The organism is Shewanella sp. 10N.286.52.B9, assembly GCF_002873635.1.
Classification (GTDB): domain Bacteria; phylum Pseudomonadota; class Gammaproteobacteria; order Enterobacterales; family Shewanellaceae; genus Shewanella.
In genome coordinates this window covers 57,672-98,629 of record NZ_MCTY01000091.1, presented here as the reverse complement: position 1 = coordinate 98,629, position 40,958 = coordinate 57,672, and the positions used below count along the sequence as shown (strand labels likewise).

The following is a 40,958-nucleotide window of genomic DNA, read 5'->3' as shown; positions in this document are numbered from 1 at the left end:
GCCAGACTTGAACTGGCACGTCTATTTAAAAACGACGAGGGATTATGAGTAATAAGTTTTATTTAAACAAATTTCAGATACAAAAAAGCCCCAACTAATGTTGAGGCTTTTTTGCACCATACTTACGTATGTAAGTTCTCATCATTGCTAAGCAAAGACAAAGAATAATGGTACCCGAGGCCAGACTTGAACTGGCACGCCTATTAAGCGAGGGATTTTAAATCCCTTGTGTCTACCGATTCCACCACTCGGGCAAAAGTGTCATTTAATTGTTAATTTAACAACTAAACAAAATTGTGGAGGCGCGACCCGGAGTCGAACCGAGGTCGACGGATTTGCAATCCGCAGCATAGCCATTCTGCCATCGCGCCGCAATTCATTTAATGAATTGGAGCGACATATCGGGTTCGAACCGATGACCTATACCTTGGCAAGGTATCGCTCTACCAACTGAGCTAATGTCGCTTTACAGAATCAATAACAATGTGTTGTCGTTGACTTCGGGATGCATTTTTACTGTTTTAAGCAATTCTGTCAATGAAGTTTTATAGTTTTTTCGTTGTTTTTAGTGCGTTTGTCGCATAAATAAACGCATCGAATAAATATTAACTGAACTTGGTTAAAAGCTATTCAGTATGAAAAATCTTAATTTGAAAAGACTGGGCTATTTCAGCTGAGAATATTCAAAAACTGCAATGTGATAATGGTTTGCTAATAAAAAAGCACTTCAAAGAAGTGCTTTTAATAGGTGAATTGCGCTTAGGCATTAATTAGGTTCTGTTTATGCGCTCGGTAAAGACAAAGTCGTAATACCCAGCATTTTTTGCATAACGCCCACTACCTGACAGCTATAACCAAATTCATTGTCATACCAAACATACAAAATTGCACGTTTACCTTCTGCAATTGTTGCTTGAGAGTCAACAACGCCTGCATAACGCGAGCCCACTAAATCACTAGAAACAATCTCAGTAGATTCAGTAAAATCAATTTGATTACGCAGCTCTGAAGTTAATGCCACATCTTTGAGGTATTCATTTAATTCGTCACGGTTTGTTTCAGCGTTTAAATTAACACTAATGATAGCCATTGACACATTAGGTGTAGGTACACGTATCGCATTGCCCGTTAGCTTACCTTCTAGCACAGGTAACGCTTTAGATACGGCTTTAGCAGCACCAGTTTCAGTAATAACCATGTTTAATGGCGCACTACGGCCACGGCGATCAGCACTGTGATAGTTATCAATCAAGTTTTGATCGTTCGTATAAGAGTGAATAGTTTCTACATGGCCATTTTCAATACCGTACTTATCATTAACCGCTTTTAGAACCGGTGTAATAGCATTAGTAGTACAACTAGCAGCAGAAACAATGATGTCTTCTGGTAAAATGTCATTTTCATTGACACCATAAACAACATTTTTAATGGCGCCTTTAGCTGGTGCCGTTAACAGAACCTTACTGGCACCTTTACTCTTAAGGTGCAAACCAAGGCCAGCTTCATCTTTCCAAATACCGGTATTATCAACAACCAATGCATCATTTATACCGTATTGGGTATAATCGACTTCATCAGGTGAATTAGCATAGATTATTTGAATATAAGTACCATTGGCGATTAATGCGTTGTTCTCTTCATCAACTTCAACTGAGCCATTGAAAGAACCATGCACCGAATCACGACGTAATAAGCTGGCGCGTTTTTCCAAATCGCCTTTCTTGCCACCACGAAGTACAATAGCACGAAGACATAATTTGTTGCTTTGACCGGTTTTTTCGATCATCAGGCGTGCTAATAACCGCCCTATTCGACCAAAACCGTATAGCACGACATCTTTAGCGGCAACATCATCACCAAAATTTATGCCCGCTTCTAAAGCGTGAGTCATATAAGATTGAATTTGTGATGCATCAGAGTGTTCACGCCAGTAATTAATGGCAAGCTTGCCAATATCGACTTTACAATGCTTAACTGACAACTTACTTAACGCTTCTACAAATGGGAAACTTTCGCGTAAACGTAACTTATCGCCAATGTGACGACGAACTAAGCGATGCGCTTTAATAATTTCTATTGTTGATGCGTTTAAAAGTGGTTTACCAAAAATTAAGACTTCAACGCCTTGATTACGGTATAATTTCCCAAGTAAAGGCTGCATAGCCTCAGCCATTTCGAAACGTTCTTGCCAACTTTGTAGGTGTTTATCAGCGCTCATTAAAAAGATCCTTTATCTCATATTTCGGCTTTGTCGCAGAAAGAATTGAGTAACAGAAAGAAAAGACCAATAATCAGATTATTGTAGGGTTATCCCTTATTAGTCGCCGTCATTGTAATGAAATTTGACGCATTTCACCAGTAAGAAATTTTTACTAAACCTGTAATTTTATTAGAAAAAATCACCATGCGGAGCCAGTTTTGAACAAAAGTTTAGTAATAATTACATCATTTTCTTTATTCGCTGCATTATTCGGCCTTTTCGGTTGTGATGTTGGTCGAAATAGTGCCGCCATATGTAAAAAAAATCCTGAACTTTGTGCCGATTTACACCAAGATAGTTGGTGTTTAGTAGAAAAAGGCGACTTAATTCGCAGTCGTTACCAATTAAAGCAGATAGAAACCCCTTCAGGAAAGTTACTCTATGAGCAACTCATCAAGCTTGAGTCTTATAGTAAATGCATAGAACTTGCTGCCGGGGTTAAACATGTTATTAATACTCACCGTACTGAAGATCGAGAACGTGCTTATGCTATTAGTACCCAAAACTTAGCCCAATTAAGAGAATCTACTCAAGATAACCCAGATCTTTATTTGGCTTACTACCGCTGGACCACTTTTAATGATGGTGATTCACGAGATGCTGTCATCGCCGCAGAACAATCTGGTGAAGTTAATGAAGTTTTCATGTTGTCCCACATTGCCAGTTATTATTTAAAAATAAATACCAGCCAATCAAAAGCACTGTATTTATCACTTTTAGCTAACTCAAACGCAGAAACTTTGGATCCAGACTGGCTTTTAGGTTTAGCGAGCATTTATCGACGTGAACAAAATTCACAAAATGAATACTTGTTTACCAAAGTCAATTTGTTGATGAGTGATTATGTGGCTTCTGAGCAGAGGCTTTTAGCCTTAATTGGCAATAATAAAACCTTGGCAGCCCAATTAGACCTCGATGCGCAAATGTTAGTTAATCAACTTTCCTTAGGTCAATTCGATATCAGCCAATTTAAAACGCGAATTGATTAAAAAACTAGCGCGTTATTAACTACAATGAACACATTATATTTTTCACTTATTTGTTGACGACTTACAAAAAAACACAAAAAGTGTGTGATATATTGAATTCTGTAAATAAAATACAGACATTTGACGCTTAAATTGCCATTTTTCGGCTTTTTTACTTGACGAAAATCGTTAATTTGGTAATTTTACTACCACATGATTTACGAAACAGATTTTATAATCACTTGAGGGATATGCAATGACTATCCGTGTAGCAATTAACGGCTATGGCCGTATCGGTAGAAATGTTTTACGTGCGCTTTATGAAAGCGAAAAGGATTACCCAATTGAAATCGTTGCACTCAACGATTTAGGTGATGCTTCAATTAATGCTCACCTTACCAAGTATGATTCAGTTCATGGTCGTTTTAATGCTAAAGTTGATCATGATGATGAAGCCATCTACGTTAATGGCGATAAAATCCTAACTTTCCAAGAACGTGACCCTTCTAAATTGCCTTGGGCAGAGTTGAATGTTGATGTTGTGTATGAATGTACTGGTATTTTCACTTCTAAAGAAGCGGTACAGCCACATTTAACAGCGGGCGCGAAGAAAGTTATTATTTCAGCACCAGGTAAAAATGTTGACGCTACAGTTGTTTATGGCGTAAACAATGACGTACTAACTGCTGACATGACTGTGATTTCAAATGCTTCATGTACAACCAACTGTTTAGCGCCTTTTGCGAAACCGTTGAATGACTCTGTTGGTATTGAATCAGGTTTAATGACTACTATTCATGCTTACACCAATGATCAACGCTTATCAGATGTTTACCACACTGATTTACGTCGTGCTCGTGCAGCAGCAATGTCTATGATCCCAACTCAAACTGGGGCAGCTGCTGCTGTAGGTTTAGTGGTTCCTGAGCTTCAAGGTAAGTTTGACGGTTTAGCTGTACGTGTACCGACAGTCAACGTATCTCTTGTAGATCTCACTTTCCAAGCGTCTCGTGACACCACAGTTGAAGAAATTAACCAGATAGTGGCAGATGCAGCAAAAACTTCACCATTGAATGAAGCGCTTGCTATTAATGTTGAACCTTTAGTCTCTATCGACTTCAACCATAATGCATTTTCTTCTAACTTTGACGCGACTCAAACACGTGTTAATGGTCGACTTGTCAAAGTAATGGCTTGGTATGATAACGAATGGGGTTTCAGTAACCGCATGTTAGATAATACTGTTGCATTAATGACAGCTAAATAATTCATAGCAGTCATTTGACTAATATGAAAAAGCCCTGCAATTGCAGGGCTTTTTATTGTCTGTCATTTAGCTTAGTAATACTAAGCTAAATCTTACAAACTTAATTAGGCGTTGCCTTTTACTTTCATATTAAGGGTTTGAGCAAAATTTAGCATTCTATTAAGTGGCACTAACGCATCATCACGTAAAGCGTCATCAACAAACACTTCATGGGTTGTTTTATCGACACTACTGAGCGATGCTTCAATCGCTTGAAGACCATTCATAGCCATCCAAGGACAATGGGCACAGCTTTTACAAGTGGCGCCATTACCGCCTGTTGGCGCTTCAATAAGTGTCTTACCTGGTGCAGCTTGTTGCATTTTATAAAAAATGCCGCGATCGGTTGCTACAATGAATTGCTGATTGTCCATAGTTTGTGCAGCTTTAATTAACTGACTAGTTGAACCTACAGCATCAGCTAACGCTACCACATTTGCTGGTGATTCTGGGTGAACTAGCACAGCAGCATCTGGATATTGTATTTTTAATTCACGTAAGGCTTTTGCTTTAAATTCGTCATGAACAATACAATCACCTTGCCACATCAGCATATCGGCGCCAGTTTCTTTAGCGATATAACTGCCTAAATGTCTATCTGGGCCCCAGATGATTTTCTTGCCTTCACTATCTAAGTGTTCAACGATTTCAAGGGCGATACTTGATGTAACAACCCAATCTGCACGCGCTTTAACAGCGGCAGAGGTGTTAGCGTAGACCACAACGGTATGATCTGGATGAGCATCGCAAAATGCCGAAAACTGCTCAATAGGACAACCAATATCAAGTGAACAGGTGGCATCTAAAGTAGGCATTAGAATGGTTTTTTCAGGGCTAAGAATTTTAGCCGTTTCGCCCATAAATTTAACGCCAGCAACAATTAACGTTTTAGCAGGATGATCACGACCAAAGCGTGCCATTTCTAAAGAATCAGATACGCATCCACCTGTCTCTTCTGCTAAGGCTTGAATTTCAGGATCAGTATAGTAATGTGCAACAAGAACCGCATTTTGTTCTTTTAAAAGCTGTTTAATTTTTTGTTTATAATCAGCCTTTTCGGCTTCATTTAATACAGCGGGTTTTGCGGGAAAAGGATATTCGATTGAAGCGATATTCGGTGCCGAAGTGATCATTTTGATTCCGAGAAGTTACAACGTTTGAGTATTATACAAAATCGGCCCATAAAATTAAAGGACGCTTTCGCGTCCTTTCGTGTAACTGGGTAACCTATTTTGAAGGTGAAGGAATTAGCGCATGGCTAATAACATCTCTTGAGGTTGTTCCAGATAGAGCTTCCATAAATTACAAAAACGGGCAATGGTGCCACCATCAATTATGCGATGATCGCCAGACCAACTAACTTGCATTATTTTACGCGCTTCAACTTCACCGTTTTCATTAAAGCGCGGTAGAGTTTGCAGTTTACCTAACGCTACAATGGCTACTTCAGGTTTATTGATGATTGGCGTTGCCACTGTGCCACCGAGTGCACCAATATTAGAAATAGAAATCGTGCCACCTTTAAGATCTGCAGGTGAAACGCGGCCACTACGAGCAGCAGTGGTTAAACGAGTAATTTCAGCAGCAACTTCTAGAATAGATTTGTTTTGCACGTCTTTTACATTAGGTACTAACAAACCAACTTTTGAATCAACAGCCATACCTATGTTATGAGAAGCTTTATACGTCAGCTCAGTACACTCGGAATTGACCTGGCTATTCAGCACAGGGAATTCATTGATGGCTAACGACATTGCTTTCATGAAAAATGGCATCATTGTTAGCTTAACTTCATCAGTAGAGTAGCGTTGCTTCATTTCGGCGCGCAAGGCAACTAGATCTGTTAAGTCAAACTCTTCACAATAGGTAAAATGCGGAATGGTCGAAACAGACTCCACCATCATTTTCGCCATAACCGCTTTAACACCTTTGATAGGTTCGACTTTATCAGTAGCGCTTGACACGGTCGTCGCTGGCGTAACTGCTGGGGCTTGGTTATTGACCACAGGAGTAGAAACTGTCGTAGATTTAGGCGTCGCTGCAGTTAAGTGGCTTTCAATATCTTCTTTATAGACACGGCCACTTTTGCCTGTTCCTTTCACATCAGCAATATTGATATCTAAGCTGCGGGCTAAACGTCGCACTGCAGGACTGGCTAATGCTTTGCCTTGTATAACAGGCTCAGGTGAAACATCTAAAGCCACTTGGGTTGCTGGAGCATCATCTACAAGGGTATTTGCTACTGAGGTAGATTCAACTTCGATGGCAAATAAAGGTTCATGTACTTTTGCAAGCTGGCCTTTTCGATAATGAAGTTTAACAATAGTGCCATTTTTTATTGCTGGAATTTGAACCAAAGCTTTGTCTGTCATCACATCAGCAATAGGTTGATCTTCAACCACGCTATCGCCTTCTTCGACTAACCACTCAACCAGTTCACACTCTACAATACCTTCACCAATATCTGGCAATAAAAACTCTTCAATCGCTTTACCTGTAACAGGGGCTTGTGGCGTATTTTGAATCGAGGCATTGCTAGGTGTATGGCTTGAATCATTTTTTACTTCCGCCGCTGTCGAAATGACAAAAGGTTCGGCAGCAGTTGCATCCATATCTACGGCATAAAGTGGTGCATGTACTTTAGCAATATCGCCTTTGGCATAATACAGCTTAGTAATTACGCCACCATGTGGTGCAGGAATTTGCACTAAAGCTTTATCGGTCATGACATCAGCGATGGGTTGATCTTCAACGACTAAGTCGCCTTCTTTAACCATCCAATCGACAAGCTCACATTCAACAACACCTTCACCAATATCCGGCAAAATAAAATCTTTAATCATATCTTGCTCCTAGAAATTAACTGATGCTTTAATGGCTTCGAATGTTTTAAGCTCATCTGGCATGTATTCTTTTTCAAGAATAAGCGGGTATGGTGTATCTAAACCACATACTCGGCTAATGGGTGATTCAAGACTTAAGAAACATTCCTGCTGAATTGTTGCTGCAATTTCACCAGCAAAGCCACCTGTTAACGGCGCTTCATGGTTTATTAATAACCGACCCGTTTTCTTAACTGAAGCAGCAACGGTTTCTATGTCCCATGGTGCCAGAGTGCGCAAATCGATAATTTCAGATGAAATACCCTCTTTTTCAGCCATAAGCGCTGCTTTTTCAAGGATCTCCATTTGCGCGCCCCAACCTAGTAATGTGATATCAGTTCCTGATTTAACCACTTCTGCTTTACCTAGCTCGATTTCATAATCGCCAGCGGGCACTTCGCCAACTGAAGCACGATAAAGACGCTTAGGCTCAAAGAAAATAATTGGATTAGGGTCACGTATAGAAGCAAGTAACAGCCCTTTTGCTTGCTCTGGGTTACGTGGAATGACAACTTTTAAACCAGGCGTTTGGGTAAAGTACGCTTCTGGAGATTGCGAGTGATAATGGCCGCCTGCAATACCGCCACCATAAGGGGTTCTAAAAGTCAGTCCGCCAACATCAAATTGATTACCACTGCGATATCTGAATTTTGCTGATTCATTAACGATTTGGTCAAATGCAGGGAAGATATAATCAGCGAATTGGATCTCTGCCACAGCAGTCATGCCATTTGAGGCTAAGCCATTAGCAAAGCCAGCAATACCCTGCTCGGTTAACGGTGTATTGAAACAACGATCACGGCCGAATTTTTCTTGTAGTCCAGATGTCGCTCGAAAAACACCACCAAAGTGTCCAACATCTTCACCAAATACCACCATTCTTTCATCCGCGGTCATCGCAATTGATAACGCATCATTAATGGCGTGTAACATGTTCATTTCAGCCACGATTAAATTCTCCCTGCACTTTTAGGATACGACTTAGGATATTTTTTAATATGTTGTTTTAAATCAGCTAATTGTTTCTCTAAAGCAGGTGTTGGTTTATCTAATACATCTGTGATTAACAAGTCGATATGCGGTAAAGCCACTTTTTCTGCCACTTTAACGGCATTAAGTACTTCTTCTCGGTATTGTTCATAAGCTGCAGCATCATCTTTTTCGTTTAACCAATCTTTATTGATCATCCAAAGTTTAAAGCGCTTAACAGGATCATGTTGCTCCCACTTAGCTTCTTCTTCTTTTGAACGATAACCCGATGGGTCATCTGAAGATGAATGTGCACCTAAACGGTACGTCATCGCTTCGATGAGTACTGGCGCATTATGTTCTAACGCATGAGCTCGAGCTTGTTGAGTTGCTGCGAGTACCGCAAGCATATCGTTACCATCAACACGAATAGTGTGCATACCATAACCAACACCACGACTGGCAATGCCATTACCTGCAAATTGCTCTTCAGTTGGCGTTGAAATCGCGTAACCATTGTTACGACAGAAAAAGATCGTTGGTGACTTTAAAACTGCAGCCATATTTAGGCCTGCGTGAAAGTCACCTTCTGATGCTGCACCTTCGCCAAAATAACAAATAGCAACGTTACGTTTGCCTTGTAATTTAAAAGCATGTGCAACACCGGTAGCTTGTGGTATTTGAGTCGCTAGTGGTGATGAAATTGTCTGGTAATTTAATTCTTTACTACCGTAATGAATTGGCATCTGTCTGCCTTTACCTAAATCTTTTTCATTACTGAACATTTGATTCATAAATTGTTCAGTGGTAAAACCACGATATCTAAGTGATGCATGCTCTCGGTATTGCGCCAATATGACATCACCGTCATCAAGTGCAGCAGTACTGCCAATGATAGAGGCTTCTTCGCCAGTACAAGTCATATAAAAACTAATACGACCTTGCCTTTGAGCACTTAACATACGTTCATCTAATACTCGGGTAAAAACACAAGTATCATGTATACGTTCAGCCAAGGCTTTATCAATAACGGGCATGACGGCATTTTCGTAAGTTGTGCCATCAGCTTGTAGAATTTTTAAAATAGGAATGTGCAATGAAGCTTTGTCTAAGAAGCTGACACGATGCACTGTTTCATTAGTCAGTGTTGCGTTGCTCATATTGTGCTCTTGTTATTTGTAGCCTTAAAAATAAAGCGTAATTTATTATATGCGAACGAACATTACGTTAACGTAAACTTACTATCAACTAATGTTCATTCCACTTAGTGAATATCCTGTCATATATAATGTATATTTAGCTTTACAACTTATTGAATGTCTTCATTAGGTGCTGGCACTAAACATAATACTGTACGTTGGCCCACAGGTACATTTTCATTAGGAAAAACGATAGCTTCGTATGGATAAATGACCTTAATCTCAGTGTCACCTTCCGTTGCTAATACATGATTTTGCTTGAACCCAGAAAAATTTACCGTTGTCTTATCAAAGGTGAATTTGAAATCATCAAACTGCTTGTTAATGGAACGAGACACTTTATATAAGTGAAGTTTGTCTTTATCAAAAGGAGCTAGTTCAACTTGTTGTTGAGTTATCAACTGCAAAAGCATCTTTTTAGTATTGGCAAATTTTAACATATCATTCTCGCCAAAAGGCATCACTTTACCCAGTTCGACTGTAAATGCATCGGCTTTGAATTGTTCTGATGAATAATAGCTAAAAGTAGTGGTAGGTTCATGATGGAATAAAATGGTGTCAACATCACAACCCGCTAAAAACATAATTTGATCAGCACTAAAGCTACGTCCAGGCCTGTAAGGATAAATCGCAAATTTCTCATGTTTAGACGGCTTTATCGCGGTGTGTAAGTCGTAATGTATTCGTTGTGAGCTATTATTTTGAAGATAAAAATTAGCTACATATTCCTCTAATTTTTTTGCTCTAACTCTTTCTTTATTTGATAAACCTAAACCGGAAGAATGTGCCCCACTGAACAAACGATTCATATTCTCTTCTACAAAGCGTGTTTGGCTGAGTATGGAATCTGGATTGCCAATTATAAACAGGACTCTTTGTTTTGTAACGATTGTTTCTTTTAATAAATTATTTATGAGTTCGTTACAGATTTCAATAGGTGCTGTTTCGTTACCATGTATGGCACAAGATAAAACAATGTCTTTAGTCGACCCTTGAGCTGGATTAAAACAAATAATCCCGTTATCTAAAATCGTAACTGTTGTTTTATTTGACAATTCAAAGCGCTGTTCTGGCACCTTGTTATTAATGTTAGTTAACGTAAATGCTAAAAAATCTTTGTCATCCATTAATTGTTGAAACACGCTGACTCCTTGATGCGGCTTTAAATATTGAATGGTTTCAAACGGTAGTCGGATTCTATCACATTTAGGGGAAGCTAACGTTAAGTAACATTTAACAGAGTGTAAATCTTTGCTTGCATTATTTATTAGAATAAATATACTTTTAGCCATCTAGACTTCTTTACGGGTATCGTATGACTATAGCAACTTTTGGTGCAGGCTGTTTTTGGGGCGTTGAATATTTTTTTAAACAAATAAATGGTGTAGTTGCAGCACAATGCGGTTATATGGGGGGAAATGACATATTTCAGACCTACGAGCAAGTGAAAGCGGGCGTAACGGGCCATGCAGAAGTGGTACAGGTTGAGTTTGACGAACATATTGTTAGCTATGAAGAGTTGTTGACCGTTTTTTGGCAAAACCACAATCCAACCACTCTAAATATGCAAGGTGGTGATATTGGCAGCCAATATCGAAGCACTATTTTTTTCCACAGCCAAGAACAAAAATTATTAGCAGAGCAATCTAAATTGTTGCTAATTCAAAGTGGTAAATGGGGATTACGACAAATTGTAACTGAAATTGTACCGGTTCAAACCTTTCATCCGGCGGAAGAATACCACCAAAACTATCTAGAAAAGAATGGCTTACCAAGTTGTCATATTAGTTATTAGCATGTAAAAGTCTAATGCGATAAGTCCTTGGTGTCTTTTGTGTACGGTATCGATTGCCTCAATCTATATCTTGGAGCAATCGCTACTTTACCCCACCCTGTAAATTCCCTACAATCCATGCAAATTGCTTAAAGCATGTAATGGAGAAATAAAAAAATGAGTCAAGCTCGTCATATTAACCTGTTAATTTTAGGTTCTGGCCCTGCTGGTTATACTGCTGCAGTTTACGCAGCACGTGCAAATTTGAAGCCTGTCATGATCACTGGGATGCAACAAGGTGGTCAACTGACTACGACTACTGAAGTTGAAAACTGGCCAGGCGATGCTAATGGCTTAACCGGTCCAGCATTAATGGCAAGAATGCAAGAACATGCTGAAAAGTTTGATACTGAAATTATCTTTGATCATATTAATGAAGTTGATTTTAGCCAGCGCCCTTACCGATTAAAAGGAGACAATGGTGAGTTTACTTGTGACGCATTAATCATTGCAACTGGTGCATCTGCCAAATATTTAGGCCTTCCATCTGAAGAAGCATTTATGGGCCGTGGTGTATCAGCCTGTGCTACCTGTGATGGTTTCTTTTATCGTAACCAAAAAGTGGCTGTAGTTGGTGGTGGTAACACTGCTGTTGAAGAAGCGCTTTATTTAAGTAATATTGCTTCTGAGGTGCATTTAATCCACCGTCGTGATTCTTTCCGATCAGAAAAGATCCTGATCAACCGTCTGATGGATAAAGTTGCTAATGGCAATATCATCCTACACTTAGATCAAACTCTTGATGAAGTCGTCGGTGACAACATGGGTGTTACCGGTCTTAAAATGAAAAGCACTAAAGATGAGTCAATTTCAGATTTAGAGGTTGCTGGCGTTTTCATTGCGATTGGTCATAGCCCAAACACCGGTATTTTTGACGGTCAACTTGATATGAACTACGGTTACATTACCGTCAACAGTGGCCTTCAAGGTAACGCAACTCAGACAAGTGTTGAAGGCATTTATGCTTGTGGTGACGTAATGGATCAACATTATCGTCAAGCTATTACTTCAGCAGGATCAGGTTGTATGGCTGCGTTAGATGCCGAGCGTTACTTAGACGCACAAAAGTAGAATCGTCACTTTGTAATCTACTAGTTTACACATAGTGAGCTAGTAGCGACAAGCCATCCATTATTGTGATGGCTTTTTTATTGTTTGTATTTTATCGATGTGAATAACACAGGTGAAGGCTGTTGTTCATACAGTTGACCAGTTTTTGTTTAACACTATTACTGCGCATTACTCATTTTTTTAATGGTTAACTTTCAAACTGTATATTACAACTTCAGTTTTGCCATTAACATCTGAATGAAACTGCTGACAGATAAATTCCATTCCTATTTTCTTCATAATTTTAATTGAACCTAAATTATCCTTATCCGCTATTGCTGTAAAACGTTCAATAATTGGTTGTTCCTCTACCAATAATTTAATCACTGCTTTGGCGCTTTCTGTCGCATAACCTTTCCCCCAAGCTGATTGTTTGAATCGCCAACCAATTTCAAGATTATTAAATTCAGGGGTCTCACTGAAAAAGCCCATGGGCCTAATCAATATCCAACCAACAAAGTTATCACGACTATCAACAGTATCTAGTTCTCGCTTTTCAAACACCTTCCAAAAGCCCCACCCTTTGGATGGCGTTAAATAACTTGCCAAACGTGGTATAGAAATATGTTCTATATCAGATTTTGAGGTAGGTTTTCCGCCGTTTATATATTTCATCACATCGGGATCTTGGTCTAGATCGTAAAGTAAATCGGCATCATCAAGCGTCATAATAGCAATTGATAATCTGTCTGTTGCTAACTGGGTTTTCATAACACCTACTTCCAATAAGTCAAACACAATGGCAAGATTCTAAATTTTAGATATAAAAAAAGGAACCCTAAGGTTCCTTTTTTAAAGAATAATAACTAATTACTTAGCTAAAGCTTCTTTTGCTTTTTCAACTAAAATTGTGAAAACAACTTTGTCGAATACAGCGATGTCAGCCAAAATTTTACGATCGATTTCGATCGAAGCTTTTTTAAGACCGTTAATGAAACGGCTATAAGAAAGACCATTTTGACGAGATGCCGCATTGATACGTGCAATCCAAAGTTGACGGAATTGACGTTTCTTTTGACGACGGTCACGGTAAGCATATTGACCAGCTTTAGTTACTGCTTGAACAGCAACACGGAAAGTACGAGAGCGAGCTCCGTAATAACCTTTGGCTAATTTAAGTACTTTCTTGTGACGAGCACGAGCGGTTACACCACGCTTAACTCTAGGCATTGTTCATATCTCCTTTAATTAAGCGTATGGTAGTTGACGTGCAATTGCTGGCACATCAGACTTAGCTACTAAACATTTAGCACGTAAGTGACGTTTACGCTTAGTGCTCTTTTTTGTCAAAATATGACGTAAGTGTGCCTGTTTGCGCTTGAAACCATTAGCGGTTTTTCTGAAGCGTTTTTGGACACCCTTATCTGTTTTCATTTTAGGCATTGCTAAAACTCCGCATTGGGACATTAATAAAACGTAAGGCGAGCAAAACCCTCAAAAAGGACTTTGCTACTTTTTAATTGGTTGCCCTACTATTTCTTTTTAGGTGCTAGGACCATAACTGCTTGTCGACCTTCCATTTTCGGGAAAGATTCAACAACAGCATATGTTTCCAAATCTGCTTTGATACGGTTCAAAAGATCCATACCTAAGCTTTGGTGTGCCATTTCGCGACCACGGAAACGCAGCGTAATTTTCGCTTTGTCCCCATCTTCTAGAAAACGAATCAGGTTGCGTAGTTTTACCTGATAGTCGTTTTCATCAGTGCCAGGACGGAATTTAATTTCCTTCAGCTGGACCTGTTTCTGCTTCTTCTTTTGTTCTTTTTGAGCTTTCGCTTTATCAAAAAGGAACTTACCGTAGTCCATAATGCGACAGACCGGAGGCTCAGCGTTAGGACTAATTTCAACCAGGTCTACACCTGCTTCATCAGCTAATTCTTGAGCCTGTGAAATACTTACGATTCCAACAGATTCGCCTTCGATATCCGATAGACGAACTTCTGGTACGCCAGTGATTTCTTCGTTAATACGATTAGGGGCTGGCTGTCGCCCTGCTGCTCTCTTGATCTTTATGACCTATTCCTCCAACAAAATTAGACTACGGCTCGAAATTTGTTTTTGTATCTTGGCAATAAAATCATTGATTTTAATCTTGCCTAAATCGATACCGTCACGTGTTCGTACCGCAACTTCCTTATTTTCTATCTCTTGATCACCAACGACCAATAAATAAGGTACACGCTTTAACGTATGTTCACGTATTTTAAAGCCTATTTTCTCATTCCTCAAGTCTTTAGATGCTCGAATGCCACTTTCTTTGAAAGTTTTAACAATTTCATCTACATAATCAGACTGTTTATCAGTAATGTTCATAACAATTACTTGCACTGGTGCAAGCCATGTCGGGAATTTACCTGCATACTCTTCAATTAGAATACCGAGGAAGCGCTCAAGTGAGCCTAAAATAGCTCTGTGAATCATAACCGGTGTTTGACGAGTGTTATCTTCAGCAACATAGGTAGCACCTAAACGTGAAGGTAACGCATAATCAAGTTGCACTGTACCACATTGCCACGCACGATCTAAGCAATCATGCAAAGTAAATTCGATTTTTGGGCCATAGAACGCACCTTCACCAGGTAAAATATCAAATTCGATATCATTTGCCTTAAGTGCTTTCTTTAATGCTTCTTCAGCACGATCCCACATATCGTCATCACCAATACGTTTTTCTGGACGAGTTGATAATTTAACGACGATATTTTCAAATCCAAACGTACCGTATGTGTCATACACCATTTGAATACATTCACTGACTTGTTCTTGAACTTGGTCATCGGTACAGAATACGTGTGCGTCATCTTGAGTAAAGCCACGAACGCGCATTAGGCCATGTAAAGAACCTGATGGTTCGTTACGATGACAACAACCAAACTCAGCCATTTTTAATGGCAAATCACGGTAAGACTTCAACCCTTGGTTAAAGATCTGTACGTGTCCCGGACAGTTCATAGGCTTAATCGCATATTCACGGTTTTCACTGTTCGTTGTGAACATCGCATCAGCGTATTTGTCCCAATGGCCAGAGCGTTCCCACAAGTTACGATCCATCATTAATGGACCTTTAACTTCTTGGTAAGTGTATTGCCCTAGTTTTTGACGAATAAACTTCTCAAGCTCTAAATATAAGCTCCAACCATCATTGTGCCAAAACACCATTCCTGGCGCTTCTTCTTGCATATGATAAAGGTCTAACTGTTTACCAATTTTACGGTGGTCACGTTTAGCCGCTTCTTCAAGACGGTTTAAATGTACTTTAAGAGCTTTTTTGTCTGCCCAAGCAGTACCGTAAACACGTTGTAGCATTTTATTGTCAGAGTTACCGCGCCAGTATGCACCAGCAACACTCATTAACTTAAAGTTTTGACAGAACTTCATGTTAGGTACATGAGGTCCACGACACATATCAATATATTCTTCGTGATGGTAAAGCGCTGGGGTTGCATCTTTGCTGATATTTTCATCTAAGATTGCAATTTTGTATTCTTCACCACGAGCTTCGAACGTATCACGGGCTTCTTGCCAAGAAACCACTTTCTTAACAACGCTATAATTTGTTTTAGCTAATGCTTGCATACGTTTTTCTAACGCATCGATATCTTCTTGAGTAAGCTTGTGATCTAAATCGATATCGTAGTAAAAGCCATTATCAATAACTGGACCGATTGCCATTTTAGTTTCAGGCCACATTTGCTTAATAGCATGACCTAATAAGTGCGCACAAGAATGGCGAAGGATTTCAACACCCTCTTCATTTTTAGCCGTAATGATTGAAAGTTCTGAATCTGTGGTAATTAAATCACAAGCATCAACGAGTTCACCGTTCACACGACCAGCAATACACGCTTTAGCTAAACCAGGACCGATGTCGGCAGCGACATCTAAAGTAGAAACAGAATCGGCAAACTCACGTTTGCTGCCATCAGGCAAAGTAATAATAGGCATTTCATTTCCTTATCCAGTGGTGACCCACACGTAGGGCCACTTGGTAATTAATATATAAAAGAAATGCCACCAAACATCAGACATTACAGGAGTCTGAGTCATAAGTGGCATGAATACGCATTGTATGTGAAAAGGCCTTTTGCAAGCAAGCTAACTCAGTCGCAAAATTGAATAAAACACCATCACAACAGCTTTTTACACTTCTTGGATGACTCGATTAACTTTTAATAGCCAATGCAGCTGCTACCTCAACTGACAACTTTGGCATTACGCGAGTTTTACTAATGTTTACTATACTTAATTCCAAGCTCAATCCTGCTTGCTGCTAAACGGTTAAAGGTTTTTTAGTTTTGCAAATGCTTTAATGTTAAATACTGGGGGAAGTTATGAATTTAGTCAGCCGAGTAATAAGTTGTCCACATTGCGGCCATAATCAACATGTTCATATTGATACTAGTTGTGGAGATCAAGAGTATTATGATGATTGTCGAGTTTGCTGCAATCCAATCCATATGCGATTGCAAGTAAACGATTCAAATAGAACCATTCAATTATTTATAGATTCTGATGATGAACAGTTCTATTAACAGTTGAACATGTAAAAACCTGCTTTAATAGGCTTAGAATGTGTCATCAATCTAAGCCTTTGTAGGCTATTTTAGCAATGATTTTTTAGCTAAAATTCTTTCTACTGTATCGACTATAACTTGAGTTTGACTATCGATTTCGATATTGATTTTGTCACCCAGTTTGCAGTCACTCAAATTAGTTAATTTGAGCGTTTCTGGGATCAAATGTAACTTGAACTGGTCTTGATCAATCTCTCCTACCGTTAAACTGCATCCATTGACGCCAATAAAACCTTTATAGAAGATATAATCCATCCATTTAGCCGGTACTGTTAATGTTAAATTGTAATGCTCATCGGTATGACTTATGTGGGTAATTGTTGCCATGGTATGAACATGACCTGATAAAATGTGGCCACCTATCTCTTTTCCGAAGGTCAAAGAACGTTCAATATTGATTTTGTCACCCGGTTCAATAAAATTTAAGTTTGTTAGCTGTAAGGTCTCTTCCATTACATCAAAATAAACTCTATTATTCACCAGCTTTGTGACCGTTAAACAAACACCGTTATTTGCCACACTCGCACCAGTTTCTAAACCATGCTGTAGCTCTTCTGGAATATTAACTTCAAATGTTTTTAAACCACTCTGTGCTTTAATTGTAATAACATCACACGTCGCTTGTACGATACCAGTAAACATATTTGTGCTCTTTAGTTGAAGGTTTTTAAATGAATAACACAGGCTTTCAGGCCAAAAAATTAATCCAACTGGCAATGCCAGTATTAATTGCTCAAGTTACCCAAACAATGATGGGATTTATCGATACTGTTATGGCCGGTAGAGTCAGCGCTGTCGATATGGCTGCAGTCGCGATTGGTACCAGCTTATGGTTACCTGCTTTATTGTTTGTGCAAGGGCTACTGTTGGCATTTACACCAGTGTTTGCCCATCATCACGGCGCTAATAATCCAAAAGCAATCCAACCCTTGATGTCGCAAGCATTCTATATTGCCATAATTGGCAGTGTTGGTGTGTTGTTGTTCCTCTCATTTGCTAAAACTATTTTTACCATGATGGCTTTAGAACCTGAATTAGCCGAGTTAAGTGCAGGCTATTTACATGGTTTTATGTGGGGTGTACCTGCATTTATTTTGTACCAAATACTACGGGGCTGCTCTGAAGGCATCTCTTATACATTACCGACGATGGTTATTGGCTTTGTCGGTCTTGCGGTTAATATCCCTGCCAACTATATCTTTATCTATGGTCATTTCGGGGTCCCTGCGATGGGCGGTGCTGGTTGTGGTATTGCAACTGCATTAGTGTTCTGGGCTATGTTATTTGCCATGATGATATACATGCAACTTCACAAGAAATTTGCTGAGATAGCGCCATTTTCGACATTAAATAAGCCAAATTGGAAAACCATTTGGGAAATGATCAAGCATGGCACCCCTATTGCTATGGCTTTATTTTTTGAAGTCAGTCTATTTGCAGTTATAGCTTTATTGCTCGCCCCCCTTGGTGCTAACGTTGTTGCAGGCCATCAAATTGCCCTAAACTTCTCATCTATTGTATTTATGTTGCCATTATCAATCGGTATTGCCGTTTCGATTAGAGTGGGTTATTACCTAGGGCAAGATAAATTAGAAATATCAAAACTGGTGACAAAAATCGGGCTAATCATTGCATTCTCATTAGCAGTGGTAACGGCAATCATTACTGTATCGTTCAAAACTGAAATAGCCCTCCTTTATAATAATAACCCTGAAGTCGTTGCGCTAGCGGGTAGCTTAATGTTCCTTGCAGCTTTATACCAATTATCTGATTCTATCCAAGTTGTGGCTGCTGGCGCTCTTCGCGGTTATAAAGACACTAAGAGTGCCTTTTATATTACTTTAGTGTCTTACTGGGCCATTGGCATGACACTTGGCTATATACTTGCGCGTACAGATATCATTGTACCTGCGATGGGCGCACATGGCTTTTGGATAGGCTTAATCGCGGGCTTAACCAGTGCTGCAGTGTTATTTGCATTACGACTTATTTATATTCAAAAGAATGCTAATTTCAAAGCAGTATTAGAAGATAGAAGTTAATTTTAACTAGTCGTTATAAAATTTGAACGAGATGAGCATGCTGATAATGTTTAAAAAAAACACGCCTACGCTGCTATATGACTCAATTTGCACAGCAAATCGCCACTCGTTCATATTTTTGATTTTTTTGCTTGCATCAAAACGCGTATCCCGTAATATATCGCTCGTCCCAACGATGAAGTCTTTTATCAACGTTGAACGATACAACTGTAGCTCAGCTGGTTAGAGCACCACCTTGACATGGTGGGGGTCGGTGGTTCGAATCCACTCAGTTGTACCATTTTTTTTGAGATTGCTAAACACAATACAACCGTAGCTCAGTTGGTTAGAGCACTACCTTGACATGGTAGGGGTCGGTGGTTCGAATCCACTCGGTTGTACCAATTTCTATTCTAAATTCTTGTTTTATATCCCCAAGTTAAATACCATAACATACCTAGTTTGTGCCTTGTTTAAATATTGTTGTGTCACCACTTTCTAATTTTATCTTCTAAATTCAAATAATGAAATCAAGTTAATATCTATATTGGCTAGTTTGTTTGATACAAAACCTCTAACTAAAACACTATAAATAAACTTGTGCCCACTTTGTGCCAGGATAATTCTTCACAGCTTTTATTTCTGAACAGAGAAGTGACCACCACCGAATCCTGTGCTAAAGAAAAACTAACAAGTAAGTTTCATGATAATTTAAAATAATCTTTTAATTCTTCAAGACGTACTGAACATGCACCCATCTAGATGCAGGGATTATTGAAAAATACCCTTTAAAAAGATCCTACAAATCAACTTTTCCTTTGCCACTACACAGAAATAAAAATGTCACTCTAATTGTAATATAGAGTGACATAATGGTGAGTCTTTTTAAGGGTGACACATTTGTTTGAAACGTTCTTTAGAACAGACTTAACGCCTACCCTGTTGAATATGTAAACTACCTAAATAGAGCTAATAAATTCTATTTCAAAAACAAATGCAAAGGTTACTCTTTATCATAACCATTAGGATTAGCTGATTGCCAGCGCCAGGTATCAACCATCATTTGATCTAAACTGCGCTTTGCTTGCCAATTCAATTGTTGATTAGCTTTTTGGGCATTGGCCCAAAATGCAGCTAAATCCCCTGCGCGTCTTGGACTAACTTCATAAGGGATAGGTTTTTCAACCGCCTTTTCAAACGCTGAAACAATATCAAATACCGATACGCCATTACCTGTACCTAAGTTAAATGCCTCAACACCAGTAAAGCTGGTATTATTGTCTAACCAGTTCATTGCTGCAACATGCCCTTCAGCCAAATCCATTACATGCAGATAGTCACGTTCACAGGTACCATCTTTTGTTGGATAATCAGCGCCAAAAATACTCAGCTTGTCACGTTTGCCCACCATAACTTGAGCAACATAAGGCAGTAGATTGTTAGGAATACCTTTAGGCGACTCACCAATTTGGCCGCTTTCATGGGCTCCAATTGGATTAAAGTAACGCAATGAAACTCCTCTAAAATTGCTGTTTGATGCCGCAAAATCTGCCATCACCCGTTCGACCATTACTTTAGTTGCCCCATAAGGGCTTGAAGGTGTACCTAACTTCATGGTCTCAACATAAGGCACATCATTTTCTTCGCCATAAACGGTCGCAGATGAGCTAAAGATAAAGTTATGAACATTATGTTCGGCCATGGCTTCCAATAAACACACAGAGCCGTGAACATTATTTTGATAGTACTCAAGTGGAATTTGCGCTGATTCACCGACCGCTTTAAGGGCTGCAAAATGGATCACGGTTTGAATATCAAATTGCTCAAAAACTGCGGTTAAAGCCTGTTTGTCACGAATGTCACCTTCTATAAAAATTACCGATTTCCCAGTTAATGCCTCTACTCGCCTAATTGACTCAATATTTGAATTAAACAGGTTATCAAAAACAACGACATTACAATTGTTTTCTAGCAGAGATAACACTGTATGTGAGCCGATATAGCCAGCACCACCGGTAACTAATACGTTCATTACTGTTCCTTGTGTGAAAGATAAAAATGAGCATTTATAATCAGTGATTTTGAACCTTAGCACTCAAAATTACTATTAAAAATTAGCTTCATGAGCGTAAATCAGCACAATATGTTAATGAATGTGGTTTTATTACCTATTTTTTTCCTTACCAGCCTCACATTTAAACCCGGTGTATACATTTACAACCTTGCCAATACTTATGTGACAAGCTCGTTTAACGTTATGAATCACTATCAAAAAATGGGACTTTATATGCACAATTGTCGCTATAGGTAATAAGTAAACTGTCAGTCTCGAAACATTTGAAACATTAAATTACACATTGTTACCACTTACAGTTAACAGTTTTATTAACATCTCCATATAATGTCGATAACTCATTTGCACACAAGCGCGAAAGGTTTGTGTTATCTCTTCAAAAAGGATGTCCCGTGGCGACCACAATGCAAAAAGTATTTCCTTTCTTAATTATAGGTTCTGGCATTGCCATAACAGCGGCGTTAGTTGCCATGAAGCAACCACCCGAAGAAAAACCACCAGTAGACACGACCCCGCTTGTATCAGTACAAAGCATTGAATATAAGCCAATGACATTTACGGTTAGCTCTTATGGGGTTGTTAACCCTAAGTATCAAACTGAATTAGTGGCACAAGTGAATGGTGAAATCACCTACCTTGCAGAAGCCTTTGTAAAAGGAGGCTTCGTCAAAAAAGGCCAGATACTCGCCAAAATAGATCCAAGTGATTACGAATCAGCATTACTTGATGCACAAGCTGAACTGGCATCAGCTAAATCAAACCTAGTGCTAGAAAAAGCCACTGCAGCAGTAGCCGAACGTGAATGGGCTGAGATTACCGATAGTAAACCTAGCGATTTAAGTTTACGTAAACCTCAATTAGCCAAAGAAATCGCTAAGTTGAAAAGTGCTGAAGCCGGCTTACATCGTGCCCAACGTAATTTAGAACGTTCAGTGATTAAAGCACCTTATGATTCGTTAATCGCCAGTCGTAATATTGGCTTAGGCACTTATGTTGGCAATGGCGCATCAATTGGCACCTTGTATAACACTGAAATTGCTGAAGTACGTTTGCCACTTGCAGATAAAGAAATGCAATATCTAGACAGAAAAGGCGCTAATGCTGAAGTAAGTTTGGTGGGTAACTTCGCCGGTGAAAAACAGCAATGGCAAGGCACGATTGTCCGCAGCGAAGGTGTGATTGATAGTAAGAGTCGTATGACTTATTTAGTCGCTGAAATAAATGACCCTTATGCACTTAAAGGTAACCATAAAGAATTACGCTTTGGCACCTATGTCACAGCACATATTGGTGGCACACAAGCTGGCAGCGTTGCAATTATTCCCCGCCACCTGATTGTAAACGGTTTAGTTGCGGTCATGGATGCAGAAATGAAACTGCGTTATTTACCCGTTAATATTATTCGCCAAGACGGCAGTAACGTGATTATTTCAAGTGGTTTAGAAGATGGGATGAATATTATTACCTCGGCACTTGATTACCCTATTGAAGGCATGTCAGTAAAGTTACCTGAAGATAAGATTCTCCAGCAAGATGCTATTGAAGGTGACGACATTATTAAATCAGCAATCGCCATCAAAGATAAGGAATAATCATGGAAGACACCCATAAAGGTTTGATTGCTTGGTTTGCCCGCAACAGTGTGGCGGCAAACTTATTAATGATCATCATATTACTTGGTGGCTTACTGACAGCAAACACCATACGTAAGCAATTCTTCCCTGCAGTTGAAATTAACTGGATTGAGTTCAGCGCCGTTTATCCGGGCGCTGCGCCCCAAGAAGTTGAAGAAGGCATTACGGTCAAAATAGAGCAAGCCTTAGAAACGGTTCAGGGCTTGCAGCGGGTTATTACCTATTCTAATCGTAACCAAGCCTCTGGTTATTTCAGAATTGAAGACTCATACGATCCGCAAATTGTATTGGATGAAGTTAAATCAGAAATTGACTCAGTATCAACATTCCCAGCAGGCATGGAGTTTCCGAAAGTTGAGCGCATAAAAATACGCCAAGAAGTGATGTATTTAAGTTTATATGGCGACTTATCTCAACGACAACTCAAAGACTTAGGCGAAAAAATTCATCAAGAAATCATGCAACTGCCTAATGTAAATATTTCAGAATTCTATGGCGGACTTAATTACGAAATCAGTGTCGAAGTCAGTAAAGACAGACTCAGAGAATTTGGTCTTAGTTTTAACGATGTTGCAGAAGCTGTACGTGGTTATTCCCGTAATATGTCAGCGGGACAAATTAAAGCTGAAAATGGCTACATTAACTTACGAGTAGAAAACCAAGCGTATGTCGGATATGAGTTTGAAGATTTACCCTTATTAACCTTGGATGACGGTACTAACTTATTACTGGGAGACGTTGCGACCGTCAACGATGGCTTTGAAGAAGGCATTCAATATTCGAAATTCAATGGCCAAAATGCAGTCACCTTTTTTGTCGGCGCCGCTAAAAACCAAAGTATCACCGATGTTGCCGATACTTTAAAAAAATACGTTACTGACAAACAGGCTATTTTACCAGACGGTGTGACCTTAGAGCCTTGGGTTGATATGACCTACTACCTTGAAGGTCGTTTAGATTTAATGCTCGATAGCATGAAAACAGGCGCATTATTAGTCTTTATCATGCTGGCGTTATTTCTGCGAGTGCGGTTAGCGTTTTGGGTAATGATGGGCTTACCCGTGTGTTTCTTAGGTACGCTATTATTTATGCCAATGGGCTTTATTGATGTCACCATCAATGTCATCAGTTTATTCGCCTTCATACTGGTATTGGGTATTGTGGTCGATGATGCCATTGTGATGGGAGAAAGCGCCCATACTGAATGTGAAGAAAACGGTCAAAATATCGATAGTGTTATTCGCGGGGTTAAACGGGTCGCCATGCCGGCAACCTTTGGGGTATTAACCACCATTGCAGCTTTTTTACCGATCACCTTAGATGACGGCCCTTCATCAGCCTTTGGTCAAGCCATTGGGTTTGTGGTTATTTTGTGCTTAATCTTTTCATTAGTGGAATCAAAGTTAATTTTACCGTCACATTTAGCGCATATGAAAAAACCTAAAGTTGTGCAACCGGGTTCTAAAAATCCGTTAGATTGGTTAAGAAATATCGTTAACTTTATTCAAGGTAAAATTGAAACAAACCTAGCGAATTTTATTGCTAATGTTTACCGCCCTAGTCTAACTGCTGCAGTAAAATACCGTTATTCAGTTATTGCGACCTTTGTGATGTTAATTGTTATTTGCGCAGCCCTTTATATAAGCGGCTTAGTACGCTTTATTGGGCAGCCTAAAATCCCCCATGATTTTCCTCGTATCACCTTGGAAATGAATGTCGATGCCGCTGAAACCGCAACCCTTAATGCCGCCCATGCCATTGAGTCTGCCCTGCGCACAGTAGAGAAAGATCTTGAATCTCAATATGGTCAAGGCATGATTGCTGAGTTACAAGTTGAGCTTCAAGGTCGTACAAAAGCAGAAGTGAGGACAAAACTGGTCGACCCCGAATTAAGACCTATCAATACCTTTGAAGTGGCTGAATTATGGCGCCAAGCGATGCCAAATATCCCAGGAGTTAAATCTTTCACCATCCAAGATAGTTTATTTGGTGGCGGCATGGATGATGGTGATATTAGTTTCCGACTAGAGGGTAACGATGAAGCGCAATTAATTGCTGCATCGAAGGAGTTAAAAGAAAAGTTAGGTACTTTAAAAGGGGTGAGTGACATTAATGACAGTCGTCAATCCTCTGCCAAAGAAGTGCAATTTGACTTAAAACCTTTAGCCCACAGTTTAGGCCTAACCCTGGCCAATATTGCTTCACAAGTCGGTAATAGCTTTTACGGACTTGAAGCACAGCGGATTATCCGTAACGGCGAAGAAATCAAGGTGATGCTACGCTACCCAGAAGAGCAACGTAACTCTATCGCCCTCGTTCAGGAGGTGTTGATTAAAACGCCTCAAGGTGCTGAATTACCCCTGTCTGAAGTCGCTAATATAAACGTAGTTCAAGGCGTGAGTAGTATTCGCCGTGAAAATGGTAACCGAACAATTAATGTATGGGCCGCGGTTGATGCTGAACAAGCTGAGCCATTTAAACTCGCCAAAGATATTCGTGATAATTTCATTCCGCAATTATTAGCAAAGTACCCACGCGTACAAAGCGAGGTTTCTGGCAGTATTCAGGAGCAACTTGATAGTGCCGATACCCAAATGCGTGATTTTATTATCTCTATGTTGGTGATTTACAGCTTATTAGCGATACCGCTTAAGTCATACGTGCAACCCTTTATGATAATGTCGGTGATCCCATTTGGTGTCATTGGCTCAATGCTTGGCCATATCATTTTAGGTATTGATTTAAGTGCCCTTTCTGTATTCGGGATTATTGCCGCTGCAGGTGTGGTGGTCAATGACTCACTAGTGATGGTGGATTATGTGAATAATTCCCGTAAACAAGGGGTTAAACTCAATGATGCGGTAATTAACGCTGGTTGCAGACGTTTTAGAGCGATTATGTTGACCTCTTTAACGACCTTTATTGGTCTAGTGCCAATCATGACTGAGACCAGTATGCAGGCACAAATGGTGATACCAATGGCCGTATCACTGGCGTTTGGGGTGTTGTTCGCTACTGTGGTAACACTGTGTTTAATCCCTTGTCTTTATATAGCAATTGAAGATACGCGGATTTTCTTGAGAGGTTCTTGGAGACATTATTTTCCATTAACAGCTGAAGAGCATAAAGCAGAGTTAGCCAGTCAAGCAGTAAAATAATCGGTTAAAAATGTGACCAACTTAAAAGCGAAACAGGATGTTTCGCTTTTTTATTGTTTTAATTTCAGTTAATTGCATTGATAATTAACTAAAATACTTGTTAACTAATCAGCCTGCAAATTATGACACATCATACGATTGTCATCAACACTAACTATGATGGCTAAATTAGATAATAAAAAGAGTTCAAAGTAATTTTTGTCTTCGACTAAATACAATAATAAAGGAAGCAATAATGCGTCAATGGTTAGCATCCAACAGCCTTGCAAGGTTAAAACAACTTAGTAGCAGTATTACTATCGCATTGGTTTTTTTAAGCCATAATATCATGGCAGATGAAACATCATCATTAGGGTCAAATCAGCCCCATAATGTCAATGATAAGCCCTATGTGTTACTGATCTCTATTGATGGTTATAGACATGATTACAATGAAGTTCATCAGCCTAAGTTTCTTAATAACTTTGCCAGCAATGCCGCAACAATAACGCAATTAACTCCGTCATTTCCAACAGTCACCTTCCCTAACCATTTGACACTGGTTACCGGTCTTTATCCCAGTAATCATGGTATTGTTGCTAATCGTTTCTACAACCCCACATTAGGGCGCCATTACGCTTTAAACGACCATGATGCCGTCACCGATGGCCGTTTTTACGCTGGCGTTCCACTTTGGTCTTTAGCTGCCCAACAAGGGATGAAATCAGCTACGTATTTCTGGCCCGGCTCCGAAGCTGAAATAGCGGGTTTTAGACCCACTTATTGGAAACGATATGACGGTAGAGTCGCAAATGAAACCCGTGTCGAGCAAGTTATTGAATGGCTTAAATTACCTGAAACGCAGCGGCCGCAATTTGTGACATTATACTTTTCAGATGTCGATAGCGCAGGTCATCATCACGGGCCGTTATCGCAGCAAACCCATGATGCTGTCAATTACATTGATAAGGTCATTGCTAGCTTAATTGAGCAAGTAAATGCGCTACCTTATGCGGTTAATATTATCATCACATCAGATCACGGTATGGCACAGGTTGCTGATTTTGAGCGTATCTACACAGACAAACTGTTTGCCGATGATGAGGCATTAAAATCTCGATTTAGTTTTATTAATGACGCCGCTTTTTCATTAGTGCGCGCCCATGGCAATAATAAAGACCAAGATTTAATTGCCCTTGAGAAACTAGTTGCTGCGACCGATGGCTTAGCATTTTATAGAAAGGAGTCGATACCTAAGCACCTTGAGTATGACTTTAATCCCGCCATTGGTGATGCGATTTTGGTCACCCATGATCATTACATTACCAGCAGTGATGCAAAACCTGGCGTTAAGGGTAAACATGGCTACTACGCTGAAGTGATGCCGGATATGAATGCCATTTTTTATGCCAACGGCCCGGCTTTTAACCATCAAGCAGAAATTGAGTTAGCTAAAAATATTCATGTTTACCCTTTAATTGCACACATACTTAATTTATCTATTAGTGAACCCATTGATGGCAAACTTGACGTGCTGTCTCCTTTATTAAAGCAATAAAAAAACGGGCAATATCTAATCGATATTGCCCGCTTCTTAAATACATTCTTTTAGCCCTGTTCTGCCAAAGTAATTTGATGATAAAGGGCGTCTTTCATTACTACACGCTGCTGCTTTAACTCATGGATGGATTCGTCTGCGATGGGCGAGTCTCGCATCTCAAGATCCCTAATTTGTTTATCTAACGCATCGTATTTTTTCATTATTTCAGCAAAATCGACATTGCTGCTAATAAGCGAAGTAATCGTATCTATGTGATCTGGAAATTCGTTTCTGAGGGAATGATTTTCACCTAGCATAAAAGCCTCTTATATCCTGTCTTCAATGAGTTAAACGTATCTATGTGTACTTACGCGGTAACGCTAGTCGTTCTCTTATTAAAATGTAGAGCAATTGATATAAAAAACAAGTTACGCCATTTAAATTAACGCTACATTTATCACAAAATAATACTTTGCCATAGAGTTGTAAGATCAAACCTCAATTCGATTATCAAGCCTTTAAGCTGCGTGCAACGTCCAGTCAAAAGTGAAAATGATTAACGAATCATAAATTGTCACACGCTAAGTGTTGGCTAATTGTTAATTTAACTTTACTATGACAATTAATTAGCCTTATCCGTAAATTTAATATGAAATTCAAGCCACTATTTAGTATTAGCTTACTAAGCTTAAGCACCTTTTTTAGTTTTAGCATTTTATTTACGAGTGCTATTGCTTATACCGCTGAGTTTAGTGGCAGCCAAACCTGTGTTGAATGCCACCAGCAACAATACAGCGATTGGCAAGGATCTCATCATGATATGTCTATGGGTCAGGCTACTGCAGATATCGTTCTAGCAAACTTTACCGATCAACAATTTGACTACCAAGGTGAAGTCTCACGCTTTTTTATGAAAGGAAGTGAGTACTGGGTCAATATTAAAGGCCCAGATGGCAAGTTTAACGACTATAAAATTAGCTATACCTTTGGTTATGAACCGTTACAACAATACATGGTTGAATTTGAAAACGGTGCGATACAATTAATCCCTTTTGCGTGGGATAGTCGTAGTAAAGATGAAGGCGGACAACGCTGGTTTTATTTGTATCCTGAAATGGATCCTTACGACGAGTTCTTTTGGACTAATAAAGGCCAAAACTGGAACTACATGTGCGCTGATTGTCACTCAACCAATGTCAAAAAAAACTATAACGTAACAGACAATAGCTTTGACAGTAGTTGGTCAGAAATCAACGTAGCTTGCGAAGCCTGTCATGGTCCCGCCAGTAATCACCTTAAATGGACAAGCGATCAAACTCAGCCATTGGCCCAATTTGGCTTTGATCGTGATTTAACCCCAAAAGTAGGCGCATGGGAATTCACCCAAGGTAAAAAAATCCTCCAGCCAAACAAGATTAAAAGTTCTGCGCAGTTAGCAACCTGCGGTCAATGTCATAGTCGCCGTTCACAGCTTACAGATAGCAATGATAAGGCACATGACCATATCAACAATTTCTATGACAAATATATGCTCAGCAATATTGATGAAAACCTATATTATCCCGATGGTCAAATTTATGATGAAGTGTTTGTATTAGGCTCTTTTAAGCAATCTAAAATGCATATGGCGGGTGTTGTATGCAGTGATTGTCATAATCCCCATAGCAATAAATTAACAGCCCCAGTTGAATCAATTTGTTTTCAATGTCATTTGCCCAGTGAATATAGTGCTGCCAAGCACAGCCAGCATCAACAAGGTAGCGAAGCCGATCAATGTGTTAGCTGTCATATGCCAAAAACCACTTATATGCAAGTTGACCCCCGTGCTGATCATAGCTTTAAAGTCCCAAGGCCTGATTTATCGATAACATTGGGGACGCCTAATGTCTGTAGCCAGTGCCATAATGATAAATCAGCTACTTGGGCAGCTGAAGCTGTTATTAAACAATTTCCAGATTCAACTATCCGCCAACAGCCTGGTTATGCAGAAGCTTTCTATCAAGCAGCGACTAACGATCCAGATAGTAGTGAGCTTTTAACGAAAATTGCTTTAAACCCATTACAACCAGCAATCATTCGCGCCTCTGCGTTCTCAAGATTGGCTAACTTCCCTAGTCAGCAAAGTTATCGTGCTATGGAGCAAGCTGTCACTGATCCTTCTGCGCAAATACGCTCAACGGCTATCTCTGCTTCTGCCGCATTTGAATTTGCCGATCGTTGGCGGTTAATTGCGCCACTGTTAACAGATACGGCTTATGCCATTAGAACTGAAGCGGCAGGCGCCCTAGCCACTAACTGGGAGAATATGACATCAGCGCAGCAGCAATTGCTGCAACCTGCATTAACAGAATACCTCGAAATACAAGCTTATAATGCCGATAGAGGTTTTTCGTGGTTAAACCGCGGTAATGTTTACCTCGCTAAAAGACAGTTCGATAAAGCAGAACAAGCGTATAAACAAGCTATTGTTATTGAGCCAATACTGGCCAGCAGTTATGCCAACCTTGCTGATTTGTATCGAAAATTAGGTAAAGAACAAGCGTCCATGGCGATATTAAAACAAGGGATTACAAATCAGCCGAAAGCGGGCTCATTACGCTATAGCGCAGGGTTGGCTTATTATCGTCAGCAACAATTACCCCAAGCCATAGCGTTATTTAAACAAGCGACTGAGGTTGAACCAAGTAACCCTCAAAATTGGACGGTATTGGGGCTGGCACAAGAAAAAGTCAATCCTGTAGACATGATGAAGTCATTATCTACAGCCTATGAAGTCAGTAATGATCCACAGCATTTATACACATTATGCCAATTTAAAATTAAATATCGCGATCCAAGTACTAATGCTTGTTTAGCGAAATTATCAACCTTAGTACCGCCACAGGTATTGAAACAATTGACTGGCAGTTAACTTAAATAATTATGATGAAATGAGCGTTGAATTTGAGATAAGTCAGCGCGATTTTACTGGTTTTAAACAGCCATAAAGTTAGAAATTGAAATTCACTTTTGCTGTAAATAAAATCAACATCAGACAAGTACGTCCAATAGCTTCTACTTTCATAGTGACTTCTATTTAGCAGCTATCAATCCCCGCAAAAAACTTCAAGACTCAACAGCTCACTATTTGTTCAAATAGCGAAACACTCTATTTTTATGCATGTTCAATAAGCGAACAATGTTTGATCTGTATCAATATACCTATCCCTAACAGATCTATATTTAATAAAGCAGTTTGATCCTCCAACATGGATAAGGTTATCAGATGGATACACATGCAGCTTTATATCAACGATGTAAAACACGAATTGCGCAATTGCAGCAGTTACAACCACGTCACAGCGTTAGCCTAAAAGATAAATTAATAAAAAATGGCATTAGCCGACGTGAGTTTATGACTTGGAGTGCATCTGTTACCGCACTACTCGCATTGCCCCTGCCTTTCACCAATCTAGTTGCCGAAGCCGCTGAGCTTGCTGATCGAGTACCACTGATTTGGCTGCATATGGCCGAATGTACCGGTTGTTCAGAATCCCTTATCAGAACCGACAGCCCTAATTTAGACAGCCTCATCTTTGATCATATTTCTTTGGAATATCATGAAACATTGATGGCTGCAGCCGGTTGGCAAGCGGAAGAAAACCTTGAGCATGCTATGGAGGCATATAAAGGTAATTACTTATTAGCGGTAGAGGGTGCTGTACCAACGGCTAATAATGGCACTTATTTAACGGTCGGCTGTAAAGGCCATACCGGAATGCAGATAGTAAAAGAAGCAGCTGCTGGGGCGGCTGCAATTATTTCTGTTGGAACTTGCGCCGCATTTGGCGGCGTACAAGCTGCAGCCCCAAACCCTACTGGTGCTAAAGGTGTGCAAGAGGTTATTGATAAACCGGTGATTAATTTAGGCGGTTGTCCTCCTAGTGAAAAGAACATTGTCGGTACCTTGATGTATTTCATCATGTTCGGAAAACTGCCCGCGTTAGATATGTTTAATCGCCCTAAATGGGCATACGGCGCTAGAGTGCATGATAACTGTGAACGTCGTGGTCGTTTTGACGCTGGCGAATTTGTAGAAACCTTTGGCGATCAAGGTGCTAAAGATGGCTACTGCCTATACAAAATGGGCTGTAAAGGCCCTTATACCTACAACAACTGCCCCACTGAACGCTTTAATCATCATACCAGTTGGCCAGTACTTGCAGGTCATGGCTGTATTGGCTGCGCTGAACCTAATTTTTGGGATGATATGGCGGATTTCGAAAAGCCATTAGGCAGACAGTTGCTCCACGGTATTGATGCCACTGCCGATACCATTGGTACCGTCATTCTTGGTGCGACCGTTGTGGGCATAGGTGCTCACGCAGTAACTAGTCTTTTTGCTAAGCCGCTAGAGGAATAAACCATGAGTAAACGAGTCGTTATCGATCCTATCACCCGTATCGAAGGCCATTTACGTGTTGAAGTTGAAGTTGATGAAAATAATGTTATTCAAAAGGCCTGGTCATCTTCTACCCTTTGGCGTGGTATTGAAGTCATTTTAAAAGGCCGTACTCCTATGGATGTCGGCCTAATTGTGCAACGTATTTGTGGGGTATGTACCTATTCTCATTATCGCTGCGGTACTGAAGCGGTTGAAAATGCCTTAGGGGTTAAAATCCCACTCAACGCAAAGTACTTACGCTCGTTAATGCAAACCTCTTTGTATATGCATGATCACATTGTGCACTTCTATCATCTACATGGTTTAGATTGGGTTGATGTGGTGTCAGCCTTAAGTGCCGATCCGGCATTAGCCGCCCAAGAAGCCAATAAATACACCGAAAACCCTATCGCCACTGGCGAAGGTGAATTACGCGCCGTACAGCAAAGAGTCAAAGGCTTGGTTGATACCGGAAAGCTTGGGCCTTTTGCTAATGCCTATTGGGGCAATAAAACCTACAAGTTCACGCCAGAGCAAAACCTCATTGCCCTATCCCATTACCTTAAAGCGTTAGAAGTTCAGCGTGTAGCAGCTGAAATGCTAGCAATATTTGGCGGCAAGTCGCCGCATCCGCAATCCCTTGTAGTTGGCGGTGTTACCTCTGTTAGAGACATGCTAAGTCCTGCACGTTTACAAGAGTGGAAACAAAAACACGCTATCGTCCATGACTTTATTATCCGCGCTTATAAAGCCGACATCGTTATGGCAGCTGCCGCCTTTGGTGGCGAGCCAAGTGTGTTAGGCGGCGTCAATGTTAAAAACTTTTTAGCCACCGATGACTTTATCTTAGCTGATGGTCAATATCTGTTTGAGCAAGGCGTGATAATGAATGGAGATTTAGCCGGGGTGAGCGATTTAGATCCCGATGCCATAAAAGAAGATGTCACCCACTCATGGTATGACGCAAAAACCGCCCAGCACCCCTATGACGGCACAACGATTCCAAATTACACCGGATTTGTTGAGCGCGATACCGTGTATGGCAAATTACCGACTGTCGATGGTGATGGAAAATACTCTTGGGTTAAATCCCCACGATATCAGGGCGAACCCGTAGAAGTTGGGCCGTTAGCCTGTTTACTGGTGAACTATGCCCGTGGCAACAAGATAGTTGTTGATAGTGTTAATGGGTTGCTCGCCGCAACAGGCCTGCCTATAGAAGCATTATTCACCACCTTAGGCCGCACCGCGGCGCGCATGCTGCAAACCGTGATTGTGGCTGAAGAAGGCTTAAAAACCTTTGATGCCATGTTAACCAATATGCAATCGGATGAATCTACCTATGTGACACCAGAAATAGATTCAGATCGCGATTACATCGGCCATGCGATGATTGAAGCGCCGCGTGGAATGCTCAGTCACTGGATCAGAATTAAGGGCGGTAAGATAGAAAATTACCAAGCTATTGTTCCTACCACGTGGAATTCTGGCCCTGTCGATGCTGACGGTAAAGTTGGCCCTTATGAAGCATCACTGATTGGGCTTGAACTTGAAGATCCAACCAAACCACTGGAAGTCATTCGAATTATTCACTCGTTTGATCCATGTATGGCCTGCGCGGTACACGTAATGGATTATAAAGGTAATGATTTAGGTGAATTCCGCATCGATCCTAACGGGTTTTAGCAAGTTTGCGGATCTAAGAGGAAAGGATTATGACTCAAATTGCAACCCATCGCAGAGAACTCATCTTCTCACCTGCCATACGGATATTCCATTGGCTTAGAGCACTGTCTATTTTGATGTTAGTGGTAACTGGTTTTTACATTTCATGGCCATTTTTGGTGGCGCCCGCATCTTCTGATGTCTTGGTTCAAGGCGGGATCCGCTTTGTACATCTCGTGTTTGGCTTTGTACTTACCAGTATCACCATAGTACGTTTTTACTTGTTCTTTTTTGCTAAAAGCGCCATTGAACGACGTTCAATCAGAGATGTTTTAAGCCTGAAGAGCTGGATAGCACAAATTAAATCCTATATCTGGATGGGACACTTAGATAAAGCTGGCGTATACGGACCTTTGCAGTTTGTGACATACGTTGCCATATCATTTGCGGCTTTATTCATGTGTATCACTGGCTTGGTGCTTTATGCCAATGTTTATCATCAAGGGTTAGGTGGCGCTATATGGGAAGTTTCAGCTTGGTTTACGGCCTTAATGGGCGGGTTAGCACAAGTACGAATTTGGCATCACATAGTCACCTGGGCTTTCATTATATTTGTGGTTATTCATATCTATATGGCGGTTTGGTCAGGCATACGCTTTAAGCATAACTCTGTTGACTCTATCGTCTCCGGTTATGACTACCATAAGGATCACTAGCCTTTGTCTACTAGCTTACTAATAGGTATAGGAAACGTTTTGTACGCTGATGAAGGGATCGGCGTACATTTTGTTAATTATATCGATGAAAAATACGCTTTCTATCAGCCAAACCATCAACTCGATATTTTAGATGGTGGCACCCTTGCTCAAGGACTTATCCCTATTCTTTGTCAATATGACAACTTAATTGTGGTGGATACCGTAAACAGTCCAGGGGTAAAGCCCGGAGAGGTGTATTCATTTAATTTTGATCAAGCGCCACCCGAAATTGATTGGCAAGGCAGTGCCCATGAGGTTGAGATGCTGCAAACCCTGATCATGATGGACATGGTCGGTGATAGACCCAATACTCACGTGATTGGAGTTACGCCGACAGTCATCGAGCCGATGACATTAGGCTTAACTGAGTCAATACAAGCTGCGGTGCCGACGATGGAAAAAGCCTTACTGGCACACCTTGAAAAAGCAGGTTTTAGCTATACAAAAAAACACAGTGTTAATATTAACGACTTAATCCCTGATTCCTATAAACGTGGATGTCAGCCCTATGCATAAAGTCAGTTTTAATTTTACCTGCCAGCGCCCAGTGGCCTTTTATGCGCAGCTTTGTAATCAATATATAGCCGATACCCGCTTTGACTTTAGCGCGGGTTTTAACAACAATCGCTATTTTTTAGAAGTTGAGGCCACAGAGCCACAACTCGCCGCCCTTGCCGATGAGATTGCCGCCAAATTTTTATATTCAATCTGGTTATGCTCTGCTGATGTCGGTGTCATCAAAACCCGTAAAGGCAGCCAAAAGCCGCTAGCCCATGCTGAGCTCAACATCAGTTACTGTAGTGAATGCCAGCCGCAGATGGTTAATGCCGCAGATGCTAACTTTTTAAAGCTTGATCTAGTTTGTCCCCATTGTCACGGCCATGAGCGTATAAGCACCTTAGAGCAATCTATGGCGCCGCAAGATCATATTGCAATTGCAGCGCGGTTAAAAAATGACACCAAGATTAGTTTAAGCAGCAGTGGCAGCACTTATTTAAGTTCTGAATTAAGTTCTGTATCAAGTTCGGATCCAAGTTCAAATTTCAGTTTGAGCTTACAACCTTTTGCCAAAAACGCTGGCCAACAACATATTTTAATCTGTAACCCCCAGCATTTAAGTAAGTATTTTGCAGTGCAGCAGTACCATACCCTCGCCTTATCCAGTTTAGAAAAACCGCGACTCAAACTGATGTCAGCTGATGCAGTAGTCTTTTCAGGTGTTACTACTGCTAAACATCAAGCTAAGTGTAAAGTCCAGCCAACACTTACTGATCCATACTATCAAGTGAGCTTTGCTGACAGTCGTTTACTTATGGCACTGGCTGATCAGCTAAACACTATTGGTATTGATTGGGTCTATATTGATACAAACGATTCAGTTAGCGCTGTTACTCATAACGACTTACACAAGCCTTTAACTAAGTCCATAGCTAAGCCAAGCGTAACTCGCATCAATAATGCTTGGGTAGAAATCGCCAGCAATCACCAATTCTCCATTAATGGCGCCAGCCCATTACATGATGTTGCTCAATACAAACACTATGAAGCCTGCTGGAATAACAAACAGATCCATTGCCGTATGTCAGCAGCTGATAACACCGCTGTGACTGAATTAACAGTGACTGGAATAGACGCGGCTAGCTGCGCCATGCACGCAGGTTTGCTGAATTTGTCTGAAGCTGTGATCAGTCAAATTGCCAATCGAATGCTGTCGAATCAAACGCTAGCAGCAACAGACAAACAATCCATCACCAGTGCCACACTCTATTTTAGCCATGACAACCCCAGTGTAGTTATTACCCAAAATAAACAACAAAAAATTGCCCAGTTTTTACGATTACCGACTTTTGAGCAACATGGCGCTGATATTATTGCGCAATTACAGCACGAAGAATCAAAAGTACTCGCTAAGTTTACCCTAGCATTTCCACAACAAATCCATCAATTAGCACTAACCACACTGGATAAAACTAGTGATAATATTCAACATTTTATTGGCCTAGCTGCCATGTTGATTTTAGATGATGAGGCCTTAAATCAATTAACCAGTATTGACGCGAAAGCAGATGCGTTTCATGCACTGGCGCAGCAGTATCATGGTAATAATGCCCCTAGAATTGATTTTCCACTTTGTTCAGAAAACGGCTATAGGAGCATTAATTGGCGCCGTACCTTTGCCAGCTTAATGAGTTTTAAATTAGCCGGCGCCAATCCCGCCATTTTAGCTTTTGGTTTTTTTGATTCATTAGCTGATTATCTTAGTAACTGGCTTGATCATCTGGAGCAGCAACAAGGAATTGATGCCGTGGTGTTAGCAGGCAACGATTTAGTCTATAGCGTACTTGCTGAGCGCCTATGTATGCGGCTACAAAAGAATTACCCTCTAGTGGTAAACCATCAATTAGATCTCGATGGCGCCAACATTGCCATTGGTGGTTTGTATCTCGCCAAAAGACGTGGGTTAAGGTAAGCCTATGGGACTGCATCAAGCCTATCTTCAACAGGTAAAACTCAATATAAACGGCATAGTCCAAGGGGTTGGTTTTCGCCCTTACGTTTATCAATTAGCCACTCAGTCTAATTTGCTCGGCAGTGTGCTAAATAATGAGCAAGGTGTATGCATTCATCTACAAGGATTAAATACTGATATCAATCATGTGATCCATCAGTTAAGAGTTAATCCACCGCCATTAGCCAGAATCGATAAACTGAATGTGGTAGAAGAACGAATCGATACAAGACTAGCCGACTTTTCAATCAGCCAAAGTCAGTCAAATCAACAAGCCATAGTGTCAATTTCAGCCGATAAAAGTAGCTGCACAGATTGCTTAGCTGACATCACAGATCCAAATAATCGTCATTACCAATACCCTTTTACAAATTGCACCAATTGCGGGCCAAGATACAGTATTGTTAAGCAACTTCCCTATGATCGCCATCTTACCTCAATGGCTAATTTTGCTATGTGTGAGGACTGCCGAAAAGCCTATGAAGATCCCTTAAATCGACGCTACCATGCTCAGCCAGTGAGCTGCCCTAAATGCGGCCCCAAGTTACGTTTTGACATGCTTACCCATGGGCAGATAACTGAGGTTATTACTGATCAACAGCAAGTGTTTTCAGCCATCATCAGCGCGTTAAATAATGGCAAAATTTTAGCAGTTAAAGGTCTAGGGGGCTTTCATATTATTTGTGATGCCACTAATGATGAGGCCATTAAAAAGCTAAGATCACGTAAAAAGCGCCCAGCAAAGCCCTTTGCCGTTATGGCAGCGAATATCGAGCAAGCCAAACAACTCGTTACTGGCACAAAAACAGAGTGGCAACTCTTAAGTAGTGCTGAAAAACCTATCACCTTAATGGCTAAACACGCCAATATTGATAATTTTATCAGCAAGTTAATTGCACCCGACATAGATAAATTAGGACTGTTTCTGCCCTACACTCCCATGCATCATCTGTTGCTTAATGCCTTTAACAAACCTATTGTTGCCACCAGCGCAAATCTTTCAGGCTTACCCATTATTACCGACGCCAACGAGATTATGTCGCAACTAGGCCATGTGATTGATGGCCTCGTTGACCACAACAGAGCCATTGTAAACCCTTGTGATGATAGCGTTGTTCAAGTAATTAACGAGCAAATTCAGGTTATTCGATTAGCAAGAGGCTATGCGCCATTAAGTATTGCCTTACCCAGCGCCATTAAATATCCAATTCTTGGGGTCGGGGCGCAGCAAAAAAATACTCAATGCTTTGCTTTTAAACAACATGCCTTTATTAGCCCGCATATTGGTGACTTGTATAACCTCGAAACTAACCAGTTATTTGAACACACCTTAAACACATTTAAGCGACTGTATCGTTTTAACCCTAAGAAAATAATAAGTGATAAGCACCCTGATTATGCATCTAGCCAATGGGCTAATAATCAACACAATGTCCCGATTTCACAGGTTCAACATCACCATGCGCATATCCTTAGTGTGCTGGCGATCAATAACTACCAAAAACCAGTATTAGGATTTAGTTTTGATGGCACAGGCTTAGGTGATGATGACAGCCTTTGGGGCAGTGAGTGCATGTTGCTTGATGGCATTAATTATCGCAGTGTCGCTCACTTGAAGTCATTTAAGTTAATTGGTGGCGAGCAAGCGATTAAACATCCCGTAAGGATTTTATTAGCCTTGTTATTCGAGCACTTCAGCCTTGCTCAAATAAAAAACCTGCCCATCGAGGCAATTCAAACAATGCCTGCTCATACCTTAGATAATTTACATCGTATGTGGCTTAACAATAGTGCTTGCATTGAATCACGCTCAATAGGACGGCTGTTTGATGCCATTGCTGTTGCACTTAATCTTATTGAAACGAATCAGTTTGAAGCCCAAGCAGGCATGTTAATTGAAACTTGTGCTAATAACTGGCTCAAGCAATCAATAGCATCTAATACAACAAATACTGCCAACACTGAGCAGCAATTACTGGCATTGTCTCCAGAGCCAACAGTAGCTGTTTCTGCAGTTAAAGTTTGGGATAGCAGCGGATTAATCAAACAAGTTATCGGGCTTATCACGGCTAAACAGCCGCCATCGACCGAACAATTATGTTTTGCATTCACAGCGAGTTTAAGCCGAGCTGTCGCTGATGTTGCTAATCAGTACCCTGAATATGCTTTAGTGTTTAGCGGCGGTGTGTTTCAAAATAAATTACTACTAACACAATGTCAGCAAGCGTTAAAGCAGCGGCAAATACTACCCAGTAAACTTATCCCTATAAACGATGCCGGCATCTCTTTAGGGCAATTATGGTTTGCCTATTTACAACAACAAACAACACAAATAGCCAATTAATATTTAAATAACGATTAATTGCTGATGTTAATCAAAGAATAATTTTTAACCGCCATTGATACTGAGATATAGCAAGAGGCGTTTCGAATAAGGAATATTGATATGTGCCAAGATTGCGGATGTTCAATTACAGATCATCAACATAGCCTACACTCTAACCCGCAGCTTAATGATACTAAGACCTTATCTGTTATTCATAAAATATTAGATAAGAATGATCATGAAGCCCAGCATAACCGTGCGCATTTTGAAACCAATAACGTCATGGCTTTTAACTTAATGAGTAGCCCTGGTAGCGGTAAAACCACTTTACTGGAATATTTACCCACTCATTTAATGGCTAAATTCGCGGTCATTGAAGGCGACTTAGAAACCTCTCGTGATGCTGACCGCTTAATCGCTAAAGGCATTAGTGCTTATCAAATTCAAACCGGCTCAGCCTGTCACTTAGATGCCTTTATGGTGCATCAAGCGCTGCACCATATTGACCTTAAACCTATTGATGTCTGCTTCGTAGAAAACGTTGGCAATCTTGTTTGCCCCGCTAGTTACGATGTCGGCACCCACAAAAATATCGTGCTGTTATCTGTGCCTGAAGGTGACGATAAAATTGAAAAGTACCCGGTGATGTTTCGCCGTGCAGATTTGGTACTTATAACCAAAATGGATTTAGCCGAGTATTTTGACTTTTCCTTAACCGAATGCGAGCAGCAACTTAAAAAACTCAATCCTGATGTGACCTTATTACCCATTTCAGTCAAAGACCCACAATCTCTTAACCAAGTGGCTGATTGGATAAACAGCGCAATTGGAGCGCAATAATATGTGCTTATCAGTGCCTTCTCAAATTACCGCTGTTCACGATGATACTAGTGTCACCGTCGATACCTTAGGGGTTAAACGCCGGGTCAGTAGTCACCTAATGACAGAGCCATTAAAGGTGGGCGAATTTGTGCTGATCCATATCGGATTTGTGATGAATAAAATCGATACAGAAGATGCCAAATTAAGTTTGGAACTCTATAAAGAGATTGTTGATAAACTTAATGATGAAGGAAATGATTTATGATCCTCACTGATCTATATCAACAGTTTCGCAATCCTGACACCATCAAAGCGTTAGCAGAAGAGATAAACTCACATGCTAGTCAGATAGATACTGATATTAACATAATGGAAGTATGCGGCGGTCATACCCACACCGTAATGAAATATGGTTTAAAGCAATTGCTGCCAGCTAACATCAATTTTATTCATGGACCCGGCTGCCCTGTGTGTATTATGCCAAAAGAGCGCATCGACCATGCTGCTGCATTAGCACAGCTTGATGACGTTATATTATTGACCCTAGGCGATATGATCCGAGTGCCTGGTTCAAAAGGTAGCCTTGCTCAATTTCGTGCTAAAGGTTGTGATATTCGGCCTTTATACGACCCTATGGATGCGCTTAGTATCGCAAAAGACAATCCCGATAAAACCATTATCTTTTTTGCCATCGGCTTTGAAACATCAACCCCAATGACTGCCGTGTTAATTGACCAAGCTGAAAAACAGCAAATAAATAATCTGTTATTTCATATCAACCACGTACTAGTGCCACCAGCGATTGATGCCGTGATGGCCAACCCACAAGCTAAAGTAAATGCCTTTATAGGACCTGCCCATGTGAGCGTGATTAGCGGCGCTAAAATTTACCAAGCGGCTGTAGATAACTACAACACACCAGTGGTAGTAGCGGGATTTGAACCT

Annotated in this window: 33 protein-coding genes and 5 tRNA genes (1 of these 38 only partly in view); 21 read left to right on the top strand and 17 right to left on the bottom strand. The window is 40.4% G+C overall.

Translation table 11 applies throughout. The features are described from left to right. Nucleotides 1-168 precede the first annotated feature (168 nt). The 4 genes from BCU91_RS06590 to BCU91_RS06575 all read right to left on the bottom strand — a co-directional run bounded on the left by BCU91_RS06590 (nucleotide 169) and on the right by BCU91_RS06575 (nucleotide 2,218). Nucleotides 169-254, bottom strand: a tRNA-Leu gene (locus tag BCU91_RS06590). A 43-nt stretch (nucleotides 255-297) separates the two neighbouring features. Then, nucleotides 298-371 (bottom strand) — tRNA-Cys (locus BCU91_RS06585). Between the two features lie 18 nt (nucleotides 372-389). Further along, a tRNA-Gly gene (locus BCU91_RS06580) sits at nucleotides 390-465 on the bottom strand. A 316-nt stretch (nucleotides 466-781) separates the two neighbouring features. Continuing rightward, nucleotides 782-2,218, bottom strand: a complete 1,437-nt coding sequence (locus tag BCU91_RS06575) for a glyceraldehyde-3-phosphate dehydrogenase (RefSeq protein ID WP_102531145.1) — start codon at nucleotides 2,216-2,218, stop codon at nucleotides 782-784. Nucleotides 2,219-2,418: 200 nt separating this feature from the next. Here BCU91_RS06575 and BCU91_RS06570 point away from each other — a divergent pair, with 200 nt between their 5' ends. Beyond that, on the top strand, nucleotides 2,419-3,249 hold the full coding sequence (locus BCU91_RS06570) for a DUF2989 domain-containing protein (RefSeq protein ID WP_102476781.1): 831 nt from the start codon (nucleotides 2,419-2,421) through the stop codon (nucleotides 3,247-3,249). Between the two features lie 235 nt (nucleotides 3,250-3,484). Then, a complete protein-coding gene (gene gap, locus BCU91_RS06565) occupies nucleotides 3,485-4,495 on the top strand; it encodes a type I glyceraldehyde-3-phosphate dehydrogenase (protein WP_102435407.1) in 1,011 nt (336 codons plus the stop codon). Nucleotides 4,496-4,599: 104 nt separating this feature from the next. Here gap and nadA read toward each other — a convergent pair whose 3' ends face one another. From nadA to astE, 5 genes are all read right to left on the bottom strand, one after another. Further along, nucleotides 4,600-5,667, bottom strand: a complete 1,068-nt coding sequence (gene nadA / locus BCU91_RS06560; RefSeq protein WP_102435409.1) for a quinolinate synthase NadA — start codon at nucleotides 5,665-5,667, stop codon at nucleotides 4,600-4,602. A 114-nt stretch (nucleotides 5,668-5,781) separates the two neighbouring features. Then, nucleotides 5,782-7,377: a dihydrolipoyllysine-residue acetyltransferase gene (locus BCU91_RS06555; RefSeq protein ID WP_102435411.1), complete on the bottom strand. Its 1,596-nt coding sequence runs from the start codon at nucleotides 7,375-7,377 to the stop codon at nucleotides 5,782-5,784. A 9-nt stretch (nucleotides 7,378-7,386) separates the two neighbouring features. Then, nucleotides 7,387-8,364: a transketolase C-terminal domain-containing protein gene (locus BCU91_RS06550; protein WP_102435413.1), complete on the bottom strand. Its 978-nt coding sequence runs from the start codon at nucleotides 8,362-8,364 to the stop codon at nucleotides 7,387-7,389. 2 nt (nucleotides 8,365-8,366) lie between these two features. Further along, the gene (locus BCU91_RS06545; protein ID WP_102435415.1) at nucleotides 8,367-9,545 is read right to left on the bottom strand and encodes a thiamine pyrophosphate-dependent dehydrogenase E1 component subunit alpha; all 1,179 of its coding nucleotides are present in this window, start codon (nucleotides 9,543-9,545) and stop codon (nucleotides 8,367-8,369) included. A 149-nt stretch (nucleotides 9,546-9,694) separates the two neighbouring features. Further along, on the bottom strand, nucleotides 9,695-10,726 hold the full coding sequence (gene astE, locus BCU91_RS06540; protein WP_102476866.1) for a succinylglutamate desuccinylase: 1,032 nt from the start codon (nucleotides 10,724-10,726) through the stop codon (nucleotides 9,695-9,697). A gap of 173 nt (nucleotides 10,727-10,899) precedes the next feature. On the opposite strand from astE, the gene msrA reads away from it, so the two are divergent. Next, the gene (gene msrA / locus BCU91_RS06535) at nucleotides 10,900-11,379 is read left to right on the top strand and encodes a peptide-methionine (S)-S-oxide reductase MsrA (protein WP_102531144.1); all 480 of its coding nucleotides are present in this window, start codon (nucleotides 10,900-10,902) and stop codon (nucleotides 11,377-11,379) included. A 156-nt stretch (nucleotides 11,380-11,535) separates the two neighbouring features. Continuing rightward, entirely contained in the window at nucleotides 11,536-12,489 is a 954-nt protein-coding gene (gene trxB / locus BCU91_RS06530) for a thioredoxin-disulfide reductase (RefSeq protein WP_102435419.1), read from the top strand. 180 nt (nucleotides 12,490-12,669) lie between these two features. Here the strand turns inward: trxB and BCU91_RS06525 are convergent, their stop codons facing one another. The 5 genes from BCU91_RS06525 to thrS all read right to left on the bottom strand — a co-directional run bounded on the left by BCU91_RS06525 (nucleotide 12,670) and on the right by thrS (nucleotide 16,475). Next, nucleotides 12,670-13,239, bottom strand: coding sequence for a GNAT family N-acetyltransferase (locus BCU91_RS06525; RefSeq protein WP_102531143.1), 570 nt, complete (start codon nucleotides 13,237-13,239; stop codon nucleotides 12,670-12,672). Between the two features lie 99 nt (nucleotides 13,240-13,338). Next, on the bottom strand, nucleotides 13,339-13,698 hold the full coding sequence (gene rplT / locus BCU91_RS06520) for a 50S ribosomal protein L20 (RefSeq protein WP_076540889.1): 360 nt from the start codon (nucleotides 13,696-13,698) through the stop codon (nucleotides 13,339-13,341). Between the two features lie 18 nt (nucleotides 13,699-13,716). Beyond that, nucleotides 13,717-13,911 (bottom strand): 50S ribosomal protein L35, encoded by a 195-nt coding sequence (gene rpmI / locus BCU91_RS06515; RefSeq protein WP_055023949.1) that lies wholly within the window; start codon nucleotides 13,909-13,911, stop codon nucleotides 13,717-13,719. Between the two features lie 89 nt (nucleotides 13,912-14,000). Next, nucleotides 14,001-14,543 (bottom strand): translation initiation factor IF-3, encoded by a 543-nt coding sequence (gene infC, locus BCU91_RS06510; RefSeq protein ID WP_076540890.1) that lies wholly within the window; start codon nucleotides 14,541-14,543, stop codon nucleotides 14,001-14,003. 3 nt (nucleotides 14,544-14,546) lie between these two features. Then, nucleotides 14,547-16,475: a threonine--tRNA ligase gene (thrS, locus tag BCU91_RS06505; RefSeq protein ID WP_102435423.1), complete on the bottom strand. Its 1,929-nt coding sequence runs from the start codon at nucleotides 16,473-16,475 to the stop codon at nucleotides 14,547-14,549. Nucleotides 16,476-16,861: 386 nt separating this feature from the next. Here thrS and BCU91_RS06500 point away from each other — a divergent pair, with 386 nt between their 5' ends. Next, nucleotides 16,862-17,062, top strand: a complete 201-nt coding sequence (locus BCU91_RS06500) for a CPXCG motif-containing cysteine-rich protein (protein WP_102435425.1) — start codon at nucleotides 16,862-16,864, stop codon at nucleotides 17,060-17,062. Nucleotides 17,063-17,128: 66 nt separating this feature from the next. On the opposite strand, the gene BCU91_RS06495 is transcribed toward BCU91_RS06500, so the two are convergent. Further along, the gene (locus tag BCU91_RS06495; RefSeq protein WP_102476776.1) at nucleotides 17,129-17,746 is read right to left on the bottom strand and encodes a riboflavin synthase subunit alpha; all 618 of its coding nucleotides are present in this window, start codon (nucleotides 17,744-17,746) and stop codon (nucleotides 17,129-17,131) included. 29 nt (nucleotides 17,747-17,775) lie between these two features. Between BCU91_RS06495 and BCU91_RS06490 the strand changes: the two genes are divergently transcribed. From BCU91_RS06490 to BCU91_RS06480, 3 genes are all read left to right on the top strand, one after another. Further along, the gene (locus BCU91_RS06490) at nucleotides 17,776-19,146 is read left to right on the top strand and encodes an MATE family efflux transporter (protein ID WP_102531142.1); all 1,371 of its coding nucleotides are present in this window, start codon (nucleotides 17,776-17,778) and stop codon (nucleotides 19,144-19,146) included. 203 nt (nucleotides 19,147-19,349) lie between these two features. After that, nucleotides 19,350-19,426, top strand: a tRNA-Val gene (locus BCU91_RS06485). A 26-nt stretch (nucleotides 19,427-19,452) separates the two neighbouring features. Beyond that, nucleotides 19,453-19,529: transfer RNA gene (locus BCU91_RS06480), tRNA-Val, on the top strand. 599 nt (nucleotides 19,530-20,128) lie between these two features. Here BCU91_RS06480 and galE read toward each other — a convergent pair. Next, nucleotides 20,129-21,157, bottom strand: coding sequence for a UDP-glucose 4-epimerase GalE (gene galE, locus BCU91_RS06475; protein ID WP_102531141.1), 1,029 nt, complete (start codon nucleotides 21,155-21,157; stop codon nucleotides 20,129-20,131). A 434-nt stretch (nucleotides 21,158-21,591) separates the two neighbouring features. Between galE and BCU91_RS06470 the strand changes: the two genes are divergently transcribed. The 3 genes from BCU91_RS06470 (at nucleotide 21,592) to BCU91_RS06460 (ending at nucleotide 27,528) form a co-directional block, all read left to right on the top strand. After that, nucleotides 21,592-22,791: an efflux RND transporter periplasmic adaptor subunit gene (locus BCU91_RS06470; protein ID WP_102435464.1), complete on the top strand. Its 1,200-nt coding sequence runs from the start codon at nucleotides 21,592-21,594 to the stop codon at nucleotides 22,789-22,791. Nucleotides 22,792-22,793: 2 nt separating this feature from the next. After that, nucleotides 22,794-25,991 carry an efflux RND transporter permease subunit gene (locus BCU91_RS06465; protein ID WP_102531140.1) on the top strand — a complete coding sequence of 1,066 codons (3,198 nt, stop codon included), beginning with the start codon at nucleotides 22,794-22,796 and terminating at the stop codon, nucleotides 25,989-25,991. 235 nt (nucleotides 25,992-26,226) lie between these two features. Beyond that, complete coding sequence (locus BCU91_RS06460; RefSeq protein ID WP_102531139.1) at nucleotides 26,227-27,528, top strand: ectonucleotide pyrophosphatase/phosphodiesterase; 1,302 nt, start codon at nucleotides 26,227-26,229, stop codon at nucleotides 27,526-27,528. Nucleotides 27,529-27,578: 50 nt separating this feature from the next. Here BCU91_RS06460 and BCU91_RS06455 read toward each other — a convergent pair whose 3' ends face one another. Then, entirely contained in the window at nucleotides 27,579-27,827 is a 249-nt protein-coding gene (locus BCU91_RS06455; RefSeq protein WP_102476762.1) for a YdcH family protein, read from the bottom strand. Between the two features lie 332 nt (nucleotides 27,828-28,159). Here BCU91_RS06455 and BCU91_RS06450 point away from each other — a divergent pair, with 332 nt between their 5' ends. From BCU91_RS06450 to hypD, 10 genes are all read left to right on the top strand, one after another. After that, nucleotides 28,160-30,421, top strand: a complete 2,262-nt coding sequence (locus tag BCU91_RS06450) for a tetratricopeptide repeat protein (RefSeq protein ID WP_102531138.1) — start codon at nucleotides 28,160-28,162, stop codon at nucleotides 30,419-30,421. Nucleotides 30,422-30,775: 354 nt separating this feature from the next. Then, on the top strand, nucleotides 30,776-31,912 hold the full coding sequence (gene hyaA, locus BCU91_RS06445) for a nickel-dependent hydrogenase small subunit (RefSeq protein WP_102435474.1): 1,137 nt from the start codon (nucleotides 30,776-30,778) through the stop codon (nucleotides 31,910-31,912). A gap of 3 nt (nucleotides 31,913-31,915) precedes the next feature. Further along, nucleotides 31,916-33,619, top strand: coding sequence for a nickel-dependent hydrogenase large subunit (gene hyaB / locus BCU91_RS06440; RefSeq protein ID WP_102435476.1), 1,704 nt, complete (start codon nucleotides 31,916-31,918; stop codon nucleotides 33,617-33,619). A 29-nt stretch (nucleotides 33,620-33,648) separates the two neighbouring features. Then, on the top strand, nucleotides 33,649-34,314 hold the full coding sequence (gene cybH / locus BCU91_RS06435; protein WP_076540932.1) for a Ni/Fe-hydrogenase, b-type cytochrome subunit: 666 nt from the start codon (nucleotides 33,649-33,651) through the stop codon (nucleotides 34,312-34,314). Between the two features lie 3 nt (nucleotides 34,315-34,317). Beyond that, nucleotides 34,318-34,872, top strand: a complete 555-nt coding sequence (locus BCU91_RS06430) for a HyaD/HybD family hydrogenase maturation endopeptidase (RefSeq protein ID WP_102476759.1) — start codon at nucleotides 34,318-34,320, stop codon at nucleotides 34,870-34,872. Further along, the gene (locus BCU91_RS06425) at nucleotides 34,865-36,826 is read left to right on the top strand and encodes a hypothetical protein (RefSeq protein ID WP_102531137.1); all 1,962 of its coding nucleotides are present in this window, start codon (nucleotides 34,865-34,867) and stop codon (nucleotides 36,824-36,826) included. The genes BCU91_RS06430 and BCU91_RS06425 overlap by 8 nt, the downstream gene beginning before the upstream one ends. Nucleotides 36,827-36,830: 4 nt before the next feature. Further along, the gene (hypF, locus tag BCU91_RS06420) at nucleotides 36,831-39,209 is read left to right on the top strand and encodes a carbamoyltransferase HypF (protein WP_102531136.1); all 2,379 of its coding nucleotides are present in this window, start codon (nucleotides 36,831-36,833) and stop codon (nucleotides 39,207-39,209) included. 102 nt (nucleotides 39,210-39,311) lie between these two features. Continuing rightward, entirely contained in the window at nucleotides 39,312-40,031 is a 720-nt protein-coding gene (hypB, locus tag BCU91_RS06415) for a hydrogenase nickel incorporation protein HypB (protein ID WP_102531135.1), read from the top strand. A 1-nt stretch (nucleotide 40,032) separates the two neighbouring features. Beyond that, nucleotides 40,033-40,278, top strand: coding sequence for a HypC/HybG/HupF family hydrogenase formation chaperone (gene hypC, locus BCU91_RS06410; RefSeq protein WP_102435486.1), 246 nt, complete (start codon nucleotides 40,033-40,035; stop codon nucleotides 40,276-40,278). Beyond that, nucleotides 40,275-40,958 carry the 5' portion of a hydrogenase formation protein HypD gene (gene hypD / locus BCU91_RS06405; RefSeq protein ID WP_102531134.1) on the top strand. Its footprint extends 444 nt past the window's final position, so 684 of the gene's 1,128 nt are visible here — the first part of the coding sequence; it begins with the start codon at nucleotides 40,275-40,277; the stop codon falls past the right edge of the window. Before hypC ends, hypD begins: the two co-directional genes overlap by 4 nt.

Coding starts and splice junctions, on each gene's coding strand:
- BCU91_RS06555 (WP_102435411.1), bottom strand. CDS start 7,377: ATGATTAAAGATTTTATTTTGCCGGATATTGGTGAAGGTGTTGTTGAA.
- BCU91_RS06450 (WP_102531138.1), top strand. CDS start 28,160: ATGAAATTCAAGCCACTATTTAGTATTAGCTTACTAAGCTTAAGCACC.
- msrA (WP_102531144.1), top strand. CDS start 10,900: ATGACTATAGCAACTTTTGGTGCAGGCTGTTTTTGGGGCGTTGAATAT.
- thrS (WP_102435423.1), bottom strand. CDS start 16,475: ATGCCTATTATTACTTTGCCTGATGGCAGCAAACGTGAGTTTGCCGAT.
- BCU91_RS06525 (WP_102531143.1), bottom strand. CDS start 13,239: ATGAAAACCCAGTTAGCAACAGACAGATTATCAATTGCTATTATGACG.
- cybH (WP_076540932.1), top strand. CDS start 33,649: ATGACTCAAATTGCAACCCATCGCAGAGAACTCATCTTCTCACCTGCC.
- BCU91_RS06575 (WP_102531145.1), bottom strand. CDS start 2,218: ATGAGCGCTGATAAACACCTACAAAGTTGGCAAGAACGTTTCGAAATG.
- BCU91_RS06425 (WP_102531137.1), top strand. CDS start 34,865: ATGCATAAAGTCAGTTTTAATTTTACCTGCCAGCGCCCAGTGGCCTTT.
- hypC (WP_102435486.1), top strand. CDS start 40,033: ATGTGCTTATCAGTGCCTTCTCAAATTACCGCTGTTCACGATGATACT.
- BCU91_RS06460 (WP_102531139.1), top strand. CDS start 26,227: ATGCGTCAATGGTTAGCATCCAACAGCCTTGCAAGGTTAAAACAACTT.
- rplT (WP_076540889.1), bottom strand. CDS start 13,698: ATGCCTAGAGTTAAGCGTGGTGTAACCGCTCGTGCTCGTCACAAGAAA.
- hyaA (WP_102435474.1), top strand. CDS start 30,776: ATGGATACACATGCAGCTTTATATCAACGATGTAAAACACGAATTGCG.
- gap (WP_102435407.1), top strand. CDS start 3,485: ATGACTATCCGTGTAGCAATTAACGGCTATGGCCGTATCGGTAGAAAT.
- hypB (WP_102531135.1), top strand. CDS start 39,312: ATGTGCCAAGATTGCGGATGTTCAATTACAGATCATCAACATAGCCTA.
- BCU91_RS06545 (WP_102435415.1), bottom strand. CDS start 9,545: ATGAGCAACGCAACACTGACTAATGAAACAGTGCATCGTGTCAGCTTC.
- BCU91_RS06465 (WP_102531140.1), top strand. CDS start 22,794: ATGGAAGACACCCATAAAGGTTTGATTGCTTGGTTTGCCCGCAACAGT.
- galE (WP_102531141.1), bottom strand. CDS start 21,157: ATGAACGTATTAGTTACCGGTGGTGCTGGCTATATCGGCTCACATACA.
- trxB (WP_102435419.1), top strand. CDS start 11,536: ATGAGTCAAGCTCGTCATATTAACCTGTTAATTTTAGGTTCTGGCCCT.
- rpmI (WP_055023949.1), bottom strand. CDS start 13,911: ATGCCTAAAATGAAAACAGATAAGGGTGTCCAAAAACGCTTCAGAAAA.
- BCU91_RS06455 (WP_102476762.1), bottom strand. CDS start 27,827: ATGCTAGGTGAAAATCATTCCCTCAGAAACGAATTTCCAGATCACATA.
- hypF (WP_102531136.1), top strand. CDS start 36,831: ATGGGACTGCATCAAGCCTATCTTCAACAGGTAAAACTCAATATAAAC.
- BCU91_RS06495 (WP_102476776.1), bottom strand. CDS start 17,746: ATGTTTACTGGTATCGTACAAGCGACGTGTGATGTTATTACAATTAAA.
- BCU91_RS06500 (WP_102435425.1), top strand. CDS start 16,862: ATGAATTTAGTCAGCCGAGTAATAAGTTGTCCACATTGCGGCCATAAT.
- nadA (WP_102435409.1), bottom strand. CDS start 5,667: ATGATCACTTCGGCACCGAATATCGCTTCAATCGAATATCCTTTTCCC.
- BCU91_RS06490 (WP_102531142.1), top strand. CDS start 17,776: ATGAATAACACAGGCTTTCAGGCCAAAAAATTAATCCAACTGGCAATG.
- hyaB (WP_102435476.1), top strand. CDS start 31,916: ATGAGTAAACGAGTCGTTATCGATCCTATCACCCGTATCGAAGGCCAT.